General features: G+C 69.4%; 49 protein-coding genes and 2 pseudogenes (1 of these 51 only partly in view). 19 read left to right on the top strand and 32 right to left on the bottom strand.

The annotated features are described in order from the left end of the window. A protein-coding gene (gene alaS / locus DIE04_RS06440; RefSeq protein ID WP_044846110.1) for an alanine--tRNA ligase crosses the window boundary here: on the bottom strand, positions 1–2334 show its 5' portion. Its footprint begins 291 nt before the window's first position; 2334 of the gene's 2625 nt are visible here — the first part of the coding sequence; the start codon lies at positions 2332–2334; its stop codon lies off the left edge, out of view. Positions 2335–2574: 240 nt separating this feature from the next. On the opposite strand from alaS, the gene DIE04_RS06435 reads away from it, so the two are divergent. Beyond that, positions 2575–3795: a CaiB/BaiF CoA-transferase family protein gene (locus tag DIE04_RS06435; protein WP_124523014.1), complete on the top strand. Its 1221-nt coding sequence runs from the start codon at positions 2575–2577 to the stop codon at positions 3793–3795. 59 nt (positions 3796–3854) lie between these two features. On the opposite strand, the gene DIE04_RS06430 is transcribed toward DIE04_RS06435, so the two are convergent. The 4 genes from DIE04_RS06430 to DIE04_RS06415 all read right to left on the bottom strand — a co-directional run bounded on the left by DIE04_RS06430 (position 3855) and on the right by DIE04_RS06415 (position 6055). Beyond that, positions 3855–4424, bottom strand: coding sequence for a hypothetical protein (locus tag DIE04_RS06430; RefSeq protein WP_260426223.1), 570 nt, complete (start codon positions 4422–4424; stop codon positions 3855–3857). After that, positions 4421–4849 (bottom strand): L,D-transpeptidase, encoded by a 429-nt coding sequence (locus DIE04_RS06425; protein WP_124523013.1) that lies wholly within the window; start codon positions 4847–4849, stop codon positions 4421–4423. The genes DIE04_RS06430 and DIE04_RS06425 overlap by 4 nt, the downstream gene beginning before the upstream one ends. Positions 4850–5127: 278 nt before the next feature. After that, entirely contained in the window at positions 5128–5682 is a 555-nt protein-coding gene (locus tag DIE04_RS06420; protein ID WP_124523012.1) for an alpha/beta hydrolase, read from the bottom strand. Between the two features lie 163 nt (positions 5683–5845). Further along, positions 5846–6055: an ornithine acetyltransferase gene (locus DIE04_RS06415; RefSeq protein WP_006497729.1), complete on the bottom strand. Its 210-nt coding sequence runs from the start codon at positions 6053–6055 to the stop codon at positions 5846–5848. Between the two features lie 252 nt (positions 6056–6307). Between DIE04_RS06415 and DIE04_RS06410 the strand changes: the two genes are divergently transcribed. Beyond that, positions 6308–8017: a glutamine--tRNA ligase/YqeY domain fusion protein gene (locus DIE04_RS06410; protein ID WP_044846114.1), complete on the top strand. Its 1710-nt coding sequence runs from the start codon at positions 6308–6310 to the stop codon at positions 8015–8017. A gap of 117 nt (positions 8018–8134) precedes the next feature. Here DIE04_RS06410 and DIE04_RS06405 read toward each other — a convergent pair whose 3' ends face one another. From DIE04_RS06405 to DIE04_RS06395, 3 genes are all read right to left on the bottom strand, one after another. Continuing rightward, positions 8135–8605: an NUDIX hydrolase gene (locus DIE04_RS06405; RefSeq protein WP_044846139.1), complete on the bottom strand. Its 471-nt coding sequence runs from the start codon at positions 8603–8605 to the stop codon at positions 8135–8137. 11 nt (positions 8606–8616) lie between these two features. Next, positions 8617–9003 (bottom strand): hypothetical protein, encoded by a 387-nt coding sequence (locus tag DIE04_RS06400; protein ID WP_044846115.1) that lies wholly within the window; start codon positions 9001–9003, stop codon positions 8617–8619. Between the two features lie 127 nt (positions 9004–9130). Then, positions 9131–10480 (bottom strand): cytochrome-c peroxidase, encoded by a 1350-nt coding sequence (locus DIE04_RS06395; protein WP_124523011.1) that lies wholly within the window; start codon positions 10478–10480, stop codon positions 9131–9133. 221 nt (positions 10481–10701) lie between these two features. On the opposite strand from DIE04_RS06395, the gene DIE04_RS06390 reads away from it, so the two are divergent. Then, the gene (locus DIE04_RS06390) at positions 10702–12288 is read left to right on the top strand and encodes an acid phosphatase (protein ID WP_185500317.1); all 1587 of its coding nucleotides are present in this window, start codon (positions 10702–10704) and stop codon (positions 12286–12288) included. Positions 12289–12428: 140 nt separating this feature from the next. Here DIE04_RS06390 and DIE04_RS06385 read toward each other — a convergent pair whose 3' ends face one another. Genes DIE04_RS06385 through DIE04_RS06360 form a run of 6 tightly spaced genes read right to left on the bottom strand, consistent with a single transcriptional unit; the run spans position 12429 to position 18157 of the window. Beyond that, a complete protein-coding gene (locus DIE04_RS06385) occupies positions 12429–13970 on the bottom strand; it encodes an alginate export family protein (RefSeq protein ID WP_124488934.1) in 1542 nt (513 codons plus the stop codon). Then, positions 13967–14665: a YoaK family protein gene (locus DIE04_RS06380; RefSeq protein ID WP_044846118.1), complete on the bottom strand. Its 699-nt coding sequence runs from the start codon at positions 14663–14665 to the stop codon at positions 13967–13969. The genes DIE04_RS06385 and DIE04_RS06380 overlap by 4 nt, the downstream gene beginning before the upstream one ends. After that, positions 14662–15579: a VOC family protein gene (locus DIE04_RS06375; protein WP_124523008.1), complete on the bottom strand. Its 918-nt coding sequence runs from the start codon at positions 15577–15579 to the stop codon at positions 14662–14664. The genes DIE04_RS06380 and DIE04_RS06375 overlap by 4 nt, the downstream gene beginning before the upstream one ends. Before the next feature lie 53 nt (positions 15580–15632). Then, positions 15633–16079, bottom strand: coding sequence for a DoxX family protein (locus DIE04_RS06370; protein WP_124488932.1), 447 nt, complete (start codon positions 16077–16079; stop codon positions 15633–15635). Between the two features lies 1 nt (position 16080). Next, positions 16081–17970 carry an amidohydrolase gene (locus tag DIE04_RS06365; RefSeq protein ID WP_124523006.1) on the bottom strand — a complete coding sequence of 630 codons (1890 nt, stop codon included), beginning with the start codon at positions 17968–17970 and terminating at the stop codon, positions 16081–16083. 19 nt (positions 17971–17989) lie between these two features. Beyond that, positions 17990–18157: a DUF1427 family protein gene (locus tag DIE04_RS06360; protein ID WP_096506909.1), complete on the bottom strand. Its 168-nt coding sequence runs from the start codon at positions 18155–18157 to the stop codon at positions 17990–17992. 100 nt (positions 18158–18257) lie between these two features. On the opposite strand from DIE04_RS06360, the gene DIE04_RS06355 reads away from it, so the two are divergent. Beyond that, a complete protein-coding gene (locus DIE04_RS06355) occupies positions 18258–19181 on the top strand; it encodes a LysR family transcriptional regulator (RefSeq protein WP_124523004.1) in 924 nt (307 codons plus the stop codon). A 76-nt stretch (positions 19182–19257) separates the two neighbouring features. Here DIE04_RS06355 and DIE04_RS06350 read toward each other — a convergent pair whose 3' ends face one another. Next, positions 19258–19944, bottom strand: coding sequence for a hydrolase (locus tag DIE04_RS06350; RefSeq protein WP_124572940.1), 687 nt, complete (start codon positions 19942–19944; stop codon positions 19258–19260). Between the two features lie 274 nt (positions 19945–20218). Here DIE04_RS06350 and DIE04_RS06345 point away from each other — a divergent pair, with 274 nt between their 5' ends. The 4 genes from DIE04_RS06345 (at position 20219) to DIE04_RS06330 (ending at position 23457) form a co-directional block, all read left to right on the top strand. Further along, a complete protein-coding gene (locus DIE04_RS06345; RefSeq protein WP_124524096.1) occupies positions 20219–20479 on the top strand; it encodes a XapX domain-containing protein in 261 nt (86 codons plus the stop codon). Positions 20480–20513: 34 nt separating this feature from the next. Next, complete coding sequence (locus DIE04_RS06340; RefSeq protein ID WP_124524099.1) at positions 20514–22094, top strand: sodium:proton antiporter; 1581 nt, start codon at positions 20514–20516, stop codon at positions 22092–22094. A 61-nt stretch (positions 22095–22155) separates the two neighbouring features. Beyond that, positions 22156–22548, top strand: a complete 393-nt coding sequence (locus tag DIE04_RS06335) for an OsmC family protein (RefSeq protein ID WP_059467735.1) — start codon at positions 22156–22158, stop codon at positions 22546–22548. A gap of 24 nt (positions 22549–22572) precedes the next feature. Beyond that, positions 22573–23457 (top strand): pirin family protein, encoded by an 885-nt coding sequence (locus tag DIE04_RS06330; protein WP_124524101.1) that lies wholly within the window; start codon positions 22573–22575, stop codon positions 23455–23457. Between the two features lie 71 nt (positions 23458–23528). Here the strand turns inward: DIE04_RS06330 and DIE04_RS06325 are convergent, their stop codons facing one another. From DIE04_RS06325 to bcsB, 9 genes are read right to left on the bottom strand one after another with little or no spacing between them, the layout of a single operon-like run. Next, on the bottom strand, positions 23529–23723 hold the full coding sequence (locus tag DIE04_RS06325) for a hypothetical protein (protein ID WP_124524103.1): 195 nt from the start codon (positions 23721–23723) through the stop codon (positions 23529–23531). Continuing rightward, positions 23705–25261: a cellulose biosynthesis protein BcsG gene (bcsG, locus tag DIE04_RS06320; protein ID WP_124524105.1), complete on the bottom strand. Its 1557-nt coding sequence runs from the start codon at positions 25259–25261 to the stop codon at positions 23705–23707. Before bcsG ends, DIE04_RS06325 begins: the two co-directional genes overlap by 19 nt. A 27-nt stretch (positions 25262–25288) precedes the next feature. Then, the gene (gene bcsA, locus DIE04_RS06315; protein WP_124524107.1) at positions 25289–27826 is read right to left on the bottom strand and encodes a UDP-forming cellulose synthase catalytic subunit; all 2538 of its coding nucleotides are present in this window, start codon (positions 27824–27826) and stop codon (positions 25289–25291) included. Further along, positions 27823–28611: a cellulose biosynthesis protein BcsQ gene (gene bcsQ, locus DIE04_RS06310; protein ID WP_044846131.1), complete on the bottom strand. Its 789-nt coding sequence runs from the start codon at positions 28609–28611 to the stop codon at positions 27823–27825. Before bcsQ ends, bcsA begins: the two co-directional genes overlap by 4 nt. After that, complete coding sequence (locus DIE04_RS06305) at positions 28608–28817, bottom strand: hypothetical protein (RefSeq protein WP_124489491.1); 210 nt, start codon at positions 28815–28817, stop codon at positions 28608–28610. The genes bcsQ and DIE04_RS06305 overlap by 4 nt, the downstream gene beginning before the upstream one ends. Continuing rightward, positions 28814–30814, bottom strand: a complete 2001-nt coding sequence (bcsE, locus tag DIE04_RS06300) for a cellulose biosynthesis protein BcsE (protein ID WP_124524300.1) — start codon at positions 30812–30814, stop codon at positions 28814–28816. Before bcsE ends, DIE04_RS06305 begins: the two co-directional genes overlap by 4 nt. A gap of 16 nt (positions 30815–30830) precedes the next feature. Next, positions 30831–34766 carry a cellulose synthase subunit BcsC-related outer membrane protein gene (locus DIE04_RS06295; protein ID WP_124523901.1) on the bottom strand — a complete coding sequence of 1312 codons (3936 nt, stop codon included), beginning with the start codon at positions 34764–34766 and terminating at the stop codon, positions 30831–30833. After that, positions 34751–35980 (bottom strand): cellulose synthase complex periplasmic endoglucanase BcsZ, encoded by a 1230-nt coding sequence (gene bcsZ / locus DIE04_RS06290; protein WP_124523921.1) that lies wholly within the window; start codon positions 35978–35980, stop codon positions 34751–34753. The genes DIE04_RS06295 and bcsZ overlap by 16 nt, the downstream gene beginning before the upstream one ends. A 6-nt stretch (positions 35981–35986) precedes the next feature. Beyond that, positions 35987–38320 (bottom strand): cellulose biosynthesis cyclic di-GMP-binding regulatory protein BcsB, encoded by a 2334-nt coding sequence (gene bcsB / locus DIE04_RS06285; RefSeq protein WP_124523903.1) that lies wholly within the window; start codon positions 38318–38320, stop codon positions 35987–35989. A 517-nt stretch (positions 38321–38837) separates the two neighbouring features. On the opposite strand from bcsB, the gene DIE04_RS06280 reads away from it, so the two are divergent. Then, positions 38838–39860, top strand: coding sequence for a sensor domain-containing diguanylate cyclase (locus DIE04_RS06280; protein WP_044848432.1), 1023 nt, complete (start codon positions 38838–38840; stop codon positions 39858–39860). A 138-nt stretch (positions 39861–39998) separates the two neighbouring features. On the opposite strand, the pseudogene DIE04_RS06275 reads toward DIE04_RS06280, so the two are convergent. Together DIE04_RS06275 and DIE04_RS06270 are read right to left on the bottom strand one after the other, a co-directional pair. Further along, positions 39999–40252, bottom strand: a pseudogene (locus DIE04_RS06275) (class I SAM-dependent methyltransferase family protein); the annotation flags it as partial. Between the two features lie 287 nt (positions 40253–40539). Continuing rightward, complete coding sequence (locus DIE04_RS06270) at positions 40540–41145, bottom strand: CDP-alcohol phosphatidyltransferase family protein (protein ID WP_124489496.1); 606 nt, start codon at positions 41143–41145, stop codon at positions 40540–40542. Between DIE04_RS06270 and DIE04_RS06265 the strand changes: the two genes are divergently transcribed. From DIE04_RS06265 to DIE04_RS06250, 4 genes are all read left to right on the top strand, one after another. After that, positions 41130–41591, top strand: coding sequence for a hypothetical protein (locus DIE04_RS06265; RefSeq protein WP_260426331.1), 462 nt, complete (start codon positions 41130–41132; stop codon positions 41589–41591). The genes DIE04_RS06270 and DIE04_RS06265 overlap by 16 nt on opposite strands. After that, on the top strand, positions 41588–42220 hold the full coding sequence (locus DIE04_RS06260; protein ID WP_124489497.1) for a lysophospholipid acyltransferase family protein: 633 nt from the start codon (positions 41588–41590) through the stop codon (positions 42218–42220). The genes DIE04_RS06265 and DIE04_RS06260 overlap by 4 nt, the downstream gene beginning before the upstream one ends. 36 nt (positions 42221–42256) lie before the next feature. Beyond that, positions 42257–43186: a phosphatidate cytidylyltransferase gene (locus DIE04_RS06255; RefSeq protein WP_044848429.1), complete on the top strand. Its 930-nt coding sequence runs from the start codon at positions 42257–42259 to the stop codon at positions 43184–43186. 132 nt (positions 43187–43318) lie between these two features. Next, complete coding sequence (locus DIE04_RS06250; protein ID WP_124523905.1) at positions 43319–44140, top strand: carbon-nitrogen hydrolase family protein; 822 nt, start codon at positions 43319–43321, stop codon at positions 44138–44140. 52 nt (positions 44141–44192) lie between these two features. Here the strand turns inward: DIE04_RS06250 and DIE04_RS06245 are convergent, their stop codons facing one another. The 3 genes from DIE04_RS06245 to DIE04_RS06235 are packed head-to-tail and all read right to left on the bottom strand — an operon-like array spanning position 44193 to position 47204. Further along, entirely contained in the window at positions 44193–44504 is a 312-nt protein-coding gene (locus DIE04_RS06245) for a hypothetical protein (RefSeq protein ID WP_124489499.1), read from the bottom strand. Next, positions 44504–45865, bottom strand: coding sequence for an acyclic terpene utilization AtuA family protein (locus DIE04_RS06240; protein ID WP_124523907.1), 1362 nt, complete (start codon positions 45863–45865; stop codon positions 44504–44506). Before DIE04_RS06240 ends, DIE04_RS06245 begins: the two co-directional genes overlap by 1 nt. Before the next feature lie 40 nt (positions 45866–45905). Then, positions 45906–47204, bottom strand: a complete 1299-nt coding sequence (locus DIE04_RS06235; protein WP_124523909.1) for a CitMHS family transporter — start codon at positions 47202–47204, stop codon at positions 45906–45908. Between the two features lie 97 nt (positions 47205–47301). On the opposite strand from DIE04_RS06235, the gene DIE04_RS06230 reads away from it, so the two are divergent. After that, complete coding sequence (locus tag DIE04_RS06230; protein WP_124523911.1) at positions 47302–48198, top strand: LysR family transcriptional regulator; 897 nt, start codon at positions 47302–47304, stop codon at positions 48196–48198. Between the two features lie 39 nt (positions 48199–48237). On the opposite strand, the gene DIE04_RS06225 is transcribed toward DIE04_RS06230, so the two are convergent. Beyond that, positions 48238–48822: a flavin reductase family protein gene (locus DIE04_RS06225; RefSeq protein ID WP_124523913.1), complete on the bottom strand. Its 585-nt coding sequence runs from the start codon at positions 48820–48822 to the stop codon at positions 48238–48240. A gap of 452 nt (positions 48823–49274) precedes the next feature. Here DIE04_RS06225 and DIE04_RS06220 point away from each other — a divergent pair, with 452 nt between their 5' ends. Beyond that, complete coding sequence (locus DIE04_RS06220) at positions 49275–50435, top strand: porin (RefSeq protein ID WP_124489503.1); 1161 nt, start codon at positions 49275–49277, stop codon at positions 50433–50435. A 422-nt stretch (positions 50436–50857) separates the two neighbouring features. Further along, positions 50858–52105, top strand: a complete 1248-nt coding sequence (locus DIE04_RS06215; protein ID WP_124523915.1) for a transglycosylase SLT domain-containing protein — start codon at positions 50858–50860, stop codon at positions 52103–52105. A 21-nt stretch (positions 52106–52126) separates the two neighbouring features. Here DIE04_RS06215 and DIE04_RS06210 read toward each other — a convergent pair whose 3' ends face one another. Beyond that, positions 52127–52462, bottom strand: a complete 336-nt coding sequence (locus DIE04_RS06210) for a hypothetical protein (RefSeq protein WP_124489505.1) — start codon at positions 52460–52462, stop codon at positions 52127–52129. Positions 52463–52757: 295 nt separating this feature from the next. Then, complete coding sequence (locus tag DIE04_RS06205; RefSeq protein WP_124523922.1) at positions 52758–53504, bottom strand: MipA/OmpV family protein; 747 nt, start codon at positions 53502–53504, stop codon at positions 52758–52760. A gap of 248 nt (positions 53505–53752) precedes the next feature. On the opposite strand from DIE04_RS06205, the gene DIE04_RS06200 reads away from it, so the two are divergent. The 3 genes and pseudogenes from DIE04_RS06200 to DIE04_RS06190 all read left to right on the top strand — a co-directional run. Continuing rightward, positions 53753–54481, top strand: coding sequence for a response regulator (locus DIE04_RS06200; RefSeq protein ID WP_124523917.1), 729 nt, complete (start codon positions 53753–53755; stop codon positions 54479–54481). Next, positions 54482–55822 (top strand): ATP-binding protein, encoded by a 1341-nt coding sequence (locus DIE04_RS06195; RefSeq protein ID WP_124523919.1) that lies wholly within the window; start codon positions 54482–54484, stop codon positions 55820–55822. Positions 55823–56207: 385 nt separating this feature from the next. Continuing rightward, positions 56208–56280, top strand: a pseudogene (locus DIE04_RS06190) (hydrolase); the annotation flags it as partial.

Genomic DNA, 56280 nt, shown 5'->3' with positions numbered 1-56280 from the left:
GTCGAGCGTCGCGGCCAGCACGAACACGCCGCCGACTTCGATCGCCTGCTGCGCGAGCTCGTCGCCCTGGCTCGACGCGAGCTTCGACTTCAGCGCGCCCAGTTCCTTCTCGAGCGACTTCACCTGGTCCTGCACCTGCGCGATGCGTTGCGTGAGTTCCGACGGCTGCGCCTTCAGCGCGGCGGCCGCTTCGTTCACGCGCGCATCGAGCTCCTGCACGTAGCGCACCGCGTTGTCGCCGGTGATCGCCTCGACCCGGCGGATGCCGGCCGCGACGCCGCCTTCGACGACGATCTTGAAGAAGCCGATGTCGCCGGTGCGGTGCACGTGCGTGCCGCCGCACAGTTCGCGCGAGAAGCCGAGATCGAGCACGCGCACTTCGTCGCCGTACTTCTCGCCGAACAGCGCCATCGCGCCTCCCTTCACCGCTTCGTCGTACGGCATCACGCGCACGATGCCCGGCGCGTTCGCGAGGATTTCGTTGTTGACGATCTGCTCGACGCGACGGATTTCGTCGTCGGTCAGCGGCGCGTTGTGCGCGAAGTCGAAGCGGGTTTTCTCCGCGTCGACGAGCGAGCCCTTCTGCTGCACGTGTGCGCCGAGCACTTCACGCAGCGCCTTGTGCATCAGGTGGGTCGCCGAGTGGTTGCGCTGCGTGCGTGCGCGACGATGCGCGTCGATTTCCGCGCGCAGCACGTCGCCGACCTTCAGCGTGCCCTGTTCGAGCGTGCCGTGGTGGCCGATCACGTCGGCCTGCACCTTCAGCGTGTCGGCCACGGCGAAGCGCGTCGCTGCATTCGCGAGCACGCCCTGGTCGCCGACCTGGCCGCCCGACTCCGCGTAGAACGGCGTGTGGTCGAGCACGACGACCGCATCCTGGCCGTGCTTCACTTCGTTGACGGCCGAACCGTCGACGTACAGCGCGACGACCTTCGCGTCGTCGAACGCGATCTCTTCATAACCGTGGAACGTGGTCTTCGCGCCCGAGTATTCGAGGCCCTGCGTGGCCTTGAACTTGCCGGCCGCGCGCGCCTGCTCGCGCTGACGCGCCATCGCGTCGTCGAACGCCGGCTCGTCGACCGTCATCCCGCGCTCGCGGCACACGTCGGCCGTGAGGTCGAGCGGGAAGCCGTACGTGTCGTGCAGCTTGAACGCGAGTTCGCCGTCGAGCACCTTGCCGCCCTTCGCGTCGACATCCGCCAGCGCCGCTTCGAGGATCGACATCCCGTGCTCGATCGTCTCGAAGAAACGCTCTTCTTCCTGGCGCAACACATCGGTCACGCGCTGCTCGGCTTCCTTCAGCTCCGGATAGGCCGCGCCCATCTCGGCGACGAGGTCAGCCACCAGCTTGTGGAAGAACGAGCCCTTGCGGCCAAGCTTGTAGCCGTGGCGGATCGCGCGGCGCACGATGCGGCGCAGCACGTAGCCGCGGCCTTCGTTGCCGGGGATCACGCCGTCGACGATCAGGAACGAGCACGCGCGGATGTGATCGGCGATCACCTTCAGCGAGTTGTTCGTGAGGTCGCTGATCTCGGTCACGCGCGCGGCGGCCTTGATCAGGTTCTGGAACAGGTCGATCTCGTAGTTGCTGTGCACGTGCTGCAGCACCGCGGCGAGACGCTCGAGGCCCATGCCGGTGTCGACCGACTGCTTCGGCAGGCGCGTCATGTTGCCCTGCGCGTCGCGGTTGAACTGCATGAACACGAGGTTCCAGATCTCGATGTAGCGGTCGCCGTCTTCTTCAGGCGATCCCGGCGGGCCGCCCCACACGTCCGGACCGTGGTCGTAGAAGATTTCGGTACACGGGCCGCACGGGCCGGTGTCGCCCATCGTCCAGAAGTTGTCCGACGCGTAGCGCGCGCCCTTGTTGTCGCCGATGCGGATGATCCGCTCGGTCGGCACGCCGACCTCCTTCGCCCAGATGTCGTACGCTTCGTCGTCTTCCTGGTAGACGGTGACCCACAGCTTTTCCTTCGGCAGCTGGTAGACCGTGGTCAGCAGTTCCCACGCGAAGCGGATCGCGTCGTGCTTGAAGTAGTCGCCGAACGAGAAGTTGCCGAGCATCTCGAAGAACGTGTGGTGGCGCGCCGTGTAGCCGACGTTCTCGAGGTCGTTGTGCTTGCCGCCCGCGCGCACGCTGCGCTGCGCGGTCGTGGCGCGCGTGTACGGACGCGGATCCGTGCCGAGGAACACGTCCTTGAACTGGACCATGCCCGAGTTCGTGAACATCAGCGTGGGGTCGTTACCGGGCACGAGGCTCGACGAGCGGACGATCGTGTGGCCCTTCGATTCGAAGAATTTGAGGAATTTCTCGCGGATTTCGGCAGCTTTCATGGCGTGCGGGGAATGTCTGGCTGAGACGGCTTCAAACGCCGGCCGTCCTCGCGGACGCACGGCGGGCAGATATCGTAAACGAGCGATTATACGATACAGATCGGCGGCTCCCACGCCAGCGGCCCGCCGCGCCGGACGAGCGGCCTGGGCCACCGGCGCGGCCGATTCGCCTTAAGATGCTCGGCATGCCAATCCGCCTTGCCTCGGGCCGGGCGAGCCATGAAAGGAGACGATTCGACGATGGGTGCCCTGAGCCATATCCGCGTGCTGGACCTCACCCGCGTGCTCGCGGGCCCGTGGTGCGCGCAGACGCTTGCCGATTTCGGCGCGGACGTGATCAAGGTCGAGCGCCCCGGCGCCGGCGACGACACGCGCCACTGGGGGCCGCCGTACCTGAAGGACGCGACCGGCGCCGATACGGCCGAGGCCGCGTACTACCTCGCGGCGAACCGCAACAAGCGCTCGGTGACGGTCGACATCGCGACGCCGGAAGGCCAGCAGATCGTGCGCGAGCTCGCCGCGCAGAGCGACGTCGTGCTCGAGAACTACAAGGTCGGCCAGCTGAAGAAATACGGGCTCGATTACGAATCGCTGCGCGCGGTGAAGCCCGATCTCGTCTACTGCTCGGTCACCGGGTTCGGCCAGACGGGCCCGTACGCGCACCGCGCGGGCTACGACTTCATCGTCCAGGGGATCGGCGGCTTCATGAGCATCACCGGCGAGCGCGACAGCGAGCCGGGCGGCGGGCCGCAAAAAGCCGGCGTGGCGATCGCCGATCTCGCGACGGGCCTCTATTCGACGATCGCGGTGCTCGCCGCGCTCGCGCACCGCGATCGCACGGGCGAAGGCCAGTACATCGACATGGCGCTGCTCGACGTGCAGGTCGCGCTGCTCGCGAACATGAACACCAACTTCCTCGCGAGCGGCAAGCCGCCGGTGCGCTGGGGCAACGCGCACCCGAACATCGTGCCTTACCAGACGTTCCAGACGAGCGACGGCTGGATCATCGTCGCGGTGGGCAACGACGGGCAGTTCCGCAAGTTCGTCGAGGCCGGCGGGCGGCCCGAGCTGGCCGACGACGAACGGTTCGCGACGAATCCGTCGCGCGTGCGCCACCGCGACACGCTGGTGCCGATCCTCGCGGAGATGGTGAAGGCGCGCGGCAAGGCCGACTGGATCGCCGTGCTCGAAGCGGCCGGCGTGCCGTGCGGGCCGATCAACGAACTCGACGAGGTGTTCGACAACGAACAGGTGGTCGCGCGCGGAATGCAGGTGTCGCTGCCGCACCCGTGCGGCGCGGACGTGAAGCTCGTGCGCAATCCGATCCGGATGAGCGCGACGCCGCCCGATGCGCGCACCGCCCCGCCGCTGCTGGGCGCGCAGACGGAAGACGTGCTGCGCGACATGCTCGGCTACGACGATGTGCGGATCGCCGCGTTGAAGGCGAAGCAGGCGATTTGAGCGCGTGTGATACCTGGCCGACCGCCCACGCAAGCAGTGTCGGCCGGGTATATCGGGGGTCAGCGCTGCGCAAGCGTATCGCACCCGCCAGCGAGCAGTGCGAGCGCGGCACGCGCGGCCGGATCGACGACGATCGCACGACCGCCCGCGCCCGGGAGGCCGGTGACTGCCACCGTGTCCGTGTCGGCCGCCCCCCGGAATACCAATGTCGGAAGCGGTTCGGAGGCGATGCGATCGCGCATTTCCAACGTGCCGAGCGGCGTCGGGAACGCCGTCGCAAGCTCGGCGACGGGCACACTGCCACGCACGATCAGCGTGGTGAGCGGCGCGAGCCGGTCGGCCAGCCCAGGGGGCGCGACACACTGCCGGGAAACACGGCCGTCGAACGTGACGCGCACGGAGAACGGCGCCGCCGACTGCACGCGATGAGCGTTCACGTTCAGCGTACCGGCGGTGTAGACGAACGACATCACCTCATCCGGCTGCACACTGAGTATTTCGGTACCCGGCGCGATCGGCACGCGACTGCCGGCGCTTCCGACCATGCTTCGCCAAGCCAATACGACGAGCACGGCGACGAACACCACGCCGGCCGCGCGAGCGAGCTGGCCTGTTGCCGCGGGCGTCATGACACCTGCACCATGGTTCCGACCGGTGTCCATTCGTACAGCTGCCGCGCATCGGCCTCGTTCAGCCGCACACATCCGCGCGAGCCGAACCGGTCACTCAGCGAATTGCGAGCCAGCCGCACGACGCCGAGCGGCATCGGTCCGTGGTATTGATGAAAAGCCTTGCCATCCGCGGTGAAGAACATTGCATGATCCATCTGCACGTTATACATGCGACTGCGATAAGGGTGGTGCTTGCGGAGGATTCTGAACGTGCCCCGAACGGTCGGGTGCTCGCGGTCGCCTGTCACGCAGTCGAAGCGGAACACGCAAACGCGCCCCTCGTATGCTTCGACGCATTGCCGTGACAGATCAACCTGAATCCGTTTCGTCGCGGCTCCGTTGTTTTCTTTGGTGCGGTCGGATCGTGCGGGCTGGACTGGCATGGAGGCTTTCCGTCCGGTCGAATGGGCCGCCAGACTACCCACTACCGACTTCAAGCGATATGGGACACGTCAGAAATTCGGAGCGCTGTCCAACGGCAGGGCGAGTCCGCTGCCGCGCACGCCTACCACGATGAGCCCGGATGGCGCGACACGCTACGGGGGACTGTCGACGCGCGTGGCTCCGCCGTTGCTGTGCCACGACAACGAACGGATCGCGGCGTTGAAGGCGAAGCAGACGATCTGAAGGTCCTGCGGTCCGCCCACCCTGCGCGCCACGGTCAACCTGCGACCGCCAGCGCGTCGAGCCAGCCGCGCCCCTGCGGCCAGTCGCCGAGCCCGCTGTCCGCGTTGATGTGGCCGCGCGGGCCGAGGTCATGAAACGCGCTGCCCCACGCGTGCGCGCAGCCGCGCGCGAACGCGAGCGAGCCGTACGGATCGTCGCTGCTCGCAACCACGCAGGTCGGAAACGGCAGCCGCTCGTGCGGCACCGGCCCGAAACCGTGCGCATCGGCCGGAAACGCCGGCCCGGCCGGATCGGGCAGAGCGACGAGCAGCGCGCCGCGCACTTTCTCGAGCGCGGCCGGCCGCGCGTAACGGGTCGCCCACCACGCGGTGGTCAGCGTGCCGAGGCTGTGCGCGGCGATCGTCACGGGGCCCGGCGCGGCTTCGACCGCACGATCGAGCGCGAGACACCAGCCGTTGCGGAACGCACGGTCCCAGTCGGGCATCGCGATGCGTACGAAACGCGCGTCGGCGCGCTCCCAGCGGCTTTGCCAGTGGAACGGGCCGGAGTTACCGTAGCCCGGCAGCACGAAAACGAGAGAATCGCTCATGGAAGGTTCGTCGACGCATGAAGTCGTTTTATGTAACGTCGACGAAGTGTCGCACACCCGCTCCTCCCTGATGCTGCCTGTCGAATCGCGGAATGGATGTGCGGTGTATGAATCGGTCGCGCTGCGCACGCGACCGGCCGGCGCTCACGCGCGCCGGCTTCGGTCAGCGCACGCCGGCGCCGACGAGGCCGCCTGCCGCGGCGCCGGCGACCGTGCCGACCGGGCCGCCCGTGATCAGGTAGCCGAGCGCGCCGCCCGCTGCCGCGCCGATCCCGGCGTTACGCTGCGTGTGCGTCATCGCGCATGCGCCGAGCTGCGACAGGGCCGCGACGATTACCGCGGTACGAACGAGAAAAGTGGTCTTCTTCATCATGATTGTTGGCTTCCTCCCGCCCCGCAAAAACTGCGAATGGCGGCATTGATTCGGTGAAGCCATCATAGGAAAAGCCGAATGCGGGGGGCAATCCGATTTACGTCGTGTTACAGCCGACACACTATCGAGATATTGCGATCGGCAGCGCGAACCGCCCTGTCGACGCCGCAACCCGCGCGGGACGGACCCCGGTCAGGTAGAATTACGGGATTAAACCGGCGCGACGCGCCGACACAACCTGACGCCAACCGCATGAGCACCGAACGCAACGACGCCCCCGCGGCTTCCAATTTCATCCGCAACATCATCGACGACGACAACCGCACCGGCAAATGGAGCGGCCGCGTCGAGACGCGCTTTCCGCCCGAGCCGAACGGCTATCTGCACATCGGCCATGCCAAGAGCATCTGCCTGAACTTCAGCGTCGCGCGCGACTACGGCGGCGTGTGCCACCTGCGCTTCGACGACACGAACCCGGAAAAGGAAAGCGTCGAATACGTCGACTCGATCGTCGACGCCGTGCGCTGGCTCGGCTTCGACTGGCGCAAGGACGCGGTCGATCACCAGTATTTCGCGAGCGACTACTACGACAAGCTGTACGAATTCGCCGAGCTGCTGATCCAGCGCGGCAAGGCGTACGTCGACAGCCAGAGCGCCGAGGAAATGCGCGCGAACCGCGGCTCGCTGACCGAAGGCGGCAAGCCGTCGCCGTTCCGCGACCGCTCGCCCGAGGAAAACCTCGACCTGTTCCGCCGGATGAAGGCCGGCGAGTTCAAGGAAGGCGAGCACGTGCTGCGCGCGAAGATCGACATGGCGTCGCCGAACATGAACATGCGCGACCCGGTGATCTACCGGATCCGCTACGCGCATCACTACCGTACCGGCGACGCATGGTGCGTGTATCCGATGTACGACTACACGCACTGCATCTCGGATGCGCTCGAAGGCATCACGCATTCGCTGTGCACGCTCGAATTCGAGGATCACCGCCCGCTGTACGACTGGGTGCTGAACGAACTCGCGGAAGCCGGCGTGTTCACGCGCCCGCTGCCGCAACAGATCGAATTCTCGCGCCTGAACCTCACGTACGCGATCACCAGCAAGCGCAAGCTGCTGCAGCTCGTCACCGAAGGTCACGTCGAAGGCTGGGACGACCCGCGCATGCCGACGATCGTCGGCATCCGCCGCCGCGGCTTCACGCCGGAGAGCATCCACCTGTTCTGCGAGCGGATCGGCGTGACGAAGGTCGATTCGTGGATCGACATGAGCGTGTTCGAAGGCGCGCTGCGCGACGACCTCGACGACAAGGCACCGCGCTCGGTCGCCGTGCTCGATCCGCTGAAGCTCGTGATCGACAACTATCCGGAAGGCCAGGAAGAAGCGTGCACGGCGCCCGTGCACCCGCACCACCCCGACCGCGGCGTGCGCACCTTCCCGATCTCGCGCGAGCTGTGGATCGAGCGCGAGGACTTCGTCGAGAACCCGCCGAAGGGCTATTTCCGCCTGTTCCCGGGCAACAAGGTGCGCCTGCGCTACGGCTACGTGATCGAATGCACGGGCTTCGACAAGGACGCCGACGGCAACGTGACGGCCGTGCACTGCAACTACTTCCCGGACAGCAAGTCGGGCACCGAAGGCGCGAACAACTACAAGGTCAAGGGCAACATCCACTGGGTCAGCGCGAAGCACGCGCAGGCGGCCGAAGTGCGGATCTACGACCGGCTGTTCAAGGCGCCGCACCCGGACGCGGGCGGCGCGAACTTCCTCGAGGCGCTGAACCCGGACTCGAAGAAGGTCACGCAGGCCTACGTCGAGCCGGGCGCCGGCGACGTCGCGCCGGAAACGCGCCTGCAGTTCGAGCGTCACGGCTATTTCGTCGCCGACCGCGTCGATTCGAAGCCGGGCAAGCCGGTGTTCAACCGGATCGTCGGGCTGCGCGACAGCTGGGGCAAGCCGGCCTGACGGCCTGCTCCGCGCGCGGCGCGGCGGCCTCGCACCGCCCGCCGCAGGATGAAAAAAACGGCCTTCGGGCCGTTTTTTATTGCGTGCGCGCAAGCGCGGCTGCGCCGGCCGCCGCGCTTACGCGCTCGCCAACCGCCGGTGCAGATCCGCGAGCGACAGCGTCGTGCGAAACAGCCGCGCGAGGCTGCGGCTTGCATACGCGTCGACGTCGCCGGGCGCGGTCCAGCGATACGCGTCCATCTCGGGAATCAGCGAGCCGTCGCGACGGCTCGGGAACAGCGACGTGCACGTGCAGCGCGCGGGATCGATCTCGTCGTCCGCGACCTGCACCGCGAACAGGTGCAAGTCCTTGTCGTGACGGTAGGCGAAGCGGCCGAGATCGAGCAGTCGCGCCGGCGCGAACTCGATGCCGGTTTCCTCGCGCAGCTCCCGCAGCGCCGCGTCGACCGGCGATTCGCCGGGCTCGCCCTGCCCCTTCGGGATGTCCCAGTGCGTGGTGTCCGTCGCGTGCGCGAGGAATACGCGGCCGGCCCCGTCGAGAATCACGACGCCGCACGACACCGTGCGCGACGCACCGCTGCGCTTCATTGCACGCGCGCTCAGCGCTTCTGCAGCTGCCACTTGCCCGTGGCGGTCTTGCAATAGACGGGCTTGAGCGTCAGCGTCTGGCCCTTCGCGGAAATGTCGGTGGCGATCTCGCGGCACGTCTTGCCGTCGTTCTCGGACGTCGACGGCGTGAGCTTCGCATCGATCTGCGTGCCGCGGCCGCTGCTCTGCCAGGTCGTGGTCTCGCCGTCCTTGCCTTCGTCGCGCACCTGCGCCACGGCCTTGGCCAGCGACGCACGGTCGGTCTTGCTGAAGTAGGCGAGCGGCGTGTCGTTCAGGAAGCCCAGGTTGCTCTGTGCGTAGGCAGGCAGCATCGCGGCTGCGCACGCGGCGCCGGCCAGCACGCGCGTGACGACGGAAAGGGATGCACGCATCGACATGTGTTGTTCTCCTTGGATGTTCGATCGAACGGCATGGCGCGCGGCCGGCACTCCGGCGGCCGGCGAACCGGCACGCGCCACGCCCGTCAGCCAGCGAGCATAGCATGCGTGCCGCCAGGAACGTCGTCTAGCGGGCCGCCGACGCGGCTGCCGGTTGATATCCGTCGGTCAGCGTGTTCAGGAACGCGATCACGTCCTTGATCTCGGCCGCGTTCAGCGCGGGCGCGTCGCCGCGCTTGCGGTCGAACGGCGGCTCGCGGTTGATGTTCGGCCAGTAGCGCTTCGGCAGGTCGTCGTAGACCTGCACCTTGCCGTGCACGACCGGATAGAACTTCTCCGGATGGATGTCACGCTCGGCGTAGAAGCGCATCACGTCCTCGAGCGAGTGGTACACGCCGTTGTGGAAGAACGTCTTGCGCAGCGCGACGTTGCGCAGCGACGGCGTGCGGAACAAGCCGCAGAATTCGTCGCGGCCCTTCAGGTCGGTGCGCTCGGGGCCGCACGCGCCGAGGTCGTAAAAGCGCGGATCGCGATTGACCGGCAGCGCGCGGTTGCGCGGCACCGCGATCGCGATCAGGCCGAAATCGCTGAACTGCGGCGGGCCGCCTTCGAGCGTGCGCTGGCTCACGTGGCAGCTCGCGCAGTTGCCCTTCTTCTCGTCGTTGAACAGCTGCAGCCCGCGCAGCTCCGCGGGCGTCAGCTGCGCGTGGCCGGCCAGATAGGCGTCGTACTTGCTCGTGTACGGATCGAACAGCGCCGGCTGCTGCTGGAATGCGTCGAGCGCGCGCAGCACCGCACCGAACGTCGCCTGGTCGTCGCCGAGAACCTGATCGCCGAACGCCTTGCGGAACGCGTCGGCATACGGCGCGGCGCGAACCGCCTTCGCAACCCGCGCCGGCGAACTGCTCATCTCGAAGGGCGAGGTGAGCGGAATGCGCGCCTGCGCATCGCGCGTATCGACGCGGCCATCCCAGGTCAGCCCGCCGGTCGGGCCCGCATCGATGCTTTCGTCGCCTTCGTCCGGCGAATCGTGGAAGTGCTCGCTGAACGGCGGAATGCCGCGCAGGTACTTCAGCGACGGCACCGCACGAAAGCCCGTGCTGTGCATGTCGTCGCCGCCGAGTTGCACCGACAGCGCGTTCGGCGGCCCGAACGCATGCTCGGCGCTATGGCACGACGCGCACGCGAGCTTGCCGGACCCCGACAGCGACGGATCGAAGAACAACTGCTTGCCGAGCGCCGTCATCTGCTTCACGCCCTCGAACACCTGCGCGCGCGTCTGCGGCTGGCTGGCCGGCGCGACCGCCGGAGCGGCCGGTGCGGCCTGTGCCGCCGGCACGATGGCGGCGGCCGATGCATCGGCACCGGGGCGCGCATCGCAACCGGCGAGCGCCGCGAGACCGCCGACCAGCGCCAGCGCCGCCGCGGCAGGGATCAGCGATCGCGCGGACGCGAAGGATTTCAGAAGGCTGTGCATCGTCGTTCTTCTTGTAGCGGTGGGCAATCGGCCGGAGCTTATGTCAGTTCCGTGACCGCCGCATGACGTTCGACCGACAGTCATTTGAAAGCGCCCCTACACCCGGCTGTCAAATCGGTTCCAGATAATGCGCGCAGCCGGCAGGTGTCCGAAGGTTCCCGCGCCGGCCCGACACCACCGCGATTCCCACACGCGACACACGACGAAAGAGAGAACATCGCATGAAGAAGCACGCCTGGATTCGTTACACGCCGATCGCCCTCGCGGCCGCGCTCAGCCTGACCGCCTGCGGCGGCGACGATGTCACGCAGCAAGGCCTGTCGGCCGTCAAGAACGTCGTCGTGATCTACGCGGAAAACCGCAGCTTCGACAACCTGTACGGCAACTTCCCGGGCGCGAACGGCCTGCAGAACGCGACGGCGGCGAACTCGGTGCAGAAGGATCGCGACGGCTCGACGATGGCGACGCTGCCGAAGATCTGGGGCGGCCTGACCGCGACCGGCATCACGCCGGCGGTCACCGAGGCGATGACGGCGAACCTGCCGAACGCGCCGTTCGCGATCGACGATCCGAAGGGCTTCAACCAGTCGATGAGCATCGCGACGCGCGACATCGTGCACCGCTTCTACCAGGACCAGATGCAGATCAACGGCGGCAAGAACGACATGTACGCCGCATGGACCGATGCGGGCGGCCTGACGATGGGCCACTACACGCCGGATCCGTCGAAGCTGCCGCTGTGGAAGATCGCGCAGCAGTACGTGCTCGCCGACAACTTCTTCATGGGCGCGTTCGGCGGCTCGTTCCTGAACCACCAGTACCTGATCTGCGCGTGCGCGCCGTTCTACGCGAACGCGAACACGAGCCCCGCGGCCGGCAAGATCGCCGTGTTGAACGCGGACGGCAAGTCGCTGAAGGTTGCGACGAACTCGCCCGCGTCCGCGCTCAGCGGCCCGCCGAAGTTCGTCAACGACGGCGCGATCACGCCCGACTTCTTCGCGGTCAACACGATGCAGCCGCCGTATCAGCCGAGCGGCAACAAGGCAGCCACGGGCGGCGATCCGCTGCTCGCCGATCCGGCCAATCCGTCGACGATGCCGCCGCAGACCGCGACCAACATCGGCGACCTGATGACCAACGCGGGCGTGTCGTGGGCATGGTACGGCGGCGCGTGGGGCCAGGCGCTGCAGGCAAGCCAGAACGGCACGTCGAACGTGATCTACGGCGCCGACCTGTCGACGCCGAACTTCCAGCCGCACCACCAGCCGTTCAACTACTTCGCGAACCAGGCGCCGGGCACCGCGAACCGCGCGCAGCACCTGCTCGACGGCGGCGCGAACGGCGCCGAGTTCATCAAGGCGATCGACGCGGGCACGCTGCCGCAGGTCACGTTCTACAAGCCGCAAGGCAACCTGAACGAGCACCCTGGCTACACGGACGTCACCTCCGGCGACCAGCACATCGCCGACGTGATCGCGCACCTGCAGGCAAGCCCGCAGTGGAAGAACATGGTCGTCGTCGTCACGTACGACGAGAACGGCGGCTTCTGGGATCATGCCGCGCCGCCGACCGCCGATCGCTGGGGTCCGGGCACGCGGATTCCGGCGCTGATCGTGTCGCCGTACGCGAAGAAGGGTTTCGTGGACCACACGCAGTACGACACGGGTTCGATCCTGCGTCTCATCACGCGCCGCTTCTCGCTGCCGCGCCTGCCGGGCCTGCAGCAGCGCGACGACGCGCTGAAGGCGAACGGCGCGCAGCCGATGGGCGACCTGACGAACGCGCTCACGCTGTCGCCGAACCTGTAACGGCATCACCGCGAACGGGCCGGCCGCGCGGCCGGCCCGGACGAACGAAGGGCAACCCGCGGCGACCTGCACCCCAAAAGCCGGATGCGAATCCAGCCTTTGGGGTGTTTTTCATGCGCGCGCGTTGCCGCGCGGCCGCGTCACCAGCCGTACTTCAGCTCGACGCCGACGTAGTCCGCGTTGTGTCCGCCCGCCTGCCGGATCGCGTCGCCGACCTGGAAGTGCACGGCCTCGACGGCGCCGATCAGGTTCGCGGCAATCGTCCAGTCCGCGCGCAGCTGCACGTACATCCCCGTCCAGCGGCCGCCCTTGCCTGCCGTGCCGGGCACCGGAATGTTCGGCTGCTGATAGACGGCGTCGCCGGTCGTCTCGCGCCACTGGAAACCCAGCGCGCCCAGCAGCGACAGGTTCGCCGACGGCTTCAGCGTCACGGACGGCTTCACGTGGATCAGGTTCGCATAGCTCGTGTAGCCGGCCAGCGTGAAGTAATAGCCGTTCGGAAACAGCGGATTGAAGGTGCCGACGCGGCCGTCGTGCGGATGCCGGTCGCCCGAGGCCGCATCGATCTGCAACGCGACGCGCGGCGACCACGGCGCATCGAGCTTGTAGCCCGCGATCGAGCCGACGGCCCACGCACCGATCGTGTCGTTGCCGACCGTCCCGGTCTGCAGCATCGTCTCGAGATCCCAGTCGAAACGGCCCTGCGTGCCCGTGTAGCGAACGTCCCACACATCGCGATGCTCGGCGCCGCTCGCATCGAGGAAACGCGCGTTGCGGCGGTTGTAGCGCGACCAGTAGCCGGACAGGTCGCCCGGCCCGACCGACTGCCGCTCGAAGCGCACGCCGCTGAAGGTGAGACCGCGATTGGACACGTCGTCGAAATCGGACGCGTTGCGGTTCTGCACCGGTTGCGTCGCGTAGCCGATGAAGCGCCATTTCCCGTATTCGTAATCGGCCCAGACCGCATCGAACGCCTGCCGCACGTTCGGGCCGTCGCGCGTGGCGATGAAGCGCTGCAGGTCGAACGCCATCTCCTGCCGGCCGACGCGGAACTTGAACGTGCCGCCGCCGAGCGCGCCCGTGTAGGTCGCGAACGCCTGTTCGAGATCGAGCGGGTTCTTGTCGACGGGCGACACCGTGTTCTTGCCGAACGCGCGCGCGTCCTGCAACTGCGCGAAGAACTGCCAGTGCTGGCCGAGATGCGCATCGGCATGCACTTCGACGCGCTGGATCAGGTACGTGTCCGATTGCGCGGAGCCGATTCCGAACAGCGGCGCGTCGTTGGTCTCCAGCCGCTCGCGCAGGTTCACGCCGAGCGATAGATAGGAGGCCGGATCGTTGCCGAGCGGAATGTATTTCAGCCCGTCGAGCGGCGCGCGCGGCACGCACGGATTCGCGAGCACCGACCAGTCCTCCTGCCAGCGGTTGAACAGCACCGTCGGGCGTTTGGTCGTGCACGTCGATGCGGCGGTGGCCGTCTGGGTCGCTGCCGGCGTCGAGGCCGAAACCGACGACGCAGCCGAAGGCTGCGCCGGTCCTTGCGTCGATGTCGATGTCGTTTCAGCCGCCGTTTCCGCGACCGCCGCGTCGGCGCCCGCGCACAACAGCGCCGCGACGACCGACAGGCGCGCGGCCCGTTCGAAGCCGCGGGCGTCGCGTCTGCGCTGCCCCCGCGCGATCATGCGCGCTCCTGCGCGGCGGGTGCGGCCGCTTGCGCCGCACACAGTGCAAGCGTCGCGAGCGCGCCGACCGGTGCGAGCAGCGCCAGGAATCCGACGTAGCGGAACCCGAGCGCACCGCACGCCGCGCCGAGCGCGAACGCGACGATCGCCGGCAGCATCTTGCCGAAGCGCGCCCGCGCCGCCGCGCGTGCGGCGTCGGCCGTGCCGGCCGACAGCAGGTCGACGACGTCGAGGATCGCCTGCGTCACGTTGCCCGTCATCACCGTGTTCGGCACGCCGCCCGCGCGCGAAATCACGCGCGGATGCGCGTTCTGCACGCCCATCGCGAACGTGCCGACGATGCCGGCCACGAGCGCCGGCAGGCTGTCGGGCTGCGTGACGGGCGTCGCCCACACGCCGGCCGCGCAGAAGCCGAGCAGCAGCACGGCCTGCACCGCGTGCAGCGCGCGCGTGCCCTGCCAGGCGGGCCGCCCGGACATCGACCGCGCGATCAGGCTCGCCGCGATCACGCCGCACACGAACGCGGGAAACACGCTGAGCTTCAGCACGACACCCTGGCCGAAGCCCGCGATGCCCGCGCCGATCAGCACGAAGTTGCCCGTCACGTGTGCGGTGAACAGCCCGAACAGCGCGACGAAGCTCAGCGTGTCGACGAAGCCGGCCACCGCGGCAAGGATCGTGTCTTCGTGCTTCATCGCGCTGCGCTCGCGTGGATTTCGGCGACGTAGCCGCCCGGGAACTGCACGAGTGCCGCGTCGCGGCCGTCCGCGCTGTACGGCGGCACGAGCACGGTCACACCCGCCGCCTTGGCCTTCTCCAGCGTGGCGGCCAGGTCCGGCACGTCGTAGCCCGTCATCTCGCGCCCGTACGGGTACGGCAGGTGGCCGTCCGTCACGAGCACGGTCATCTTGCCGAAGCCCGATTCGATGCGAATCCGGCGATACGTGTCGTTCGGCCGGCCGATCTCGATGCCCGGCGCCTTCAGGTTGTCGGACACCACCTTGCCTTTCGAGAACTTGACGAAATCGTGCACGAACTTGCGTACGCTTTGCGGCGACACGTAGACCCGGTTCTCGGGGATGGTCTGCAACGCGTCGTAGTGCGGCGCCTGGGTGTGCCAGTAGAGCTGCATGTTCACGCCGCCCGTCCACGTAATGACCGCATCGCGGCCGATCGGATCGGGGAACGTGTCGACGATCACGTCGGCGCCGTGCTCGCGCGCCGACTTCACCGCGACGTCCATGTCGGTGACGAGATAGCCGGTGCGCTCCGCGCAGAACGGATACGGGACCGGCGTCTTGAAGCCGAACACCGAGATCGTGCCGACCGGCGTCAGCACGAGTTGCGACATCGTCTGGCTCGGCGTCGGCGTGACCTGGAACACGCCCTGCTTCGATTTCTTGCCGCCGAACGTCGCGACGAAACTGTCGGTGAAGCGGTCGAAGTCTTCCGGCGCGACGCACACGTGCGTGGTGTCGTACTGCGGACCGACGGCCACCGTCGGCGCGACTGCGGGCGGCACCGGCGGTTTCGCGAACACGCCACCGGGCGCGGCGACGAGGCCGGTGGCAAGCGCAAGCGCCAGCAACATGGAACGAAGGGTTCTCATAACGGATATCCTTGTTGTTTCATCAAATGGTGCAACGGCCCGGGAAACCCCGGTCACGCGCGGCCGTCGCCGGCCGGTTGCCGCGCATCGTCGAGCACGGTCGCGAGCACAAGTGCCGCGATCAGCCCAAGATGCTCGAAAAAGCTGTTGAGCGCCATGAAATGTTCGGCGCCCGAGCGGTTCCAGAAATCGTTCGCCACGACCATCGCGACGAGCGTCAGCATGCCGAGGCTCCCGGCGCCGAGCCACGTGAAGCGGCGAAACACCACGCACAGCGAGCCGGCGATCTCGACCACGATCGCCAGCGCCGCCCACAACGCGGCCGGATGCAGGCCGAAATGCGCCTGCTCCGCGACCGCGCCGTCGAAGTCGAGCGCCTTCGCGACGCCGCCGAGCAGAAAGGCGGACACCAGCGCGAGACGCGCGAGCGGCAGGACCCACGGCTGCGACAGTAGCGCGCGGATCCACGCCGGGCTGCCATAGATGGTACGCGTCGTCATGTCAGATCGCCCAGCACGAACAGCCGAACGCACCCCAGAAGCCCTTCGCGTCCGACGTCGGCAATGCGCTGCCCCACGCGCTTGCATGCGCATGCTGGTGCACGTTGCACGCGTTCGCGCAGCCGCACATCGCCGCGGCCGCCGCCCGTTGCAGCGGTGCGCCCTCTCGCTGCGTCGCACCCCAGCCGCCGTAGCCGCCGTACTCGCGCACCGGCGACCAGTCCGGCATCGCGGGCGGGATCGGCGCGTCGTGCGACGCGAACGGCCCCGCGCCCCAGACGATCCGGCCTCCAACCACCGTCAGCAACGCAGTCGTGTCGACGATATCGTCCTCCGCGCAGGTGAAGAAATCACGATCCGGGACCACCACGTCGGCGAGTTGCCCGACCGCGATGCGCCCTTTCCTGCCCACCTCGTTCGAGAACCACGTCACGTACTCGGTCCACATCCGCAGCGCGGTTTCGCGGTCGAGCAGGTTTCGCTGAGGATACATGCGCAGCCCGCCAATCGTCTTGCCCGTCACGAGCCACGCGAGCGATACCCACGGGTTGTACGACGCCACGCGCGTCGCGTCGGTGCCGGCCGACACCTTGAGGCCCTTCGACAGCATCTTCGCGACGGGCGGCGTCGCTTCGGCCGCCTGCGCGCCGTAGCGCTCGACGAAGTATTCGCCCTGGTACGCCATCCGGTGCTGCACGGCCACACCGCCGCCGAGCGCGGCGATCCGGTCCATCGACTTCTCGGAGATCGTTTCCGCATGATCGAAGAACCAGTTCAGGCCTTCGAGCGGGATATCCTTGTTGACCTTCTCGAACACGTCGAGCGCGCGGCTGATCGTTTCGTCGTAGGTCGCGTGCATGCGCCACGGCCAGCGGTTCTGCGCGAGCACGCGCACGACGCCCTCGAGATCGTCTTCCATCTGCGCCGGCAGGTCCGGGCGCGCGACGCGGAAATCCTCGAAATCGGCCGCCGAGAACACCAGCATCTCGCCCGCGCCGTTGTTGCGGAAATAATCCGTGCCGTCGTGATACTTCGTGCTCTTCGTCCAGTTCACGAAGTCTTCCTTCTCGGCATTCGGCTTCTGCGTGAACAGGTTGTACGCGATCCGGATCGTCATCTCGCCCGCGTCGTGCAGCTTGCGGATCACTTCGTAATCGTCGGGATAGTTCTGCGAACCGCCGCCCGCATCGATCACGCCCGTCACGCCGAGACGGTTCAGTTCGCGCATGAAGTGGCGCGTCGAGTTGTACTGGTATTCGAACGGCAGCTTCGGTCCCTTCGCGAGGGTCGCGTACAGGATCGTCGCGTTCGGGTTCGCGAGCAGCAGCCCGGTCGGGTTGCCCGCGGCATCGCGCAGGATCGTGCCGCCCGGCGGCTCGGGCGTGTCCTTCGTGTAGCCGACCACGCGCAGCGCGGCCGCGTTCAGCAGCGCGCGATCGTAAAGATGCAGGATGAACACCGGCGTATCGGGCGCGGCCGCGTTGAGTTCCTCGATCGTCGGCAGGCGCTTCTCGGCGAACTGGTGTTCGGTAAAGCCACCGACCACGCGCACCCACTGCGGCGCGGGCGTGATCGCCACCTGCCGCTTGAGCATGTCCATTGCAACCGCGAGCGACGGCACGCCGTCCCAGCGCAGCTCCATGTTGTAGTTCAGGCCACCACGAATCACGTGGCAGTGGTTGTCGATCAGGCCGGGCAGCGCGCTGCGGCCGCCGAGATCGACGACCTTCGTCGCGCGGCCCGCGAGCGGCATCACGTCCGCGTCGCTGCCGACCGCGACGAAGCGGCCGTCCTTGATCGCCACCGCGGCGGCAACGGGGTTCGCACGATCGAGCGTCGTGATGCGCCCGTTGTACAGGATCAGATCCGGTTGAGTATAGGTTGCGCTCATTGACAGGTCCTCGATGCGGTCAGAAGCCGAGCCAGTGACGCACGGGCCCGATGGCCTGCGCGCCGATCAGCATGCCGGCGAGACCGATCAGCGCGATCAGCGGCGGCGCGGGCGAGCGCACCTTGATCACGCTGTACACGACGCCGATCAGCACGCCGGCGGCCAACGACAATAGATAAGATTCCATAACGTTTTTTCTCCCGACCGGATTAGAATGACCCGCATCGTGCCGGCCGCATGTTTCGCCGCGTTCGCTTCCCCTTCGCTTCCCGCCACCCCGTCCGACCATGCAACATCTTCCTGATCTCGAAGCCTGGGCCATCTTCGCGCGTGTCGCGGAGACCGGTTCGTTCGCGAAAGCCGCGGACTTGCTCGGCGTCTCGCAGCCGACCGTATCGAAGGCCATCGCGCGCCTCGAAAAGCGCCTCGGCGCGATGCTGCTGTACCGCACGTCGCGCAAGCTGTCGCTCACGCCGACCGGCGAACTGCTGCGCGATCGGGCGATCCGCCTGCTCGCCGATGCGGAGCTGATCGAGAGCGAGGCCACCGCGCAGGCGCTCGAACCGTACGGCCTCGTGCGCGTGAACGCGCCGATGTCGTTCGGGACGCACCATCTGTCGCCGCTGCTGCCCGCGTTTCTCGAACGCTATCCGCGCGTCGACATCGACCTCGTGCTGACCGACCACATCGTCGACATCGTATCCGGCGGTTTCGACGTCGCGATCCGCATCGCCGAACTGAGCGACTCGTCGCTGCGCTCGCGCAAGCTGTGCGCGGTGCGCCGCCCGCTCGTCGCATCGTCCGCGTATCTCGACCGGCATGGCCGGCCCAAGCATCCGCGCGACATCGAACAGCACGTGTGCCTCACCTACACGAACCTGCCCACACCCGAGCACTGGCGCTTTCGCCACCCGGCATCGGGCGAGGAAATCGGCGTGAACGTGCAAGGCCGCATCCGCACCAACAACGCCGACGTGATCGTCCCCGCGCTCGTCGCCGGTCACGGCCTCGCGCTGCAGCCCGAGTTCCTGGTATGGGATGAGCTGCAGCGCGGCGAGCTCGAGGAAGTGATGCACGACTGGAAGATCGCCGACATCAACGTCAACCTCGTCACGCCGCCCGGCATGCTGCGCGCCGCGCGCGTGACGGTGCTGCTCGATTTTCTCGCCGAACACTTCTCGCACGCGCCGTGGGCGCTGCCCGAGGCGTGAGCGCGGCGGCCCGCGACCCCCGCGGCCGTCGCGTGCATCGCGCACGCCGGCCGCGGCCATTCCGTCCGGCTGCCCGTTACTTCGCCGGCACGGCCGGGATCGACTCGTGCGGCGTCGCAGTGCGCTGCGGTGCCTTGTGGACCATCGTGTACGCGTAGTCGATGCCCATGCCGTACGCGCCCGAGTGCTCCTTCGCGATCGCGACCACCGCGTCGTACGTCTCGCGGTGTGCCCAGTCGCGCTGCCACTCGAGCAGGACCTGCTGCCACGTGACCGGCACCACGCCGGCCTGCACCATGCGCTGCATCGCGAAATCGTGCGCGGCCTGCGACGTGCCGCCCGATGCGTCGGCGACCATGTAGATCTCGTAGTCGCCTTCGAGCATCGCGCACAGCGCGAACGTCGTGTTGCAGACTTCGGTCCACAGGCCCGAGACGACCACCTTCTTGCGGCCGTTCGCGGCGAGCGCGTCGCGCACCTTCTGGTCGTCCCACGAGTTCATCGACGTGCGTTCGAGCGTCTTCTGGTTCGGGAACACGTCGAGCAGCTCGGGATACGTGTGGCCCGAAAAGCTGTCGCTTTCGACGGTCGTGATCGTGGTCGGGATGTTGAATACCTTCGCGGCCTTCGCGAGGCCGACGACGTTGTTCTTCAGCGTCTGGCGATCGATCGACTGCACGCCGAACGCCATCTGCGGCTGCTGGTCGATGAAGATCAGCTGGCTGTTGTGCGGAGTGAGTACTTCAAGCTTCGGATTGCTCATGGCGCATGGCGTCCTGTGAACGAAAAGAGAGGGCCCGCCTCGACCGTGAAAACGGGAGGAGCCGGCGGCACATCGCGCCGGATCGTCATCCGGCTCGCATTATTTAAGCCGCAAACGCCCGGCGCGACCACCCAAGAAACGGAATCGATGCGATTCCGGAAACGGCGCCCGTTGGAAGCGGCCCGCTCTTTTTTTCTTCACGCAAACCCGCTACGCTTTCAAAACCTTGACGGCGCCGTTTCGGTGCCGCTCGCCCATCACCGGACGCTCCACCATGAAACCGTACGTCTTCTCGCTGCTCGCCGGCATCCTCGCCGGTGTCATCTACGGCGCGCTCGGCGTGAACTCGCCCGCGCCGCCGGTCATCGCGCTCGTCGGCCTGCTCGGCATGCTGGCCGGCGAACAGATCCTGCCCGTCGCGCGGCGCATGCTCGCGGGCCACCGGCTGAACACCGCATGGCGCGACGCGAAGTGCAGCCAGCACATGTTCGGCGCGCTGCCGGGCGGCAGCGCGAACGAACGCAAGCCGTCGTGACGCGCACGCTCCGCAATAGCCGCACGCGTCGCGCATGACCAACGTCGAGCTGTTCCACTACCTGCTGCTGTTGATCTGCGGCGCGGGCGCGCTCACCTGGCTCGCGGAGCGCGTGTCGATCCCGCCGGCCGTCGTGCTGCTGCTCGGCGGCTGCGTGGTGGCCATCGCAGGCAAGCGCACGCCCGACATGGATCCGGCGCTGCTGCTCGTGGCCGTGCTGCCGCCGCTGCTGATGTCGAGCGGCTTCTATACGGCGTGGAAGGAATTCCGCCACGAGCTCGCGTCGATCGCGTCGCTCGCGCTCGGCGCGGTGGTGTTCACGACGGTTGCGGTCGCGCTCGCCGTGCATGCGGCCAATCCGGCGCTGCCGTGGGCCGCGTGCTTCACGCTCGGCGCGATCGTGTCGCCGCCCGACGCGGTCGCCGCGAAGGCGATCCTGCAGCGCCATCCGCTGCCCGCGCGGCTCGTCGCGGTGCTCGAAGGCGAAAGCCTCGTCAACGATGCATCGGGCCTGCTGCTGTACCAGATGGCCGTCTCGGCCGCGCTCGCCGTCACGATCACGACCGCGAGCGCCACCGGCCTGTTCTTCTCGCTCACGCTGATCGGCATCGCGGTCGGCCTCGCGTGCGGCCATGCGATGTGCTGGGTGCTGCAGCGCCTGCGCGAGCCGATGCTCGGGATCGTCGTGACCTTCGCGATGGCGTGGGGCAGCTACGGGATCGCCGAAGCCGTGCACGGTTCGGGCGTGCTGTCGGTCGTGACCTGCGGCCTCGTGCTCGGCGTGCGCCAGCATCGCGTGTTCGGCGCCGACATGCGGATCAAGGCGAAGGCGACCTGGGAAGCGATCGTGTTCGTGCTCGACGCGCTCGTGTTCATCCTGATCGGCCTCGCGCTGCATGCGATCCTCGCCGGCGTGAACCACGAAGGCGCGGTGCTGATGGCCGGCCTGCGCGTCGCGCTGCCGGCCACCGCCGCCGCGATCGCCGCGCGCGTCGTGTGGGTGTTCGTCGCGATGTGGCTGCCGGGCCGCCTGCGCGCGCCGCGCGCGGGCCATGCGCCGTGGTCGTGGCGCGAGGCCGTCGTGCTCGGCTGGTCCGGCATGCGCGGCGTCGTGAGCCTCGCGGCCGCGATCGCGCTGCCGGGCAACTTCCCTGGGCGCGACCTGATCCTGTTCAGCACGTTCCTGCTGATCATCGCGACGCTGGTCGTGCAAGGCGGCACGCTCGCGCCGCTGATCCGCGTGCTGAAGCTGCGCCCGGCCGCGCGGCACACGATGTCCGAGCATGCCGTGCGCGCCCATACGTTCGGCGCGGCGCTCGCCGAACTCGATGCGCGCGAGCAGCGCGGCACGAGCCTCGAACGCGCATCGCTCGACCGGCTGCTGACCGAATACCGCAGCCGCGTCGCGTTCAACGAACGCGCGCACCGCGACGGCGCAGAACCGGCGGACGTGCGCGCGCGGATGCTGCGCGTCGAGCTCGAGCTGGTCGGCGTGTCGCGTGATGCGCTGCTCGAGCTGCATCGCGACGGCCGGGTCGACGACGCGGTGCTGCACCGCATAGAATCCGAGCTGGATTTCGAGGAACTGCGGCTGCAGCGCCTGCTCGAACCGTAACGTCCGGCCTGCCCGGCCCTCCCCGGCCGGCCCGCCTTCCCTTTCCCCACATGGAATTGCAATGAGCGAACTGTCCGTCGAAGCGAGCATCGGCTCGGTCGATTACCTGGTCCATTTCACCGACGGCGTCCATCAGTGGCGCGCCGACGAACCGGCGTCGCTCGGCGGCGGCGATACCGCACCGACGCCCGTCGCGCTGCTGCTGTCGAGCCTCGGCGCGTGCACCGCGATCACGCTGAAGATGTACGCGCAACGCAAGGGCTGGCCGCTCGCCGAAGTGCACGTGAAGCTCGCGCACGAATCGGGTAGCGCGGGCAGCACGATCGTGCGCCGCATCACGCTCGACGGCGACCTGACCGACGAGCAGCGCGAGCGACTGCTGCAGATCGCGAATGCGTGCCCGGTGCACAAGATCCTCACGCACCCGATCACGATCGATACGGCAATCGCCTGACCCACCGGATACGAGAGACCCACCATGTCCGCATCGATCAAGACCCTGCTCACGCCGCGCGAGAGCGACATCGGCAACCTCGTCGTGCGCCGCGTGCTGCCCGCGCGCGCCGCGCGCCTCGTCGGCCCGTTCATCTTCTTCGACGAGATGGGGCCGGCCGTGCTGCCGGCCGGCAGCGGCATCGACGTGCTGCCGCATCCGCACATCGGCCTCGCGACCGTCACCTACCTGTTCGACGGCACGCTGATGCATCACGACAGCCTCGGCTTCCGGCAGAAGATCGTGCCCGGCGACGTGAACTGGATGACGGCCGGGCGCGGCATCGTCCATTCGGAGCGTTCGCCCGACGAGGACCGCCCGCATGAACAGCCGGTGCACGGGATCCAGACCTGGGTCGCGCTGCCGGTCGAGCACGAGGACACCGCGCCCGCATTCGTGCATCACGCGGCCGACACGCTGCCGTCGTTCACGCGCGACGGCGCGCACGTGCGCGTGATCGCGGGCACCGCGTTCGGGCTCACGTCGCCGGTCGCGGTGTTCTCGCCGACGCTCTATGCGTATGCTGAATTCGCCGCGGGCGGGCAGCTCGCGCTCGACGCGGAACACGACGAGCGCGGCGTGTATCTCGTCGACGGCGACCTCACGATCGACGGCACGCCGCTCGCCCCCGCGACGATGGCCGTGCTCGAACCCGGCACGAACGTCGCGCTCGCCAGCGCGAACGGCGCGCGCGTGATGCTGCTCGGCGGCGCGCACCTGCCGGGCGAGCGGTTCATCGAATGGAATTTCGTGTCGAGCGAGCGCGCGAAGATCGAGGCGGCCCGCCACGCGTGGGCGGCGCAGACCTTCGGCAAGGTGCCGGGCGAGGAAAACGAATGGACGCGCCAGCCGGAGCGCCGCGCGCAGTGAGCCCGCGGTGAGCCGATAGCGGTCGGCGCATCGATGCAGCGCGGCCGGCATTCACGCCGGCCGCCTTGCGTTTACCGCCTCAATCCCATCAGCTTCGCGAGCACGGGCCAGCGCTCGAGCGATTCGACGAATGCGCGCCGCGCCTGCTCGTCGACGTAGCGGGCCGGATCCAGCGCAGGCAGGTGCCGCGCGAGGCCTAGCACGTCGTTCGGTTGCGACAGGCGATCGTCGTCGCCATCGCCGATGTTTACTGTTCGTCGATCCATACGCCGTCCGGAGTCTTAACCGCATAGCCGGTGCTCGTCTGCAGCGTCACCGTGCCTTCGTTCTCGCCGACCATCCGCGTGCGCGGCAGGTCGGCGGCATATTGCGCAAGCGTCGCGCCCGGCTTGAACGGGCTGTTCGACACGAGGTTCGACAGCAGCTGCGCGAGCGCGAGGAAGCTCGTCGGCTGGTCGATCACGGTCGTCGTGCCGTGATTGCCGGTGAAGCCGACGAGCCGCACGCCGACCGGCCCGTGGACGACGCGCGGCGTCGGGATCTCGCGCAGGCCGGCCACCTGGTTCTTGTCGCCGCGCAGCGCGGCGCCGTGCTCGGGCACGAACACGATCACTGCGCGCCGTCCCGACTGCGCGATCAGGTCGGCGAGCCGGTCGAAGTCGTTCATCATCCGGGTCACGCGCTGCGGATACGAATCGATGCTGGTGAGCGAGCTGCCCACCACGCGGTTGCCGTCGTGCAGGCTGATCGTGTTGTAGTACAGCGCGACCGGGCCCGGCACCGACGCGCGCTGCGCGTACCAGTTCGCGAGCGTGCCGTAGTCGTCCTTGATCGCCGAGCCGTCGAACGCATGCATCGCGACCGGGGCGGCGGCGTTCGAGATCATCGGCGCGTCGGGCACGCCGATGTTGTCGTGAACGACCTGCAGGAAGTTGTCGAAGTGCCCGTCGTGGTTCAGCAGCGACTGCACCGTGTAGCCGGCGGACGCGAGTTGCGAAAACAGGTGGCACTGCTGCGGCGCGGGCTTGTACAGGTCCGCGTGCGCTTCCTGCCCGCAACTCGCGCGCAGCACGCGGATCGCGGCCGGGCCGCTGTAGCTCGCCGCCGTGCTGAAGTTGTTGAACAGGTAGTCGAAGTGGCTCAGCATCGGGTGATTGCGCATCTTCGCGGCATCGAGGTCGTCCCACGACAGCGAGCACACGTGCAGCACGATCACGTCGAACTGCGCGGCCGGATCGTTGCCGAGATGGCCGAACGCGACCTGCCGCTGCGACTCCTGCGCGCGGAACGTCGCGAGCGCCGCGTTGTGGTCCTCGGGCTGGCCGGCGCGCCCGCCCGTGGCGTCGGCCTGCTGCTGCGGGAGCGGCGCGACGACGCGCGCCATCAGCCCGTTGCCGGCCTGCCACAGCGGCATCACGACCAGCGCGGCGAGCACGAAGGTCGCGACGCGCACCCAGCGGTTGACGATGAAATAGACGATCAGCACGCCCGCCACGGTCAGCACCAGCAGCGGCGGCAACAGGCGCGGCAGCAGCTCCATCCAGTAGTCGAGGCGGAACGTGCTGACCTCGCGCGCGGCATCGACAAGGCGCGCGAGCGGCGGCGCATGCAGCTCGCGCGCAAGGAGCGGCACCGCGATCGCGAGCGCGGCGAGCTGTCGCACGATGCGCCACACGCGCGCCCGGATCGGCGCGCTCGCCGCGAGCGCCAGCGCGAACGCGAGGTTCGCGAGCCACAGCGGCTGCAGGTGGCCGGTCGCGAACAGCGCGAACTTCAGGATGAAATACAGATTCCAGAACGTCATCTAAACCACTCCGTGATGGGCGCCGCGTCAGTCGCGCGCCCGATCGAGCTTCGGTGCCAACATCGACTGCACGCCGCGCGCCGCACCTTTCCACATCCGTACGTAACCGTCCAGGCCCACGCGCAGCACTTCCTTCAGCCCGCGCAGCGGCGTGTCCGCGCGCGCGCTCGCGTGCCAGTCGAGCCACGCGTCCGCGCGGCCGAACGTGCACTGCACGAGCTGGCGCTCCTGCTCGAGCGTCAGCGCCTCGAAGCTCACGCCGACGTGGGTCGGCGTCACGCGGCTCACGCGCACCGGGAACGGAAACGGCCGGTCGCCGCGCGTCACGCATACCGTCAGCGTGTCGCCGACCGCGAGCGGCAGCCCCGGCACCGCTTCGAGGCCGAGGCCGCCGGTCGAGTAGTCGCTCGTGAAGCATGCGGCAGTCGAGCCGTCGGCGAGCAGCAGCGTCGCCGGCACGCGCATCGCGATCCGGTGCGTGACGCGCACCTGCTTGGTCTCGCGCGCGACGGCCATGGCCGCGCCGAGCATCGCGAGGTTGTAGACGGTCCAGCCGAGCGTGATCAGGATCGTCGACGCCTCGTCGCCCTGGTCGGCCACGAGCCGCCACAGGCCGGCCGCGATCGCGAGCACGTTCAGCGCGAACAGCACGAGGTACGGCTTCGAGGTCGACCAGTCGACGTAGCCTTCGTCGATCTTGCCGCCCTTGTCGGTCACGTTGAACTTGCCGTGCTGCGGGCTGAAGAACGCGACGGTGGTCGGCAGCGCGATGTACCACGCGAGCACCGATTCGTAGACCTCGGCCCAGAACGAGTGGCGATAGCGCCCCTGCATCCGCGAGTTCGCGACGTTCGCGAGCACCAGGTACGGGATCACGTAGCTCGCGAGCGCGACCGACGACGCATTGATGAAGTACAGGTGGAAGAACAGGTACGCGAGCGGGATCGTCAGGAACACGAGCCGCGGGATCCCGTAGAAGAAATGCAGCATCGCGTTGCCGTAGCAGATCCGCTGGATGAAGCCGAGCCCGCGCCCGAGGAACGGATTGTCGATGCGGAAGATCTGCGCCATCCCACGCGCCCAGCGCGTGCGCTGCTTCACGTGGCCGGCGAGGCTCTCGGTCGCGAGGCCTGCCGCCTGCACGGTCGGCAGGTAAGCCGACGTGTAGCCGCGGCGGTGCAGCTTGAGCGCGGTGTGCGCGTCCTCGGTCACGGTCTCGACCGCGACGCCGCCTACCTCCTCCAGCGCGGTGCGCTTGAGCACCGCGCACGACCCGCAGAAGAACGTCGCGTTCCACAGGTCGTTGCCCGACTGCACGAGCCCGTAGAACAGGTTGCCCTCGTTCGGGATCTCGCGGAACGTGCCGAGGTTGCGCTCGAACGGATCGGGCGAGAAGAAATGGTGCGGCGTCTGTACCAGCGCGCATTTCGGGTCGCGCAGGAACACGCCCATCGAGGTCTGCAGGAACGAGCGCGTCGGCACGTGATCGCAGTCGAAGATCGCGATGTATTCGCCGTGCGTCTTCGGCAGCGCGCGGTTGATGTTGCCGGCCTTCGCGTGGCGGTTGTCGTCGCGCGTCAGGTAGCCGATCCCCGCCTCGCGCCCGAACGCCTCGAACTCGGGGCGCCGGCCGTCGTCGAGCAGGTACACGCGCAGCTTGGCCGCCGGCCAGTCGATGCTCTGCGACGCGAAGACGGTCGGCTTCACGACCGACAGCGGTTCGTTGTAGGTCGGGATGTAGACGTCGACGCTCGGCCAGGTGTCCGGGTCGTCGGGCAGCGGCACGATCGGCCGGTCGAGCGGCCACGCGGTCTGGACGAAGCCGAGCAGCAGGATCATCCACGTATAGGCTTCGGCGCCGTACAGCAGGTAGCCGGCGAACGCCTCGACGGGGCTGCGGAAATCGAGTGTCTGGGTCGTGCGCCACCACACGTAGCGGACGGTGGCGAGCAGCGCGAGCGACGCGAGCGCAAGCGTCGGCAGATGGCCCGGCAGGCGGCGCAGCGCGAGCGCCAGCACCGCGACGATCGCGAAGAACGCGAACTGCGCGCCGGGCATCAGCGGCGACATCCCGGCCGCGGCCCACATCAGCGCGCCGGCGATCAGCAGCAGCGGCGCGAGCCAGCGGTGCCGGCCGACGCCGTGCGCGCGCGCGTCGAGCCAGCCGCCCCAACGAGCCCACGGCAGACGCGCGAGCAACGCGTCGAGGCGCCGGCCGAGCGCGCGCGCCGCGACGTAGACCGGCACGACGAACGTGTCGAACCACGCGAGCGGATCGCGCGCGGGCCGGCCATCGGCTGCGCGCGGCGCGCGCACGATCGCGCGCCACAGCCATTCGCGCGTGCTCAGCGGCTGCAGCACGCCCCACTCTTGCGCGAGCCACAGGAAGGCGATGCGTGCCCGGCGGCGCACGGGATCGGGCCGGCCGGGCGGCGGCGCGTGGAAGAACAGCCGCACGAGCCAGTCGAGCAGCGTGCGCTCGGCCGGCAGCCCGATCCCGTGCGCGCACCAGTCGGTCGCGCGCCGGGCCGCAGCGCGCCAGCGCGACGCGAACGCGGCCTTCATCGCCGCGCTCCCGTGCGGCCGGCCGCGGCCGCCGCGAGCCACGCGTCGACCCAGTTCGCGACGCCGTTCAGGTCGTGCGATGCCTGCGAATACGGCGCGTCGTCGAAGATCCAGCTGCCGCGCGCGAGCGTTTCGGGCACGGCCGCATCGACGTGAATCCGCTGCTCGAGCATCGACGCCGGTCCCGCGACCGCGCGCAGCATCGCGAGCGCATCGCGCTGCATGTCGCGCGCCGGGTTCAGCCGGTTCACGACGATCTGCAGGTCGCCGCCGCCGGCCCGCAGCGCGTCGAGGCGCGCGGCAACGGTCGCGCACGCGGCCGGTTCGGGCGGCACGACGACGAGCGTCAGGTCCGCGCGGCGAATCGCCTGCTCGGCCTGCGGCGACGGATAGCGCGCGGTGTCGACCAGCACGACGCCGTCAGGCGGCAGCGCGATCTCGTCGAGCGCGCGCGACAGCCAGGCCGGATCGGCCGCGAGCCGCGCATCGCAGGCGGCGGCGCCCGCCGCGTCGACCTGCCCGTACGGGACGAACAGCACGCCGTCGGCATTGCGCCACGTATGCGCGTGCCACGGCGCGGCGTTACCCGGGTCACCGAGCAGGCTGTGCGCGAGCCCGTGCTCGGCCAGCGTGTCGAGACCGAGCGTCGCGCCCATCAGGTTCTGCGCGTCGAACTCGACCGCGACGACCGGCCGGCCGCGACGGGCGAGCAGCACCGCGAGCGCGCCCGCGAGCGTCGTGCGGCCCGCGCCGCCGGTCGTCGACGTGACGGCGATCGTCTTCATGGCGCCGCCCCGCCGGCGTGATCGGCATCGGGCAGCAGGCGCCCGCGCAGCGCGACCGGCACGAGTTCGCACGGCACCGCGTCGCGCCGCTGCAGCCCGCGCGGCGCATGAAAGCCGCGGCCGAGGCCCAGGTGCTGCGCGACGAGCCACACCGGCACCGCGATCGCGATGCCGACGATGAATCCGATGACGAGTTCGGCGATCATGCGCCCTCCGGCTTGCGCAGCGGCATCGCGCTGCGGATGGCGCCGCGCGTGTGCGCGACGGGAAATGCAGGAAATGCCGGCGCATCGCCCGGCATGTCGGCGGCCGGCGTCGCATCGTCGGCGTGAACCGCGTGCGGCGGCGCATCGACGTGCCGGTCGGCCGCGCCGCCCGCGGCGGCCACGCCGGCCCCGCCGGCCACGGTGCCGTCGGCGCCCGGTTCGGCACGCGCCGCGGCATCCGCCGCGCGTTCGCCCGGCGCGCGTGCCGCATCCGCCGGCTGCGCCGTCGCGAACAGGTCGCTGTAGTCGGCGATCGGCGCGCGCCGGTTCTCGGCCTTCAGCGCATCGAGCTCGGTGTCGATGCTGCCCTGCCCGAGACACACGACGCGATCGGACAGCGTCTCGACCGGCACGTCGAAGATACGCGCGAGCGCATCCTCGGCATCGGCCGGCTCGCACGCGAACAGGAACACGTACAGGTGCCCGGCATCGGCCGTCACGACGTCGCCCGCGCGGCGCGGCCGGCAGTGCCGCAGCGCATCGACGTGCGACACGCCGGGCAGCAGCGCGATCTTCGCGAGCGTATGCGGCAGCGCGAGCACGGCGCCGCGATCGAGCACCGCGCGAATCCGCAGGCAGAACGCGCCGACCGGCAGGTAGCCGAGCACCGAATCGCCGAGCGCGGCCGCGAGCGCCGCGCGATAGTCGGGCGTGACGGGCCGCGCATAGAGCTGCCCGCGCAGCGCGTGCACGGCCGCGTGCATCCGCGTCACCGGCAGGTCGCGCGCGACGACGCGGTTCGCGCCGACGCTCAGCACCAGCATCTCGAACTGCTGGCGCAGCACCTCGCCGCGCTCGACCACGGCGATCTTCAACGCGCCGCCGCATTGCCGGCGCAGCGTGTGAACGGCCGCGCACAGCGTCTCGAGCTGCGCATGCGAGCGGAACGCCAGCACCGCGGTCGCGGCCTGCGCGCGTGCGCAGGCCGCGACGACCGCCGCGTTGTCGTCGACGATTTCCCAGTCGGCCGGCACGCGTCCGCCTTCGTCGAGCACCGCGCGGCTGACGACGACGCGATCCTCGTCGGTCGCGAGCTTCATCCGGCGCAGCGGTTCGGCGGCGGCGCCGTCGACGATCGCCGCGAGCCGGCCGCCCGGCGCGAAGCGCAGCGGCCGCACTTCGCCGGCCGCGAGCGTCTCGCCCGCGCGCCAGAAATCGACGACCCACAGCAGCTCGCCGTGCGTGCGCTGCAGCTGCGCGACGCCCGCGCACACGCCGTGAAAGCCGCTGCGTGGCGCGCGATTCGCGTCGCGCACGAGCGGCGGATCATCGGTGTCCGGATCGGCGCCGGTGCGCACGATCTCGGGATCGACCAGCAGCACCAGCGCGATCCGGTGCGTGCGGCACCAGTCGGCGAGCGCGTGCGCTTCTTCCGCGAGCGCCGTCGGATCGTCCCAGCTGAACCAGCGTTGCGCGCCTTCGATGAAATACAGCGAGCGCGCGCGAAAACCGTAGCGCTTCATCGCGCGCAAGCCGCCCGTGAGCCGCGCGAACGGACCGGGCGCGGCACGGCGCGGCGCACCGGGCTCGCGCGCGGCATCGCCGTCGGCCGCCGCGGGCGCGGGCGGCATCGCCAGCACGTTGAGGTTGCGCGGCCAGCCGGCCGGCTGCGCGCCGCCCGAGAAACCGCGCGCCTGCAGCTGCGCGGCAACGTGCGCCGCGGCGCGCGACAGCACGACCGTCACGTCGCGCGTGCGCGACTGCCGCGCGCTTTCCCACACCAGCGCATCGCACGCCGGCGTGCCGGCGGCGGCATAGATCGCGTACAGGCCGCCCGCTTCCAGCTGCGTCCACGTGTCGGGCAGCCCGTCGATCGCGAGCCGGCTCAGCGGGCCGGCGCGGCCGCCGGCCGGCCCGGTGCGCAGCAGCGCGCGCAGGCGGCCCAGCAGGCCGGCGGCGCCGAGCGCGGGACGGGTTGCATCGAGTTCCGTATTCACGTGTTCTCCCAGTCCCCTAGTAATCCGAATAAAGCCGCACCGGCGTCGGCGTGACGAGCCAGCTGCGCGCCGCGCGTGCGTCGAACGCATAGCGCAGGTACACGAGCGCCGAACTCGGCGCGTAGTCGTGCGACCGGTCGACGTGCAGTTGCGCGCCGACGCTCAGGTGCGGATTCACGCGATACTCGACGATGCCGTTCACGCCGTACGAGAACGACACGCCGCGCGTCGAACTGCCCGCGTAGACGAGCCCCGCCGCCGCCTGCGCGGCGCGCTGGTCCGCGAAGGTCGGGTAGAACAGCGAATCCTTCTCGTAGCTGTTCGAGATCCCGCCCGTGACGGTCAGGTCCCACGACAGCGCGTCGCGCCGCCCCGCCCACTCGAGCGGCACGCCGAGCGACAGGTAGCGCTGCGGGCTGTAGTAGCCGCCCTGCCCGTACGTGTAGTAACGCAGGTTCTGCGCGTAGTGCCACGCATTGCCGACGAGCCCCGTGCTCACCTTCATCGTCGCGCGTTCGTACACGGGCACCGTGAAGCCCGAGCGCAGCGTGACTTCCGCGTTGCGCTCGACGTTGCGGCCGGACAGCACGCCCGCGCCGAGTTCCGCGAACAGGTTCACGCGGCCGACGTCGAGCGCCGCGCGCAGGTTCACGCCGTCGCGGCGCACGCCGCCCCACACCGCGCCCGTCCACGGATCGCGCATCCCCGCATACGACAGCACGCTGCTCGTTTCCGGCCGGCGCGACGCGTTCACGGTGAAGCTCGCCGGGCCCGCGTCGAAGCGGTAGCGCACGCCGCCGACCAGGTAATGCACCGGGAAGCCGAGCGGCGACGTGCCGAGATCGACGCGCCACGCATCGGTGCGATAGCCGGCGCCGAGCGCGACGCCCGTCATCGGCTGGTGCAGGTCGCCCTGCGGATGCGCGATCAACGCGGCGGCCTGCTGGTTCAACGGTGCCAGCGACGAGCCGGCCAGCGCGTTGAGCGCGCCGTAGGTGCCGAAGGTCTTCAGCGAATACGCGTTCGGCACGCTCGTATCGAGCGTGCCGGCGTCCAGATGCACGGTGTCGAGCTGCAGGAACGCGTGCCCGTCGTAGCGCACCGGCATCTGCGCGTAGATCGGCACCTGCTGCGCGCGGTACGCGGAAATCCCTTCGTCGCCCGACTTGTACGCGGGCAGCCAGCCGATCTCGATCTCCGGATCGCGCCGCTGTTCGAGATCCGCGAACGCGGCCTGCGCGGGCGTGCGGCCGTCGCGGCCCGGGCTCACGCCGCTCGTGCGTTCCTGCGACAGCGACAGCCGGTACAGCGACGCGGCATCGTCGTAGCGGCCCTGCGCCTCGGCCACGCGCCCGGCGGCAACCGTCACGTCGGCGCGCGCCGGATACGCGGCCTGCAGCGGGTCGATCACCTGCGCGGCTTCGTCCGGGCGGCGCAGCGCGTTCAGCCGGCGCACGACCGACAGCCGCGTATCGACGTCGTCGTCCGGCGTGCGCGCCAGCACGGCCTGCACGCGCGCGCGCGCGGCCGCGCGCTGGCCGCTGTCCTCGTCGATGCGCGCGAGCGCGAGCTGCGTGTCGGCATCGTCCGGCGTGCGCGCGATAACGGGCGCGAGCGCGTCGCGTGCCGCGTCGTAGTGACCTTGCGCGCGTTCGAGATCGGCCAGCTCGAGTGCATAGCGCTTGTCCGCGCGGCCGGCCGGGCTCGCGCGATCGAGCAGCGTGCGCGCGCGCGCATAGTCCTGCTGCGCGATCGCGTCGTCCGTCCGGCGCAGCACGAGCCGCAGCGACTGATCCTCGATGCGCGCGGTCTGTGCCGGCGTCAGCGCCGGTTCGCGGCGCAGCGTGTCGAGCCACGCGGCGAGCGCGTCGTCGCGCCCCGCGCTGCCGAGCAGGTCGCCGTAGCGCAGCCGCACGTCGGGATCGGCCTCGCGCGGATGCGCGGCGATCCAGTCGCGCAACGGCGCGAGGCCGCGCTCGGGCTCGCCCGCGTCGATCCACTGCGCGCCGATCGCGGCCAGCATGTCGGGATCGTCCGGCGCGCTCGCCTGCGCATGCGCGAGCGACGCGGCGAACGCCGCGCGATCGCCGCGGCCGAGCGCGCCGCGCGCGTCGGCCAGCGCGCTTTGCGCGTCGAGCTTGCGGGCGAGCGCACGCATGCCGTCCGAGCGCTGAGCATCGTCGACACCCGCGAGCGCGGCCTGCGCGCCGGCGACATCGTCGAGCGAGTTGCGATACAGCGCGGTCGCATAGCGCATCTCGGGCGTATCGCTTTGCGCAAGCCCATCATCCATCACCGTGCGGCCGAGCTGCGGCAGCCCCATGTCGCGATACAGCCGCGCGAGCGCGAAACGCGTCCACGGTGCGTCGGGCGCCGCGCGCACGGCCGCCTCGTAGCGTTGCACGGCCGGCCCGCGTTCGCCCTTGTCCGCGAGCGCGCGCGCCTGGCTCGCGAGCAGGTCGGCGCGCAGCCCGTCGAGCGCGCGGCGATCGTCGCTGCCCGTCACGCGGCCTTGCAGCGCGTCGAGCAGCGGGCCGACGCGGTCCGCGCGGCCGGTGCTCTCGTACAGCATCGCCGTGCCGCGCACCGCCGACACGTTCGGCGAACGTGCGGCCAGCAGTTCGCGCAGCAACGGCTCCGCGCGCGCCCAGTCGCGCTGCGCGAGCAGCGCGTCGGCGAGCTGCAGCTTCGCGTCCGGGCTGTCGGGCTGCATCGCGAGGGCGGCGCGCGCCGCGCGCTCGGCATCCTGCGGCCGCCCGGCCGACGCCGCCGCGCGGCCTTGCGCGAGCAGCCCCCAGAACTGCGCGGTACGCGCGAGGCTCTGCCACTTGCCGCGCTGGTCGGTCGACAGCGCCGCGGCGCGCGTGAACAGCGCGCGCGCTTCGTCGTGCCGGCCTTCGCGCAAGCGCAGCAGGCCGAGCCCGCCGAGCGCATCGGCGTCGCCGGCGCGCGCCTGCGCGGCGCGCGCGAGCAGCGGATCGGCACCGGCCAGGTCGCCGCGCGCGAGCGCCTGCAAGCCGCGCTGCTGCGCGATGTAGTCGGGGTCGCGTTCGAGCCGGCGCTGCGCGTCGCGCTGCCGGTCGAGTTCGGCGCTGCGATCGCGGAATTCGGTGTCGTCCGGCACCAGCGCGAGATACGCGTGCAGCGCATCGAGATACGCGGGATCGCTGCCGGCGGACTGCAGCACGCGTCGCCACACGGCCATCGCTTCCGTGTGATCGGCGTCGGCGCGCTTCGCGAGCGACCACGCGATGCGGTTCGCTTCCGCGCGCGTATCGGCGCGCTGGTTCAGCAGCCGCGCGAGCGCGAGCGCCGCGCTCGTGTCCTGCGGGTCGGCCGCGACCGCGCGGCGCAACGCGGCGAGCGCCGATTCGCGGCCACCCGGCGCATTCGCGACGATCTGGTAATACTCGGCGCCGAGCGCGCCGGACGGCGCGCCGTTCGGGAACAGCGCGACGATCCGCCGGGCCGCTTCGTCGGCGCGACCGCTGCGCGCGAGCAGGCGGATCTGCGCCATCTCGCCGCGCCCGCTCGTCGCGACGCGGTATTCGTCGGCCGCGCGCCGCGTGCCGGGCGCCGCGGGCGCGCGGGCCTGCAGGCGTGCCAGCGCGGCCTGCGCGCCTTGCGCGTCGCCGAGCCGCAGCAGCACCCGCATCTGTTCCGCGAGCAGTTCGGGATCGTCCGGCGCGATCAGGAGCCCCTTGCGCAGCGCGTCGCGCGCGAGGTCGTCGCGATGCTTCGCGCCCCACATGCGGGCGGTCGCGAGCTGACGCTGCGCGTCGGGCAGGTCGGTCGTGGCCGGCGCCGGCGCCGAGATGGCCTTCGGCGCGACGGTTTTCGGCAACGCGGGCGCGGGTGTGGCGACGGCGGCCGGCGCCGCCGCCGTGACCGACGACGCGAGCCACGCGAACCCCGCGACGCGCGGTGCGGTGCGCTTCATCGGGCCGCGCATGAACGGTCCTCCCAGCGCGCAGCGAGCGACCCGTCCGCGCCGAACCGGTAGCGGCCGTCGCGCCAGCCCAGGCCGAACAGCGTCAGCACGCTCGTGTAGTAGCCGGGCGCCGCCTGGCGCGCGAGCGCATCGACACGGGCCGCCTGCGCATCGGCGAGCGCATGCTGGCCGCGCGCGTCGAGGAACGGCACGGCCGCCGCGGAGAAGCCGCCATTGCCGTCGTTCGGCCCCGCGACGCCGGTCGTCGTGTCGACCTTCTCCGGCGGCGCGCCATGCGCGGCGATATGGTCGGCGAACGGCGCGAAGCGCGCGAGCAGCGGCGCGGCGAGCGGATCGGCGCGATCGAGCATGCCGGCCCACAGGTACACGCGGATCGCGTTGTACGCGCTTTCCGCATGGGTCTGGGGATCGGGGCCGAAGCCCGCGCCCGCGCGATACAACGCCCAGTCCGGCGAGAAGCCCTTCGGCGCGGTGTCGAGCAGCACGCGGCCGGTACTGGCCGCGAGCGCGGCCCAGCGGCGCTCGTCGGGCAGGCGCGCGGCGAGCCCGCGGATCACCTGCGGCGGCGAATAGCTCGGGTTCACGCGCCATTGGCCATCGGCCAGCTTGAACCCGGTCGGCCCGGGCAGCAGCGTGAGGCCGAGGCCCGGCACGCTGGCCGTCTCGTCGTCGAGCACGCGCTTCGCGAGCAGCGCGCCGCGCGCGGTGTAGCTGCGCTCGTGCCACAGCCGCCCGGCTTCGACGAGCGTGTAGGCGATCCAGAGATCGGCATCCGACGCCGCGTTCGCATCGAGCACGCGCCACGTGCCGTCCGGCGCGCGGCCCCACAGCCACGCCGGCAGCCGGGCGCTCAGGTCGCCCTGTGCGAGGTTGTTCTCGGTCCATGCGAGGATCGTGTCGAACGTGCGTCGGTCGTTCGCGACGAGCGCGAAGAACAGTCCATACGCCTGCCCCTCCGATACCGTGCGCGAATCGGCCGAGCCGACGTCGATCACGCGGCCGTCGGCCGACACGAAATCGCGCTTGAACGCGTCCCAGCGCGGCCACGCCGCGCCGCACCGCACGTCGGCCGCACCGCCTTGCGCCGCCTGCGCGCGCCCGGCCGTCCCGGCTACCCCGGCCGCTGTGCACGCCGCCGCGACGGCCAGCACGAGCGTCGTGCCGCCCCGCCGCGCCGGCCGCGCTGCCCGTCGCCTTGCGAATGCCCAAGCCATCATCCGTTACATCCCCCGGCGGCGCGCGGCGATTTTCTGCAGCACGCTGAACACGCCGAGCGCGAGCAACAGCCCCGCGACGACGCCGACCACGCCGAGCGCCACCGGGTACCGCGCCGCCTGCGTCCAGACGCGCGCATACCACGGCACGAAACCGACCACGTACGGATCGCCGACGCGCAGGCTGTCGACCTGTCCCGGCCGCACCAGCGCGAGGTCGCCCTGCAGTTGCGACACGAGGCCCGGCTTTTCGAAGACGTCCAGCAGGTCGGCCAGGCGCGTCTGGTCGGTCGCGGTCAGCGCGACGACGCTGCGGCCGTGGCTGCCCGGCAGTTCGAACCCGGCGAGCGCGGCGAGCGCGCCCGTCTGTTCGATATGCGCGCCACCGTCCGCCATGCCGACGCCATTGCGCCAGCGCTCCTTCACCGAGAACGCGACACGCGTCGCGCCCGTGCCGGCCTGCTGGTCGATCGCCAGCGGCAGCGCCGCGCGCCAGTGCGACAGCAGCGGCGACGCGGGCGAGCCGTCGATCACGAGCAGGTCCTTGCGGCCCGCCAGCGCGGTGACGTCGCCGGGCCGCGCGACCTGCACGCGCAGCGCCGGGAAGCCGGTCCACTGCCCCATGTGGCCGAGCATCGTCAGGTAGGTTTCCAGCTCCTGCGGCGACGGCCGGTCCGGGATCACGACCGCCGTCTGCGACAGGTCGGCGAAGCGCGTGAACGGGAAGCCGCTGTTCGCGAAGAATGCGAGGTTCGGCAACTGCGCGTAGTGGACGAAGTGCGAGAAGTCGATCGTCGAATCGGGATCGATCGCCGCGCGCTGCGGCTCAGTCGCGGTGCTCGAGCAGAGCCCCGTCTTCTGCGAATCGAGCGTGAAGCGGAACTGCAGCTGGTTGCCGCTGCCGACGCGGAACGCCGGGATATCGACATCGCTCGTCACGCGCCCTTCCGGCACCGCCAGCAGCGGCAGTTGCATGCGCCCGCGCGCGTCTTCGGCATGGGCCGGCCCGAGGCGGTACGACTTCACGAGCTGTTCGTTGATCTCGACGGCGAGCGTCGAGTTGTCCTGCACGGTCGGCGCCGTGTAGCGGTAGCGCAGCGTGATCGGCACGCCCGAGCCGTTCCACGAATGCAGGTCGGCCGGCACCCGCAGGTTCAGCCGGATCGCGTCCGGCGACGTGCCGCGCACTTCGAGTTCGCGCGGATCCGACACCAGTTCGCGGAACGCGATCGGCCGGTTCACCGGCAGCCAGCGCGGGGCGTCGTACGGCTTGCGCGGCGCGCCGAGATCGACGTGCGCGACCGTCGCCGCCGGGCCCGACAGCGCCGCGCGGCCGAGCACGAGCGCCGCGACCGCATCGTCGACCTCGGCTGCCGTGCGGCCCGTCACGACCAGCAGCTTGCGGCCCGGCGCGGCCGGGTTGTCGGCGACGGCGAGCAGCGGGCCGTTGACCGACGGCAGCGCGAGGCCGGCCGGCAAGGTCGCGGCCGTGCCGACCACCACCGCCTGGTCGTCGGCCGGCAGCGTCGCCGCGACCGGGAAGCGCGCCTGCCGGTAGTCGGCCTGCGCGCCGAACCACGACGCGAGCACGCCGGCACTGCGCAGCGTCGCCGAGTCGGGCGACGCCGGCAGCACGAACGGCAGCCGCAAGCGCCCGTTGTCGCGCCGGTCGAAGAACGGCGCCGGCAGCAGCGCGAGATCGTTCGGCAGGCGCACCGGCGACTCGTCGAGGATCAGCTCGCTCGTCGGGCTCACGTCGGCCCACAGCGCCGAGCTCGACGGGTCCTCGCAGTGATCGAGCGAGTAGTGCGCGATCAGGCGCAGGCCGATCTGGTTGAAATCGGAGAAGTAGCGCGGATCGATCGGGATGTCCTGCGTGACCGTGCGGCCCGCGCGCGTCGCGTCGAACGGGACGGTCGCGACCACCTCGTCGTTCACCGAAACCTTCAGGTGCGACATCGGGAACACGAGCGACGGCGAATACGCATAGGTCAGGCGCAGCCGCGCGCCGGTGACCACGCGGTCGAGCCGCACGCCCGCATGGATCGTGCGCGCATCGTCGGCGCCGCGCAGGTGCACCGGATCGAACGCGCCGAGCGACGCGAACGGCAGTTGCACGGTCGTCGCCGGCAGGCCGGCGGGCGTCGCGCCGGCGGCGCTCGATGCGGCCGATGCGCTCGATGCGGCCGCGCCGTCGACAAGCGCAGGCGTGGCCGGGCTGCCGGCGGACGCCGAAACGGATGCCGACGCGGCCGGCATCGGCGCGGCCGACAGCGCGGCCGCATGAAACGCGCCGAACGTGGCGAGCGACAGGACGAACAGCGACACGGCCGGCTTCATGCGCGGCTCCGCATCGTCGTGGTCGTCCGGTGATCAAGCGCGCCGCTGTCGACGCGCCCAAAGCAGCTATGCCCGTGAGTGCACATCCCCACTGCTTCCCCTCAAAGTCTGGCCTGAATGCATGTATCGAAACGACGCGGCGCATTCTTCCGCTGCCGGTCCATCGGACGGTGCGCGCCTGGCACCGGCGCTCGCACATTCGTCACACTATCTCAAAATCAGGACAAAACTCACCCTGATTCGCGCTGACGAAGCGAAAAACAACTCAATACGGTCGGAAATGCTGCGTGCGGCGACTGAATGGCAAGAATTACGCCGTTGCTGCCGGCCGGACCGATCGGCATACTGCCGACGCTGCCGGATCGGCGAACCGTCGCGCCGGCGAACCGTCCGGATACCGATGCCGGATGCCGGATGCGACCCCTTGCGGGCCGCCCGGAACGCGCTGCCGCGTGGGCGGCGCGTATGCTACCGCAAGCCGGCGCCGCGTGCCGGGCTTTCTTCATGGAAAACTGACTTGGATCAAATCGTCGACACCGCCACCCCTTCCCCCGACACGCTGCTGCGCATCATCGCCACCCAGACCGAGATCGCGAAACTCGGCCTCGACCTCGGCAGCGTGATGGCTTATGTGACCGAGCAGGTGCCGCAACTCACGGGCGCGAGCGGCGCGGCGGTCGAATTCGCCGAAGGCGACGACATGGTGTACCGCGCCGCGTCGGGTTCCGCCGCCGGGATGCTCGGGCTGCGGTTGCGCCGCTCGGGCAGCCTGTCGGGCCTGTGCGTGACGCGCGGCGAATTGCTGCGCTGCACGGATTCGGAAACCGACCCGCGCGTCGATCGCGATGCCTGCCGCCGCGTCGGGCTGCGCTCGATGCTGGTGATGCCGCTCACCCATGCGGACACGACGGTCGGCGTGCTGAAGGTGATGTCGCCGGAGGTCGACGGCTTCTCGGCCGCCGACGCCGGCACGCTGCGGCTCACGGCCGACCTGATCGCCGCGGCGATGTTCCACGCGGCGCGCAACGAGGCGAACGAGCTGTACCTGCGCGCGACGCACGACGCGCTCACCGGCCTGCCGAACCGCGCGCTGTTCTACGACCGCCTGCGCCAGTCGATGCACACGGCGCTGCGCGCGAACGGCCGGCTCGGCATCCTCAACATCGACATGGACGGGCTCAAGCCGATCAACGACGGCTACGGCCACCGCGCGGGCGACGCCGCGCTGCGCGAGGCCGCCACGCGGATGCTGGGCGCCGTGCGGCGCTCGGATACGGTCGCGCGGGTGGGCGGCGACGAGTTCGCGGTGATCCTGCCGAACGTCGGCAGCCGCGACGACATCGACGCACAACGCGCACGGCTCGCCCGGCAGGTCGCCGAACCGTTCGAGTTCGAGGGGCAGCCGCTGCGGCTCGGTGTCAGTGTCGGCGTCGCGATGCTGCCCGAAGACGGCACCGACATGAACGCGCTGATCGAGCATGCGGACCAGGCGATGTACGAGGTGAAGCGCACGCGGACGCAACGGGCATGCCACGCGTGACGTGGGACGCCCGGCCCATTCGGCCAGCCGGGCCGCTCGCGCACGGCTGACCGGACTGCGGCACCGCGATCGCCGCCCCGACCACGATCCACTGCACGATCGCGACCAGCACGCCGGCCCGGCACAACCCGAGCGCGCTCATGACGCGTCGACCCGCTTCGCGAGGCCGACCGTGAAGATGCCCAGCTCGCGATCCGCTGGTCGAGCTTGCGACAGCCCGCGCGCGCGACGAGTTCGTCCATCCCGGCCTGCGAGCGGCGGCGCATCACCCAGGTCGCCTCGCCGCGATGATTGTTCAGCGCACGCGCGATGAATTCCAGCTGCGGATGCCACGGCTGTCCGGTGCAGACGAGATAGCCGCCGGGCGGCACCGCCTGTGCGAGCCCGCGCAGCTCGAACGCACGCAGCGGCGCGAGCGCCTGCGCGCGGTCACGCTCGCCGAGTCGACGAGGTGCGCGACGCGCGCCGAATGTTCGTGGCCTCGATGCAGCAGCACGATCGCGTCGCGGCAGCGCGGGCCCGTCGCGGGCCAGTGACGCTAGAACAGCGTGTCGCCGTCGTGCGTGACGAAGCCGGCCTCGCGGGCCATGCGTGCGCTCATGCGATCTCTCTCGTTTCGTTATTCGAATCATGCGGCGCCCCCCTCCGGCGCCGGTCCCGCCACGGCCGCCAGCCGCCGTCAGCCACCCGCTTCGGCGACGCCCGCCTGCACGCGCCGCACCGCCGTCACGATCGACAGCACGATCAGCACGCGCCACAGCCACGCGGCGACACCGCCGACCGGCAGGCCGAAGCCGATCCACAGCGCGAACGCGCCGAGCGCGAGCGCGCGGTCGCTCTTGCCGAACGGGCCGTCGTAGCGGCGCGTCGCACCGGCGAGCGGGCCGATCAGCCCCGCGCATTCGACGATGATCGCCGTGAGCGCGAACAGCCAGACATCTGCCGGCGCGAACGCGGGAATCGCGAGGAACGGCAGCACGAGCGCGACATCGGACACGATGTCGCCGAGCTCGTTCAGGTACGCGCCGAGCGTGCTCTTCTGCCCGTGCTCGCGGGCGAGCATGCCGTCGATCGCGTTGAGCGCCATCCGCACGAACAGCCAGATCGGAATCAGCAGGAACAGCACGCGGGCGAACACGCCGAGCCCCGCGAGCGCGCCGACGACGATCGAGCCGCCGGCCGCGAACAGCGTGACCTGGTTGGCCGTGACGCCGCGCTCGGCAAGCGAATCCGCGAACGGACGCAGACGGTTCTGGAATTTCGGTTTGAGTGCGTAAAGGCTCATCGTTTTATTGGTTCGGCACGTTCGGATACGTTCGTCGCCGCCATGCCCCGGGCGGCGCAACCGCCGGCGGCGGCTTTCGACAGGTGGTCGTAATCGTCGCCGAGCGGCCCCGACGCGTCAAGCCGCGCGCCGCGCCGGGCAATCTGGCGTTTTCGACGGAAACTCGCGATAATCCGCTGGCCCGTGAGCGCAGCAATTCACTCGAACTGTCGCCGGGCGCTCGTGCAACAGCCGATTATCACGCCGTCGAACGGCGCATTCGCCGCAACGCAACTCTGCCGGCGCATCGTCCGATGATCGCGGCCCTGCGACAGGCAGCCACGAATTTGAAAAAACTTGAACAATGGCCGTCCGGCGCGCATCCTGCCGCGCCGGCATTCCGGGATTCCGCCCGCCGCGCCCGCGCGGCCGCGCGGGCATGCACGCAGGAGGCGCGGCGCCGATGAACATCCTGAACATCTGGCAGCGCGATTTCCTGCTGTCGATCGTGCGGCTCGTCGCCGGCGCGTATCCGGTCTGGCATCAGGCGCCGCCTTCCCCGACGCAGAAGATCTACTTCTCGAACCACACGAGCCACATCGACACGCTCGCGATCCTCGCCGCGCTGCCGCGCGACGTGCGCGCGGTCGTGCGGCCCGTCGCCGCGCGCGATTACTGGGACAGCGGCGACCTGAAGCGCCACATCGCGCAGAAGCTGCTGAACGTCGTGCTGATCGACCGTCACCGCGAAAGCGGCGGCGACCCGTTGGACCCGGTGCGCGATGCGTTGCGGCAAGGCCACTCGATCATCATCTTCCCGGAAGGCACGCGCGGCGCGGACGTGTTGCCGCAGCCGTTCAAGAGCGGCCTGTTCCATCTCGCGACCGAGTTTCCGAACGTCGCGCTCGCGCCGGTCTATCTCGAGAACCTGCAGCGCATCATGCCGAAGGGCGCGATCTGGCCCGTGCCGCTGATCTGCAAGGTGCACTTCGGCGCGAACGACGCGCTCGGCGCCGGCGAAGACAAGCCGACCTTCCTCGCCCGCATGCGCGACGCGATCGTCGCGCTCGCGCCGCCGCAGCGGCCGGCCGGCTGAACGCGGCGCCCACCTCTCCCTTTTCCGGACCTCTTCATGCGAACTCTTTTCTGGGAACTGGTCGCGGGCGTCACCGGCGTGCTGGTGCTCGCGACCGTGATCGGTGCGATCCTCGGCGCGCGCAGCGGCGGCGCGAGCGCGACCATCGTCAACCTGAACCAGCGCATCCGCGCGTGGTGGGCGATGATCGCAATCATGGTCATCGCGATCAGCCTCGGCAACAACGTCACGTATCTGGTGTTCGCGCTGCTGTCGTACCTGACGCTGCGCGAGTTCATCACGCTCACGCCGACGACCGCGAGCGACCATACGACGCTCTTCATCGCGTTCTTCGTCGCGATTCCGGTGCAGTACCTGCTGCTCGGGATCAACTGGTACGGGATGTATTCGATCTTCGTTCCGGTACACCTGTTCTTCGCGATGTCGCTGGTGTCGGCGCTCACGCAGGACACGCGCGAATTCCTGAGCCGCAACGCGAAGATCAACTGGGCGCTGATGGTGTGCGTGTACGGGCTGAGCCACGCGCCGGCCGTGCTGATCCTCGACATTCCGCGCTACGCCGGGCAGAACGCGCTGCTGCTGTTCTTCTTCCTGTTCGTCGTGCAGATCAGCGACGTGCTGCAGTACGTGGTCGGCAAGCTGTGCGGGCGCCGCAAGATCGCGCCGCAGCTGTCGCCGTCGAAGACGGTCGAAGGCTTCGTCGGCGGCGGCCTGCTCGCGACGCTGTGCGGCGCATCGCTGTATCGCGTGACGCCGTTCAGCTTCGGCGCGGCGTTCGGGATCTCGCTCGCGATCGTGATCGCGGGCTTCGTCGGCGGCCTCGTGCTGTCGGCCGTGAAGCGCTCGCTCGGCACCAAGGACTGGGGTTCGATGATCGCGGGCCACGGCGGGATGCTCGATCGCGTCGACTCGGTCTGCTTCGCGGCGCCGGTGTTCTTCCACCTCGTGCGCTACCTGTACGTGTGATGCGCGGGCGGCGCGGCATCGCAAGCGCTAACGCGTCGGCGGGATGGGAAACCGGCGCGTTCGGCGCATACTGACGCTCCTCCCCACCCTTGCGCCGCATCGCGCGACGAGCCACTGCCACCGAACCCGCCCATGAAATTGAAACTCGACATCGTGCAGCTGGCCGGCCGCGACGGCGACACACCGTACAACCTGCGGCGCACGCTCGACGCCATCGCGAGCTGCGCGCCCGGCACCGACATCGTGATGTTTCCGGAAGCGCAGCTCACCGGTTTTCTCGATCCGTCGAATCTCGCGCGCGTGGCCGAGCCGCTCGACGGTCCGAGCATCGGCGCGGTGATCGCGGCCGCACGGGCGCGCAACGTCGCGGTGGTGGCCGGGCTGATCGAGAACGACGGCGGGCGCTTCTACAACACGACCGTGTTCGTCACGCCGGACGGCATCGCGCTGCGCTATCGCAAGACACATCTGTGGCTGAGCGAGCGCGACGTCGTGCTGCCCGGCGACCGCTACGCGAGCGTCGAATGGCGCGGCGCGCGGATCGGCCTCTTGATCTGCTACGACAGCGAATTTCCGGAAACCGGCCGCGCGCTTGCGGCGCTCGGCACGCAGCTGATCCTCGTGACCGACGGCAACATGGAGCCGTACCGTCAGGTGCATCGCACGTCGGTCTCGGCCCGCGCGATGGAAAACCAGGTGTTCGCGGTCGTCGCGAACCGCGTCGGCGCAGGTGCGCACGACGTCGTGTTCGCGGGCGGCAGCCTCGCGGCCGATCCGTTCGGAAACCTGATCTTCGAAGCCGGCAACGGCGAATCGCGCCACACGGTCGAACTCGATCTCGACCAGGTCGCCGCATCGCGCGCGGTCTACGACTATCGTGCGGATCAGCGCCTGCACATCGCGGGCGAACGCATCGAGCACGCGGACGGGCGTCGCGAGTGGTTGATTCCGTGAGCACGAACCTGGCGGCGAACGCGGCCGGTTGGCGATGCACGCCGCCACGTCGTCACTCAGGCTCCGGCACATCGATCGCCAGCAACACCGAGCTGACCGACTTGCCGTGCGCATCGAGCGCGAGCGAACGCGTGACGCCGCCGCCGAGCGCGTCGCGCAGCACGAAGTTGAACGCGGCAAGCGCCGGCAGCTCGTAGCGCACGACGTCGCCGTGCACGATGCCCGCGAGCCATCCCTTCACCGCGGCCGCATCGAGATGCGCGCGCAGGTGTTCGTAGTGACGCGGATCGCGGCAGATGACCGATACGTTCAGCGTATTGCCCTTGTCGCCGGTGCGCGCATGCGCCAGTTCACGCAATTGCATCATGCCTCCACGAAAGAAAACGACGGCGTCACGGCCGTGCGCGGCAGCAGCACCGACTGCACGGCGATCACCTCGCGCGTCGACTTGAACGCACCGCCGCCGCCGGCCGGCCCGTTCGTATAGAGCGTCTCGACTTCGTTGCCGATCCGCGCGGCCTCGGCGGCACTCGCCGCACGGCCGGCCACCCGCACGCGGACTTCGGCCGGCTCGCCGCGCACGGCGGGCGTCGCGTCGCCGTACAGCGCATCCACGCCGATCAAATCGAAACGCAGTTCGGTCGCGGCCACGCCCGTCAGCGCGAGCCGCTCGCGGACGATGTCGAGCGCGAGCCGCGCGCGTTCCAGCGCGCCCGGCCCGCCGTACGAGATCTGCCCTTCGCCGATATGGCCGTCGACATACGCGACCGACACCTTGAGCGTCCCGGTGCGTGCGCTGCCGCGCCCGCCCGTCACGCGCACGCGGTCCGGCGCCTCCTCCGCCACCGCCACGCGCGTGAAATCCGCGACGACGTCGGGCTGCAGGTAGCGCGCCGGATCGTGAATCTCGTACAGCAGCTGTTCCTTGCAGGTCGCCGCGCTCACGCGGCCGCCCGCGTGCGGCACCTTGGTGATCACGACCGAGCCGTCGGCCGCGACCTCGCCGATCGGGAAGCCGAGCCGCGCGAGGTTCGGCACATCCTTGTAGCCGGGGTCGGCGAAATAGCCGCCCGTCACCTGCCCCGCGCATTCGAGCAGATGGCCGACGACCGTCGCGGCCCCGAGCGTGTCCCAGTCGTCCATCCGCCAGCCGAACGCGTGGATCAGCGGCGCGGCGAACAGCGACGGATCGGCGACGCGCCCGGTCAGCACGACGTCCGCGCCGGCCGCGAGCGCATCGACGATCGGCGCGGCGCCGAGATACGCGTTCGCGGACACGATGCGGTCGCGATACGCGGCGACTTCGTCGCCCGACTCCTCGAAGCGGAACGCGCCGCGCAGCACGACGTCGAGCACGTCGTCGCCTTCGACCGCCGCGACCTTCAGCCCCGCGAGGCCGAGCGACTGCGCGATCCGCGCGGTGCGCCGCGCGGCCGCGCGCGGGTTCGCCGCGCCCATGTTCGACACGATCCGCACGCGCTTGTCCGCCGCCACCGGCAGCACGGCATGCATGCGCGCGTCGAGCAGCGGATCGTAGCCGAGCGCCGGATCCTTGCGCCGCGCCTGCTGCGCGAGCGCGATCGTGCGCTCGGCCAGGCACTCGAAGACGAGATAGTCGAGCTGCCCGTGTTCGGCCAGCTCGACCGCGGGCTCGATCCGGTCGCCCGAGTAGCCGGCGCCCGCGCCGATGCGCACGCGCCGTTCGTGTGATGGCTTTGCTGTCATGTCGGTACCGTGATCCGGCGCTCGCGCGCCGGGAAAAAAATCAAAAGACGCCCATCACGACGCACGCGATCGTCATCACGATCGAGGCGCCGAACAGCAGCGGGAACGTGAACTTCTGGTGCTCGGCCAGCTCGATGCCGCACAGGCCGACGACGAGGAACGTCGCGGGCGTCAGCGGGCTGACCGGAAACCCGGTCGTCATCTGGCCGAGCAGCGCGGCCTGCCCCACGTGCACGGCCGGCACGCCGAGCTGGCCGGCCACTTCGGCGATCACCGGCAGCACGCCGAAGTAGAACGAATCGGGATCGAACAGCATGCTGAGCGGCATCGACGCCAGGCCGAGCGCGACCGGAATGTGGCCGGCCATCGACGGCGGCACGAAGCCGACCGCCGCCTGCGCCATCGCCTTCAGCATCCCGCTGCCCTGCATGATCCCGGTGAACACGCCGGCCGCGAGCAGGATGCCGGCCATCATCAGCGCCGCGCGCGCATGCGCGTCGATGCGCTTCCTCTGCATGTCGACGTCCGGGTAGTTCACCATCAGCGCGACACACAGCCCGACCATGAACATGATCGCCGGCGGGATCTTCTCGCCCATCACGACCATCGTGCCGAGCACGACGAGCGTCAGCAGCAGGTTGAACCAGAACAGGCGCGGCCGGCGCAGCGCCTGCTCGTCGGGCGTGAGCGCCCGGGTCGGCAGCGGAATCGACGCATCGTCGCGCGAGAGTCCGAGCCGCTTCTCCTCGCGCCGCCCAAGCCAGTACGCGACGCCGAACACGAACACGAGCCCGATCGCCTGCACCGGAATCAGCGGATTGAACAGCGCCGACACCGGCAGGTGCAGCGAGGCCGACGCACGGATCATCGGCCCCGTCCACGGCAGGAAGTTGATCCCCGCGGCCATCGACACGGCCGCGGCCAGGACGCGCCGGTCCATCTTCAGGCGGTCGTAAAGCGGCAGCACCGCGGGAATCGTCACGAGAAAGCACACGGCGCCCGAGCCGTCGAGGTGGATCAGCAGCGCGAGCAGCGTCGTGCCCATCACGATCCGCGTGGGCCGCGTGCCGACCGCGCGCAGGATGCGGTCGATGATCGGGTCGAGCGTGCCGGCGTCGGTGATCGTCCCGAAATAGAGGATCGCGAACACGAACATCCCGACCACGGGCGCGAGGCCCTTCAGCCCGTCGATCACGAACTTGCTGGTATGCAGCCCGAAGCCGCCGATCAGCGACGCCGCGATCGGCACGATGATCAGCGCGACGAGCGGCGACATGCGTTTCGACAGAATTGCGGCCAGCAGCACGACGATCGTGCCCAGCCCGAGTAACGGCAGCATCGGTGTCTCCTACCTTGTCTTTTGTTGGAGACGAGCGTAAGGTCGGCGCAGCGATAGCACAATTGAAATGATTTGATTGCAGCAATCACGAACCGTTATGGATCTAAACCTTCGCGACATTCGCGCGTTCGTCACCGTCGCGCAGGCCGGCAACTTCACGCGCGCCGCCGCGCGGCTGCACCTGTCGCAGCCGGCGCTGACCGTGCAGATCCGCCGGCTCGAGGAGATCGTCGGCGCGCGGCTGTTCGACCGCAACAGCCGCAGCGTCGCGCTCACGCAGACCGGGCGCGAACTGCTGCCGCTGCTGCAGCGCTCGCTCGACGACATGGAGCGCGTGCTGCGCGATGCGCGGGCGCTCGGCGAAGGCGCGAGCGGCACGGTGCGGCTCGCATGCCTGCCGACGTTTGCATCCAGCCTGCTGCCGGAGCTGATCCAGTCGTTCCGGCGCGACGTGCCGCGCGCGGGCTTCGACATTCGCGACGGCGTCGCGAGTCTCGTCACCGCGCTGGTGCGCAACGAGGAAGCCGATCTCGGGCTGACCGGCGGCGACGCGTTCGACGCGTCGCTGGACGTGCTGTACGCGGGCGCCGACCGGCTCGTCGCCGTGTGCCCGAAGGATCATCCGCTCACGCGCAAGCGGCGCGTGCGCACCGCCGACGTCGCCGCCGTGCCGCTCGTGCTGACCGCACAGGGCACGAGCGTGCGCAGCGTCGTCGATGCCGCGCTGGAAGCGGCCGGCTGCACGCCCGACATCGCGTGCGAACCGACCTACATGATGACGGCCGTCGCGATGGTGCGCGGCGGCCTCGGCGTGACGATCCTGCCGGCCGCCGCGCGCGAGGTGCGCGCCGAGCCCGACCTCGTCGCGAAACCGATCGACGACCCGGCGTTCGTGCGGCCGATCGCGCTCGTCGCGAAACGCGGGCGCACGCTGTCGCGCGTCGCGCAGGCGTTCGCCGACGTGATGCTGGCGGAATTGAACAAGCGCGCGTGAACCGCGCGCCCGAATCGCGAACGAAAGCCCGCTTTCTGCCTACTGCGCGTCCGGATCGACGTGCAGCGATTCGCCGATCGCATAGAAGTTGCCGCCCGCGATGTAGTGCAGGCTGCGCAGCGCCGGATCGGCCGATTCGAAATACCAGTGACCGTCGCGGAACACGCGCGTGTCGGACCATGCACCGACCACCTCGCCGATGAACAGGTCGTAGGCCTGCTGGTTGTGCGGCTCGGGTATCAGCCTGCACGCGAGCCAGCCCGAGCAGCCGGCGACGAACGGCAGGTCATGGCCGGCGACGTCGAACAGCGTGACGCCCGCCTCGCGCAGCTTGTCCGGCCGCTCGGCGAGACTGTGACTGCCGACCGCATGCGTGAGCTGGAGCTGCGCGGCCGTCGGCACCTGGATCACGAAGGTGCCGCTGCGCTCGACCAGCTCGCGCGTCTTCGCGGACTTGTCGAGCACGACCGTCAGCTTCGGCGGCAGGAAATCGAGTGCGCAGGCCCACGCGGCGGCCATCACGTTGTCGACGCCGTCGTGACGGGCCGACACGAGCACGGTCGGGCCGTGGTTGAGAAGACGGTAGGCTTTCTTCAGCTCCACCGGAGCGATGTGACTGTCCATGCGGGCTCCCTGGTGAGCGGCACGACGCGTGCCGGCCGAGGCCAGCATTCTCGCACTCCGTGCCGATCGCCGCTGACGGCGCGCGCGGGCGCGCTGCGTCACACCCAAATCGCTCGCGCGGTGCGCGCAATAACACACTCGGCCCGCATCACGCGATTCGATTCGTTAAATAATCAATTGATGAATCGACGACCAATGCATCGTCGTCGAAATTCGACTGGAAATCGTGCGGAATTATCACGATTCCGGCAATACGCCGGTCGCGCCATCTCGAAATTCAAATCGATTGATACACGATTCTCAATAATGTGAATCTCTCAATGGACCTTGCCGCAGCATGCATCTGTCGGCTTTATGTCACATCGGAGAATTTCGTTTTTGCCGTTCGTCGGCGGCTCGGTAGTCTCCTGCCATTCCGGTTCAAGAAAACAGGCCAATCGCAAGGAGATGAAATGAAACGCACGACCCTCTCGCTGATTTCGCTCGCGTCGTTCGCGGCGATGCCCGCCGCGCATGCGCAGTCGAGCGTCACGCTGTATGGCGTAATCGACACGTCGATCACGTACGTGAATCACGCGCAGGGCAAGGACAACGCGTGGATGCTCGGCAACAGCAGCGCTGGCAATCTCTCCGGCAGCCGCTGGGGCGTGAAAGGCAGCGAGGATCTCGGTGGCGGGCTGAAGGCGCTGTTCCAGCTCGAGAACGGCTTCGACCCGAGCAGCGGCCGGCAGGGCCAGGGCGGCCGCCTGTTCGGCCGGCAGGCGTTCGTCGGGCTGTCGAGCGACCGCTACGGCACGCTCACGTTCGGCCGCCAGTACGACCCGCTCATCGACCTCGTGCAGGGCATCACCGCCGACAACTATCTCGGCAGCGTGTTCGCGACGCCGGGCGACGTCGACAACTACGACAACAGCTTCCGCGTCGACAACGCGGTGAAGTACACGTCGGCCGTGTATTCGGGCCTGCAGTTCTCGGCGATGTACTCGTTCGGCGGCATCGCCGGCAGCACCGGCGCCGCGCAGTCGTATTCGGCCGCCGTGTCGTACAACAACGGGCCGTTCAGCGTCGCGGGCGGGTACTTCCACGCGACCAACAGCCCCGCGTCGAACGGGCTGCGCAACGGCTGGACCAGCTCGTCGGACGGCACCTTCGACGGCCCGATCAACACCGGCTATGCGAGCGCGCATTCGATCGGCATCGCCCGCATCGCGGGCCAGTATGTGGCCGGCCCGTTCACGTTCGGCCTCGGCTACAGCAATGCGCAATACCGCCGCGACGCGAGCTCGGTGTTCAACTCGAACGAGCACTACAACACGGGGCAAGGCTTCGTGAACTACCAGGCGACCAATGCGCTACTCGTCGGGCTCGGCTACAGCTACACGCGCTCGGGCGGCGATACGTCGGCGACTTATCACCAGGTGTCGGCCGGCGCGGACTATACGCTGTCGAAGCGCACCGACGTGTACCTCACCGCCGCGTACCAGCACGCGAGCGGCCAAACCGGCGACGGCAACGGCGGGTCGATGGCCGCGCAGGCGTCGATCGGTTCGTACGGCTATGCGGGCACGAGCTCGCAGACGATGGTCAACCTCGGCCTGCGTCACCGCTTCTGATCGACGACGGCCGGCTGCGTGAGGCATCGCGCGGCCGGCCGGTCGGAACCGGATTTCGGGAGCCGGGGATGCATCGACACGGCGGCTGCGGCCGCCGTCGCCGTTTCCACGCCCCGCGCACCGGTGGCCGCGCCTTTTATCGTCCGTTTCGCTGCACCATTCATTGCCGCATTCGCCGCGCAACTGACGCGTGGCGTCAGTATTCCGATAGCGGCCGCACGCTGGCATGCGCACGATAATCGGCCCTTTTTACCGATTCCATCCTGTCGCACGGAGATACCGGCGCCCGCGAAAATCCGCGACAAATCCGCCGGCAAATGCAAAGGAAAGTTTGACGCGAGCCATTTGCCTGCGCGCTATGGCACACTTCGCGTCTGCGTAATTTCCTTGCACCGGGCGGCCGGATTCCGCCCCATCCTGCCATGCCGCGTCAGACTGCCCGTTCGATCAGCCAAGCCACGCCGAAGATCGCCGCGACGATCGTGTTGTCGTGCGCGCTGCACGGGTTCGCGCGGGCCGACTGCCTCGACGACGCGGCCACGTTCCAGAAAGTGAGCGTGAGCCTGTTGCGCGGCATCGCGCAGGTCGAATCGGGGATGAATCCGAACGCCGTCAACACCAACACGAACGGCACCGTCGACATCGGCCTGATGCAGATCAACAGCACCTGGCTGCCGACGCTCGCGCGCGAAGGCATCACGCGGGAAAGCCTGTTCGATGCGTGCACCAACGCGTACGTCGGCGCGTGGATCCTGTCGCAGAACATCCGCCAGCTCGGCGCCAACTGGAACGCGATCGGCGCGTACAACGCCGCGTCGCCCGACAAGCGCCTCGCGTATGCGCGCAAGGTCTATGATGCAATCCGGACCATGCCGGATTCGCCGGATACTCCCATGCCCATCCTTCCGCCCTCCTTCACGCCGCCGCAACAGGTCCAGGCGTACAACCCGTTCGCCAGCCTGAGCGTGTCGGCACCGCCGGTCGCACGGCCCCGCACGCTCGCGCCTGCCGCGCCGCCGCCGCAACCGCAAGGCGGGCCGGCCGGGCCGGCCGGCACGTACAACTTCGGCTGGACCGTCACGGGCGCCGACCAGGCCAAGCCGACCCAGGTGTTCGACGACGGCGCGCGGATCTACGTGCAGTTCAGCGACATGAAACACGTGCCGGCGATCTTCACCGAGACGTCGTCGGGCCGCGTGCTGATGTCGTGGGAGCTGCAGTTCCCGTATGCCGTTCTGACGCGTCCCGCGCAAACGTTAATCTTCCAGCTCGGGCCGTTCGAGGCGCGCGCGCAGCGCGGCGCGACGGGGACGACCGCTCAGGCGGGCGCGGCACCCGCAGCGGGCACGCAGCGTTCGGGGGCGACGGCCGCCACGGCAGCGACGGCGACGGCAGCGCCCGCATCCAGACACACCGCCGATGCAGCGGCCAAGCGCACCGCATCGGCCGATGCGCTTTGGTATATCGACACGGCGTCCACGTCGGGTTCGGCAGCAACCTCGAGTCAGGCCAATACGTCGACGGCATCGACCGCGTCGAACACGCCTGCGACGTGGCCCACCGCAGTGACGTCGAACACGCCGCCGCCGGTTGCGACACCTCAGGCGCCCGCCGCGACGAAGCCGGGCGCACGCGTCAGCACCGACGCGCTCTGGTACATCTCGAAGTAACGCTCGGGCCGGCCCGATCCCTCACCCGCGCCGCACCCAGATCACCTTGCCGTCGCGAATGCCGAGGTCGCGGCGCTCCTCGCGATAGTCCATCGTGCCCGGCAACGACCGGCCGTCGCGCTCGAGCACGCGCCACAGGCAGCCGTCGAGCAACGCGGCCGCATCGGCCTCGGTCTTGCCGATCAGCGCGTCGTCCGGGGTGGCGTCCGCCTTGCACGCGTTCACGGCGCCCGACGGCGCGGGGTTCGTCACCGCGCCGCCGGCGGTGGCGTTGGGGTGCTTCGTGTTCATGTCCGCACATCCCGCAAAGGTTGCGCTCGCAACGAGTGCCGCGAGCATCGCGATCGTGTTCTTCATCGGTTTCTCCGTGTCGCGGCCCGGCGCGGCAGGTGCGGGATGCGCGCACGCACCGGGCGTTGGATCCATGATGGGTTCTGCGCGCCACCGGCCGGCAAGGCACCGTATTGCGCGATCCGTTCGAGTCGAATCGGCTCCGCGCAGTCGCCTCGACAGCCTGACACCGAAGCCGAAGCCGAAGCCGAAGCCGAAGCCGAAGCCGAAGCCGAAGCCGAAGCCGCCTTCATGTTACCGCACCGATCCGCGGCGAAGTCGTGCTCCCCGGACGGGGCGCAGGCGAATCAGGCCGGCCGCGTCAGAACTTGTACGTCACGCCGGCCATGCCGAAGTAGTTGCTGCGCGTCTGGACGATCGGGCTGTCGCCATAGCGTCCGAGCAGCCGCGTGAAGCCGCTGGTCGCATGCACCGACCAGTGCCGCGACACGCCCCAGTTCCATGCGAGCGACAGCGTTGCGCTGTCGACCCCGCCGCTCGTCGAATACGGCCTGAAGCCGCTCGCCGCCGACTGCGCATCGGTCACGCCGTAAAACGTCTGCATGTAGCGCCCCGTGCCGGCATGCACGCTGCCGGTCACGACGATATCGTGGCGGCCGGCCTTGAATACCGGCACCGCGAGATCGACGTGGCCGGACAAGCCGCGCGACGTATGCGTGACCGGCGCATCGATGGCGACGCTCAGTTCGCCGCCATCGAGCAGTTGCACGCCCGCACGCATGCCGACGAGCACCGAACCGGGGATCCGGCCCATCCCCTTCAGGTGATCCGAACCCGCCAGGTCGAAACGGTTTTCGTCGGAACGGCCACCGGCATAGCCGAGCGCCGCCGACACGAATGCCCCGTGCGGCAGGTTCAGACGGTAGCCGGCGCCGGCTGCCGTGTCGATGAAGAACCCGTTGCCGAACATCGCGGAGAACGACGGCGCGACGACGGCGCGATACTGGTTGCTGCCCTGGTAGCGCGGAGCGAACCCGCCGCCGAGCGATATCGCGTACTGGTTTTCGGCGTGGGCGACAGCGGCAAGGGTCAGGCCGGCAAGCGGCATGCAATAGCGCAACGAGCGCAGCGAACGGAAGGATGGACTCACGATGTCGAGACAAGAGTGACGGAGCCCGAAGTCTAGGTACGACGGCGCGGCAGCACTGTCCTGAATCTGCGGAAAATGTGTGCTCAATTGTGATCGTTTGTTCCCGATTGTCGTATCGCGGCCCCGGCGGTCGCCACGCCGGATAGAATTCGCCGGCCGCGCATTCATCGGCATGGAGAGGCTGAACGCGCGGATCCGAGGAGAACATGAACGACAATCCGCTCAAATACCGTGTGCTGCTGATCGAGGACGACGACCGCCTCGCCCAGCTCGTGCGCGAATATCTCGACAACTATGAATTCGCGGTGACGGTCATACGGCGCGGCGATCTCGCGGTCGCCGCGGTGCGCGAGCATCAGCCCGCGCTCGTGATACTCGACCTGATGCTGCCGAACCTCGACGGGATGGAAGTCTGCCGGCGCATTCGCGCGTTCACCAACGTGCCCGTGCTGATCCTCACCGCGCGCGCCGACGTGTACGACCAGGTCGCGGGCCTCGAAACCGGTGCCGACGATTACGTGACCAAGCCGATCGAGCCGCGCGTGCTCGTCGCGCGCGCCCGTGCGCTGCTGCGCCGCGCGCAGCCTGCCGCGTCCGAACCGGCGGCCGACACGCAGCCGCATGCCCTCGTGTTCGGCGAGCTGACGATCTCGCCGCCGAACCGCACGGTCACGTGGCGCGGGGAACTTGTCGACCTGAAGACCACCGAGTTCAACCTGTTGCTGATTCTCGCGCGAGCGGCAGGCACCGTGCTGAGCCGCGACGACATCCTGAAGCAGTTGCGCGGCATCGAATTCGACGGGCTCGACCGCTCGGTCGACTCGGGCATCTCGAAGCTGCGCCGGCGCTTCGAGGACGCTTCGTCGGAGCCGCAACGGATCAAGACGATCTGGGGCCGCGGCTACCTGTTCAGCCCTTCCGCGTGGGACGACTAAATGCTGCGCCCGTTGATCAAGCTGTACCTCATCGTGATCCTGTGCTGTGCCGCCTCGATCGTATTCATTCAATGGTCGTTCAACAGGATTTTCTACGAGCGCGTGGCACAGGCGCAGCGCAACGCGCTGACCACTTACGCGTTCGTGCTGAACGACTACCTCGAACGCCATCCGGGCGGCAAGCGCAGCCTCGCGCTGCGTGAACTCGCGCAGCACGGCAACGAGCGATTCGGTTTCGTGACGATGGCCGACGCCCGTGCGCAACTGCGCGGCGCGCCGCTGCGCGATCTGGACGCCGGCCGGATCGCGATCAGTTACGACCGCAGGAACTACTACATGCCGCTCGCGGACGGCTCGGTCCTGCATGCCCGCCCGATCGCACCGGCCGACCTCGACATCCAGATCTACGCATACGGGATGACCGCACTCGCGGCACTGTTCGCCGTCGCGCTGTGGACCTCGTATCACTGGCGCGACCTGCGCAAGCTGCAGGCCGCCGCGCACGCGTTCGGCGCGGGCAACCTGTCGACGCGCGTGAAGCTGTCCGGGCGCTCGAACATCTACGCGCTGTCGCAGCAGTTCAACGACATGGCCGAGCGGATCGAGGCGTCGATCAAGCAGCAGCGCGAGATGATGCACGGCATCTCGCACGAGCTGAAGACGCCGCTCGCGCGCCTCGAATTCGGGCTCGCGCTGCTCGCCGAATCCGACGAAAGCGGCCGCATGCGCGAACGCCGCGACGAACTGCGGCGCGACGTGCGCGAACTCGACGAGCTGGTGACCGAGCTGCTGACGATCGGGCGGCTCGAACAAGGCGCAAGCGAACTCGCGCCGATGGACGTCGCCATCGATGCGCTGATCGACAGCGTGGCCGGCAACGTCGCGAACGACGTCGCCGACCGCGGCCTCACGCTCGGCGTGTCGACGACCGGCGCGCCCGCCACCCACGTGTGCGATCCGAAACTCGTCGCACGGGCGCTGCTGAACCTGATCCGCAACGGCGCACGTTATGCGTCGCGCACCGTGCTGCTGTCCGCGACGCACGACGCGTCCGGCGCGCTGGTGCTGAGCGTGGACGACGACGGTCCCGGCATCCCGGTCGCCGAACGCGCGCGCGTGTTCGAACCGTTCCAGCGGCTCGACTCGAGCCGCGACCGGCAGACCGGCGGGTTCGGGCTCGGGCTCGCGATCGTGCGACGCGTCGCGCTCGTGCACGGCGGCGACGTGCGGCTCGAGGATTCACCGCTCGGCGGCGCCCGCTTCGTGATTTCGTTGCCGCCGCGGGCATTGCCGGAATTCCTCGGCGACACGCCACCGCGCACGGAGCACTCTCGTATCTAAACACTCTCTCCTGGGGCCGGCCGCCGCGCCGCTCGATCGCTGCGTGCGCGGCAACCGTCGCCTTCACACCTGTCAGTGCTCCTGATCATGCCGCTCATGGTAGTGGCACGCCGCGCCCGGTCGCGCCCGCATGCCGTTCGATGAACGAGAACACTATGTTCTGTCCGCGCGCGCTACGCACCGCCGCGCGAATCGCATAAGCTGACGACACTCGCCGGCACCCGAATCCGGCGAATCGCCAGGCGCGCGCCGCGTCGAGGTCGCGCCGCACCGTCGCGCTTCGATCGTCGTGGCACCGCACCGCAGCAGAATCGCATCGCGTCCGCACGACGGGGCGGCGCGATCGTGATCCCCAGCCGCCCACCACCCTGATCTGGAGAGAACCATGGCAAGCGAACCGATTCGCGATCCCGCGAACGACCACCTGCTCACCCCGCAGAACGCGGCGTTCATCGTCA

The sequence above is a fragment of the Burkholderia sp. Bp8994 genome (genome assembly GCF_003853805.1).
In the GTDB taxonomy this organism is placed as follows: Bacteria; Pseudomonadota; Gammaproteobacteria; order Burkholderiales; family Burkholderiaceae; genus Burkholderia.
This window is presented reverse-complemented; position numbering and strand designations above follow the sequence as displayed.

Excerpts from the sequence above, each read along its gene's own strand:
- DIE04_RS06435 (WP_124523014.1), top strand. The coding sequence starts at position 2,575 with ATGGGTGCCCTGAGCCATATCCGCGTGCTGGACCTCACCCGCGTGCTC.
- DIE04_RS06430 (WP_260426223.1), bottom strand. The coding sequence starts at position 4,424 with ATGACGCCCGCGGCAACAGGCCAGCTCGCTCGCGCGGCCGGCGTGGTG.
- DIE04_RS06425 (WP_124523013.1), bottom strand. The coding sequence starts at position 4,849 with ATGCCAGTCCAGCCCGCACGATCCGACCGCACCAAAGAAAACAACGGA.
- DIE04_RS06420 (WP_124523012.1), bottom strand. The coding sequence starts at position 5,682 with ATGAGCGATTCTCTCGTTTTCGTGCTGCCGGGCTACGGTAACTCCGGC.
- DIE04_RS06415 (WP_006497729.1), bottom strand. The coding sequence starts at position 6,055 with ATGATGAAGAAGACCACTTTTCTCGTTCGTACCGCGGTAATCGTCGCG.
- DIE04_RS06410 (WP_044846114.1), top strand. The coding sequence starts at position 6,308 with ATGAGCACCGAACGCAACGACGCCCCCGCGGCTTCCAATTTCATCCGC.
- DIE04_RS06405 (WP_044846139.1), bottom strand. The coding sequence starts at position 8,605 with ATGAAGCGCAGCGGTGCGTCGCGCACGGTGTCGTGCGGCGTCGTGATT.
- DIE04_RS06400 (WP_044846115.1), bottom strand. The coding sequence starts at position 9,003 with ATGTCGATGCGTGCATCCCTTTCCGTCGTCACGCGCGTGCTGGCCGGC.
- DIE04_RS06395 (WP_124523011.1), bottom strand. The coding sequence starts at position 10,480 with ATGCACAGCCTTCTGAAATCCTTCGCGTCCGCGCGATCGCTGATCCCT.
- DIE04_RS06390 (WP_185500317.1), top strand. The coding sequence starts at position 10,702 with ATGAAGAAGCACGCCTGGATTCGTTACACGCCGATCGCCCTCGCGGCC.
- DIE04_RS06385 (WP_124488934.1), bottom strand. The coding sequence starts at position 13,970 with ATGATCGCGCGGGGGCAGCGCAGACGCGACGCCCGCGGCTTCGAACGG.
- DIE04_RS06380 (WP_044846118.1), bottom strand. The coding sequence starts at position 14,665 with ATGAAGCACGAAGACACGATCCTTGCCGCGGTGGCCGGCTTCGTCGAC.
- DIE04_RS06375 (WP_124523008.1), bottom strand. The coding sequence starts at position 15,579 with ATGAGAACCCTTCGTTCCATGTTGCTGGCGCTTGCGCTTGCCACCGGC.
- DIE04_RS06370 (WP_124488932.1), bottom strand. The coding sequence starts at position 16,079 with ATGACGACGCGTACCATCTATGGCAGCCCGGCGTGGATCCGCGCGCTA.
- DIE04_RS06365 (WP_124523006.1), bottom strand. The coding sequence starts at position 17,970 with ATGAGCGCAACCTATACTCAACCGGATCTGATCCTGTACAACGGGCGC.
- DIE04_RS06360 (WP_096506909.1), bottom strand. The coding sequence starts at position 18,157 with ATGGAATCTTATCTATTGTCGTTGGCCGCCGGCGTGCTGATCGGCGTC.
- DIE04_RS06355 (WP_124523004.1), top strand. The coding sequence starts at position 18,258 with ATGCAACATCTTCCTGATCTCGAAGCCTGGGCCATCTTCGCGCGTGTC.
- DIE04_RS06350 (WP_124572940.1), bottom strand. The coding sequence starts at position 19,944 with ATGAGCAATCCGAAGCTTGAAGTACTCACTCCGCACAACAGCCAGCTG.
- DIE04_RS06345 (WP_124524096.1), top strand. The coding sequence starts at position 20,219 with ATGAAACCGTACGTCTTCTCGCTGCTCGCCGGCATCCTCGCCGGTGTC.
- DIE04_RS06340 (WP_124524099.1), top strand. The coding sequence starts at position 20,514 with ATGACCAACGTCGAGCTGTTCCACTACCTGCTGCTGTTGATCTGCGGC.
- DIE04_RS06335 (WP_059467735.1), top strand. The coding sequence starts at position 22,156 with ATGAGCGAACTGTCCGTCGAAGCGAGCATCGGCTCGGTCGATTACCTG.
- DIE04_RS06330 (WP_124524101.1), top strand. The coding sequence starts at position 22,573 with ATGTCCGCATCGATCAAGACCCTGCTCACGCCGCGCGAGAGCGACATC.
- DIE04_RS06325 (WP_124524103.1), bottom strand. The coding sequence starts at position 23,723 with ATGGATCGACGAACAGTAAACATCGGCGATGGCGACGACGATCGCCTG.
- bcsG (WP_124524105.1), bottom strand. The coding sequence starts at position 25,261 with ATGACGTTCTGGAATCTGTATTTCATCCTGAAGTTCGCGCTGTTCGCG.
- bcsA (WP_124524107.1), bottom strand. The coding sequence starts at position 27,826 with ATGAAGGCCGCGTTCGCGTCGCGCTGGCGCGCTGCGGCCCGGCGCGCG.
- bcsQ (WP_044846131.1), bottom strand. The coding sequence starts at position 28,611 with ATGAAGACGATCGCCGTCACGTCGACGACCGGCGGCGCGGGCCGCACG.
- DIE04_RS06305 (WP_124489491.1), bottom strand. The coding sequence starts at position 28,817 with ATGATCGCCGAACTCGTCATCGGATTCATCGTCGGCATCGCGATCGCG.
- DIE04_RS06295 (WP_124523901.1), bottom strand. The coding sequence starts at position 34,766 with ATGCGCGGCCCGATGAAGCGCACCGCACCGCGCGTCGCGGGGTTCGCG.
- bcsZ (WP_124523921.1), bottom strand. The coding sequence starts at position 35,980 with ATGGCTTGGGCATTCGCAAGGCGACGGGCAGCGCGGCCGGCGCGGCGG.
- bcsB (WP_124523903.1), bottom strand. The coding sequence starts at position 38,320 with ATGAAGCCGGCCGTGTCGCTGTTCGTCCTGTCGCTCGCCACGTTCGGC.
- DIE04_RS06270 (WP_124489496.1), bottom strand. The coding sequence starts at position 41,145 with ATGAGCCTTTACGCACTCAAACCGAAATTCCAGAACCGTCTGCGTCCG.
- DIE04_RS06260 (WP_124489497.1), top strand. The coding sequence starts at position 41,588 with ATGAACATCCTGAACATCTGGCAGCGCGATTTCCTGCTGTCGATCGTG.
- DIE04_RS06255 (WP_044848429.1), top strand. The coding sequence starts at position 42,257 with ATGCGAACTCTTTTCTGGGAACTGGTCGCGGGCGTCACCGGCGTGCTG.
- DIE04_RS06250 (WP_124523905.1), top strand. The coding sequence starts at position 43,319 with ATGAAATTGAAACTCGACATCGTGCAGCTGGCCGGCCGCGACGGCGAC.
- DIE04_RS06245 (WP_124489499.1), bottom strand. The coding sequence starts at position 44,504 with ATGCAATTGCGTGAACTGGCGCATGCGCGCACCGGCGACAAGGGCAAT.
- DIE04_RS06240 (WP_124523907.1), bottom strand. The coding sequence starts at position 45,865 with ATGACAGCAAAGCCATCACACGAACGGCGCGTGCGCATCGGCGCGGGC.
- DIE04_RS06235 (WP_124523909.1), bottom strand. The coding sequence starts at position 47,204 with ATGCTGCCGTTACTCGGGCTGGGCACGATCGTCGTGCTGCTGGCCGCA.
- DIE04_RS06230 (WP_124523911.1), top strand. The coding sequence starts at position 47,302 with ATGGATCTAAACCTTCGCGACATTCGCGCGTTCGTCACCGTCGCGCAG.
- DIE04_RS06225 (WP_124523913.1), bottom strand. The coding sequence starts at position 48,822 with ATGGACAGTCACATCGCTCCGGTGGAGCTGAAGAAAGCCTACCGTCTT.
- DIE04_RS06220 (WP_124489503.1), top strand. The coding sequence starts at position 49,275 with ATGAAACGCACGACCCTCTCGCTGATTTCGCTCGCGTCGTTCGCGGCG.
- DIE04_RS06215 (WP_124523915.1), top strand. The coding sequence starts at position 50,858 with ATGCCGCGTCAGACTGCCCGTTCGATCAGCCAAGCCACGCCGAAGATC.
- DIE04_RS06210 (WP_124489505.1), bottom strand. The coding sequence starts at position 52,462 with ATGAAGAACACGATCGCGATGCTCGCGGCACTCGTTGCGAGCGCAACC.
- DIE04_RS06205 (WP_124523922.1), bottom strand. The coding sequence starts at position 53,504 with ATGCCGCTTGCCGGCCTGACCCTTGCCGCTGTCGCCCACGCCGAAAAC.
- DIE04_RS06200 (WP_124523917.1), top strand. The coding sequence starts at position 53,753 with ATGAACGACAATCCGCTCAAATACCGTGTGCTGCTGATCGAGGACGAC.
- DIE04_RS06195 (WP_124523919.1), top strand. The coding sequence starts at position 54,482 with ATGCTGCGCCCGTTGATCAAGCTGTACCTCATCGTGATCCTGTGCTGT.